Consider the following 57,671-nt stretch of genomic DNA (forward strand, 5'->3'; position numbering starts at 1 on the left):
GTCATTAATTTGTAGAAAATCTATAGATTTATAGAAATAAATGGGGTTTGTGCGCAAACTCCCGTTGGCAACAATGCACAATTGTAATGAAAAATTATAACTAAAATTATGAAACAGTCACTTTTATTGATAACGGGACTTTTTTTCTTGACTTCTTCGACTTTTGCTCAGCAAAAAAGTCTGTTTCAACCCGATTCTACTTTGAATAATCTTTCGTTATTCAAAACATGGAAACCGTTTAACCAAGGTGTACTTGGAAAAACCAATGAATCAGCAATTATTTCCTTCAATCCTTTAATGAAGGATTTTTCTAAATTAATGTTTAAGGATTCTCATAATATTGCAGGACCCAAAAAGGATGATGAATTCGTTTCTGAGATGCCCATAATTGAACCAAAAGGTAATTATCCGATGAGGATAGTGCCAATTGACTCAACAATACAATATAGTTTGCTTATTGTAAAACCAAATTAATAACACAGTTGCTAAGCCGGTAACCGTTGCACAAGCCCATACATTATAAAAAACAGACTTCTATAACTGCCTTTTGAGGCAGTTTCTTTTTTTAGGTAGCTTCCTTGCTGTGGCGAAGTTTTTAACTTCCCAAAACCATTGGAATTAATAATAAAACCATTACAAGCCTATAGGATACATTGTTGAAAAGTAATATATTGCGTATGTAAACGATATGGCTGCAATGGGGGTTGGTGTTTGTTGGGGTTATACAAGTCTTAGGCAACATTAATGAAAAACAATATTCACATATTACGTATAGTATTATTAATAAGTTTATTTTCTTGTAAAAAAGATATTAAACCGAAAGGAATTGAGCCTAATATTGAATCCAAAACAAATATTGTAGAAGTTAAGAAAAATAAAATCTCGAATATCGAAAGAGATTCGACTTTGGAGCTTCAAAAAGTAGACTTAATATATACTATTTCGGATAAACAAATTGACACTTTAATAGGATTTTGTAATTGCGAAAAGAACGTTAAAGACAATACCTTAAAAATTCAAATCAGAACTGAATTTCCACCTTTGAGTGAACTTAAAAAAGGAAACAGAAATGCAACTGAATTTCAAATGGGAATTCCTAGACAATATAGATTTCTGACATTTTATTTGAGAGATTCAATTGTAGAGAAAACGAAGATTTTTAAAGCATCAACAGAGTCACAGTTTGAAAACAAAAAAATAGATTCAACTTCAATTAAAAACTATGAAATTAAAATAAGCAGATTTGATTATAAAATTGCTCAAAATGTTTGGGGAAATTATGAATTAGAATTGACAAATCCTTTTGGTTTTGTTGAAAATGATTTTAAAGTAAAAGGAACATTTCATTGTAACAATTGGAAAATTGTAGAATATGAGGAATTGCCAGATTGGACTATAAAAGGAAATAATTATATTGAATAAAAAACGTAGCCTAACACCGGTAACCGATTGCACAAGCCCATAAATTATAAAAAGAGACTTCTATAACTGCCTTTTAAGGCAGTTTCTTTTTTTAGGTAGCTTCCTTGCTGCGAAGTCTTCAACTTCCCAAAACTATTGGAATAACAATAAGATTATGGTTAATATAAGTCTGTTGGATAGCTTGTTAAAAAGTAATATATTGCGTATATAAACGATATGGCTACAATGGGGATTGGTGTTTGTTGGGGTTGTATGGTTGTTTGCGGTCATTATAAAGCAACATGAAAAATGAAAGATGTTGAACTAATATTGAAACAAACCGGTGATTCATACCATTGGACTAATGAATTACTTAGAACAATACCTTTCGAGAAATGGGATGTTTGCCCAGACGTTGTAAAATCCACTTTAAATTGGCAAGTGGGTCATTTAATTGTAAGCCACTATTTTCATTCTGTGATGGTCATTAAGGGGCATCAAGTGGATATTCTGAGGCAAATACCATTAAAGGAATATGATGCTTATTTTACCGAAGGCAATCCTGAAATGACCATTGGTAAATTGGATTCCCGAACGTTGTTTGAACAATTGCATTTTATGCAAAAAAGCTCACTGGAAATCATAAAAAACCTGATTGACGAAGATTTGAGCAAACCCTTGAAGCCAAGCGCAATTCCACACCCCATTGCTAAAAATAAGCTTGAATCTCTAGACTGGAACATCAAACACACGATGTACCATTGTGGGCAAATAGGAATTCTCAAAAGAATTGTGGACAAAAGACACGACTTTGGACTAAAAAGTAATTAAAACAAATTTTACCATATAAAAAATGAAATGTTAAAATGGAAAAGCTTTTGATAAAAAACATAGCGCAATTATTGATTGTTTTACCCTTAATAATCTACACCCTAAAAAAATCACATATCAAATGGTCGGCACTACTACTTTTCTGTTTGTTTTTTTTGCAGAATCAACTGTTGCTTGAGCTGCCACGAGAGTTTGAATTCTTAAATATAATAGAAGGCAATTGGAATTGGTCTGGTAAAATATATGCCATGGCAGGTTCCTTGCTATTTTATTGGCTATTTAAAAAAGAGTTTTCAGAACATGATTTTTTCAAAATAAAACAGGCAAGGAATTCCATTAGGCCCAATATTATAACAACTTTAATAGTTATGTTTTTGGCGGTAGCATTGGCCTTTTTTCTATTTGGAAAATCGGAACCCGATACCGAAACTTTATTGTTTCAATTAACCATGCCAGGGTTTGATGAGGAAATTGCCTTTAGGGGCATCATGCTTGGTTTACTGTCCACAGTTTTAAATGAAACAATAGATTTTGGTTTTATCAAATTTGGAAATCCTGCGATATTGATTACCTCTATTTTGTTTGGCTTGATACACTCCTTTGGCATTGACGAACAATGGCATATTGCTCAAGATTGGATTTATTTTTCACAGACATTTTTATATGGTTTGGTATTAGGCTGGATGACCATTAAGAGCAGAAGTATTTTGATGCCTATTATATCGCACAACTTAACAAATACTGTTGGTACCATAATAACCTGGATTAAATGAAAGCTTCAAAATCAATAGTAAAGATAAGGGAATTTACATGCGTTTTTTTTCTTGTTTTTTCAGCAATTGGTTGTTGTCAAGAACTTGAAAATCTTTTAGAATACAAAGGCGGGAAGGTTCATGTACAACCTTCTATCGAAATATTTCCCGACGAAGCTATTTACAAAAGCACATCTCTTTCAAACAAAGAGCTAGAAAATAACCTTTCAGAAAATATCCAAAACATCATTTCAAAACAGGATATAGTTGGTATTTCAATCACGATGCTAATTCCAGAACAAGGTCTGTGGCAATTCGATTCGGGGTATGTTTCAAAAGAAAAGAATACATTGGTAGATAGTTCCAGTGTTTTTTATTGGGCTAGTGTTTCAAAGCTGGTTACAAGCACTGTTATTCATCAACTTATTTTGGAGGACAAACTGCAACCTACAGATAAACTGTCTAAATGGTTTCCCCAATTCAAAGATTCAAAAAAAATAACTATCAAGCATTTATTGAACCATACCAGTGGAATTTTTAGTTTTAACAGCGACTCAACATTTCATTATCAAAACAAATTCCATACCCCAAAAGAACTACTTGAGGTCGCATTGAAAAAAAGGAATCTATTCAAACCCGGGGAATATTGGTCATATACCAACACAGGTTATCTTTTGCTGGCTTTAATTGCAGAACATATCGAAGGGAAAAGTTTTTCCCAAATCGTTCACGAAAGGATTGCATTGCCACAAAATTTAGCGGCAATGGACGTGTTGAAGCAAGACGAAAAGCCAGAAAATTTGGCATTGGCTCATATTAAAGATAGCGTTGTAAATACTCATTTCGCCATGCCTTTGGGAGCAGGAAATATGGTAAGCAACTCAAAAGATATGGCAGTATTCCTAGCTTCACTACTAACGGGCAAGTACCTCCCTATTAAAATGGTACACAATATGCTTCTAGAGCTATATCCTATGTTCAATAAAGGACAATACTATGGTAGCGGTATTATGTTATACGATTTTAAAGAGATAAACAATACTCAAAATCAATGGATTGGTCATAGTGGCGGCACTGAAAACTACAAAGCTATATTGGTGTACGATATTAAAACAAAAACAGTTTGTGCAATTACAGTAAACCAAAATATATCAGTAGAAGCAATCGCATTTAGTATGATTGATAAATTAAATGAATGATGAGTCGCTAACAACTAAAGGAAAGGAAATGAAAAGAGCAATAGTAGTAGGTGCAACATCAGGAATAGGAAAAGGAATGGCAAGATTATTGACTGAAAACCATTTTAAAGTTGGGATCACTGGGAGACGAATAGAGTTACTTAATGAGTTGAAATCGGAGAAGAACAATTCTTATTTAATCAAATCTTTTGACATAACCGACACTTTAAATGTTGCTAGACATTTAGAAGAATTAACATCTGAACTTGGAGGACTTGATTTACTTCTTTTAAGTTCAGGAACGGGAGATGAAAACGAGAACTTGGACTTTAAAACTGAAAAACGGATCATTGACATAAATGTGATAGGATTCACCATCATAGCAGATTGGGTATTTAACTATTTTCAGAAGCAAAAGTATGGTCATTTGGTAGCTATAAGTTCTATTGCAGGACTTCGCGGAAGTAGACAGGCATCTGCCTACAATGCAACAAAGGCATATCAAATTAATTATTTGGAAGGATTGAGGCAAAAGGCAACTAAGTTAAAAACTCAAATTTATGTAACCGATGTGAGACCCGGTTTTGTTGATACTGAAATGGCTAAGGCAGACAAGAAGTTTTGGGTTGCAACTGTTGACAAAGCTAGTCTACAGATTTATTCATCAATAAAACAAAAAAAGAAAATAGTTTATATTACTAGGCGTTGGAGACTTATGGCAATATTATTAAAAGTATTACCAAGACATGTATATGACAGAGTGTAGGGAAATAGCGAACCGCCAACAAAGCTGGTTGCACAAGTCCTTAATTTTATATAAAAAAACATATAAAAAAAACCTATTTATAAGAACGTTGTTTTTGATTTTTATAAATTAAGGTTATGTTTGGTGGAGGTTATAACCATTTAAAAAATGAACAAAGAATAAGCGGAATAAATATGTTGCATATGAAAAAACAAGGGATGATATATAAATAATTAGTTATGTCATTTCATCCATGGATTTTTCAAAAAGGATTCCTCCTTTATACATCCCTTTTAGGAAAGGATGAATCTCTTTACCGAGTTCCGTTAAGCTGTATTCAACACGTGGAGGCACTTCTGGGAAAACGGTTCTTTTGACTAATCCATCTGCTTCTAATTCTTTCAATTGTTTAGTTAGCATGCGTTCACTAATATCAGTTAATAACTTGGCCAATTCATTATATCTTTTATCTCCTTGAAAAAGATGTAAAATGATCGTTCCTTTTCGTTTTCCTTTAACAACATTTATAAATGTATCAATCGGACAATAACTTTTTTTCATTTTTTTTCTTTCTTAAGGTCTTAAAACACTAAAAACGGACATAAATGTTCGTATACCAACTATTTGTAAGTTCTTGTTAGTCAATATATTTATCCTGATATTTGTACAAAAATAAGCAAAAATAAAAGCATAAGATGGTACAAAATAGATTTAAAGCATTTCGAATTGAAGAAATTAATGGTCATTATCAAGGTTCTATTAAAGAAATGGAATTTGGTGTATTAAATGACAATGAGGTTTTAGTAAAAGTACACTACAGCTCATTGAATTATAAAGATGCCTTATCGGCCTCTGGCAATAAAGGAGTAACGAGAAACTATCCACACACACCAGGAATTGACACCGTTGGAATCATAGAAAAATCGAACAGTAATTTATTTACTATTGGAGAAAAAGTAATTGTAACAAGTTATGATTTAGGTATGAATACAGACGGAGGATTTGCTGAGTATGTTCAAGTTCCCTCTGAATGGGTCGTAAAATTACCTGAAAAAATGACCATGAAAGAGGCCATGATATATGGTACTGCAGGATTAACAGCGGGCATGTCGGTTTTAAGACTAACTGAATTGATAAAACCAGAGGATGGAAAAATAGCAGTTTCTGGGGCAACAGGTGGAGTTGGAGCACTGAGTGTCTCTATTTTAAGTAAATTGGGTTATTCAGTAGTTGCAATCACAGGTAAGGAAACAGAACGAGACTATTTAAATCATCTTGGAGCCGAGGAAGTACTATTACGCAGCGAGGTTGAAAATCTTGATAAAAAGCCATTATTAAAACCTTTGTTTGCAGGGGCTATTGATACTGTTGGAGGTGTCATTCTTGAAAACATTATTAAATCGACGGATTCAATGGGCGTTGTAACGTGTTGTGGAAATGTAGCTTCTCCAAAACTTGATTTGACCGTTTTTCCCTTTATCCTGAGAGGTGTTACACTCATTGGAATAGATTCTCAAAACTATCCGATGAAATACAGAAAAATAGTTTGGAATAAATTAGCTCACGAATGGAAACCTAAACAATTAAACGACACTTGCAATGAAATTAAACTTGAGGATGTCACACAAAAAATTGAATTAATGCTTAAGGGAAAATTAAAAGGAAGAACCGTTTTGACTTTAGCTGAATAAATAGGCAACACAACACACAATATAGCCAATAAGGGTTTATTTGGTATGTGAAGGTTTGTAGTTTGCTTCAACTTTTCTTATCATGATAGGAAATTTGCCTGCAATCCCTTACTGGCTATATTGTTAACAATGACATGCAATTAAAAAACTTGAACTCTGAAAAAAAATAATTCAGAATTTCTATCTTTGTAGTCTGTTCTACTAATTAACATAGTATCTGTGTCTTTCCCAAAAAGACTAGCTCAACAAAACGAGCCAAACGCATGGAAGTCTTCTGATTTTTAATGCGCAGATAATTTATACAGTTATTTTCATCAAATTTTAAACAATACCAATTGATTACATATCAATTGCTTTATCACTTTGCTATGTGTTTAACATTTCAATATGTGATAATAATACAATGATTAAAAATGAACAGTAAACAATTAATAAGTAGAAATATAGAAGTATTTTACAATAAAGCATCAGAAGAAACCAGACTTGATAAAGGAATGGGCGTATTTGAGTTTGAAAGAATCAAATCGCTCATAGAAAAGTATCTTCCATCTTCATCGTCAAAAATAATTGATATTGGAGGTGGTACAGGGAAATATTCAGAATGGCTTGCAAAAAAAGGACATCAAGTTTATTTAGTAGAACCAGTTCCTAAACATATTAAATTAGCCCAAAATAGAGCGAATAAGTTAAAGAACAAATTTTCTGTTCAATTGGGCGAATCTCGAAAATTGGAATTTAAAAATAATTTTGCCGACTTAATAATACTTCACGGACCACTGTATCATCTTCAAAAAAAGGAAGATAGAGATTTAACCATTTGTGAAGCTAAACGAGTTCTAAAAAATGGCGGAATCATTTTAGCATTTGCGATTAATTATACGGCATCAACTTTAGTGGGTCTTTTAAATGGACTAATTCATAAAAATTCATTTTTTGAAATGTGCAAAGAAGAATTGACGTCAGGAATACACAATCCACCAGATGATTTTCCTTGGCTTTTGGCAGAAGCCTATTATCACAAACCTGAACAACTAAAAGACGAGTTTATAAATCAAGGATTAACCTACATTAATACATATGCCGTTGAAGGAATGGCTTGGTTGGACAAAGAATACTTTGCAAATATGCTGAATAACAAAAAGAAAAAAACATTATTAGAACTTATCAAAATCACAGAAAATGACAGTTATCTTTTGCCTTTTAGCCCACATATGATGATTGCAGTTAAAAAAAATGATTTATGAAAATTAAAGAAGAACTGAGTTAAAAGGTACAAGACATCTTGAACCAGTTTAGAAATAAAGTTCTCTGGGTATGGCTTTTCTGATTTTATAGTGGCAAATGCGTGTTTTGATAGTTTGTTGCAACCTAAAAAGTTTCAATTTCGACTATTCAAGATTATTGGATTAACAATCGCAAAATATATGGTTATGTTAAATCCTCTACAGAGCATCTTTATATAAGTGAAAAAAAGTATATTTAAACTCGAAAATTATACAACATAAACTAACTAAACAACATCATGATTACCAAACATTTAATTGCAAACTTTCTACTAACTGTAGCATTAGGTACTACAGGGTATAGTCAGAACCATGCAGCATCACAAAAAACATTAAAAGAGGCATACGCTGGGAAATTTCTCATAGGAACTTCCAATGATATGAGAGGACTTTCAGAAGCCGAGTTAACAAGTGTAAAAACGCAATATGACATCAATACCCCAGAGAATTGCATGAAACCACAACCCATTCATCCATCGGAAGGTAAGTACAACTTCGATACTCCCGATGCCATGATTAAATGGTCTGAGGAACATGGTTTAAAGACTTGGGGACACACCCTAGTATGGCATTCACAAACAGCACCTTGGTTTTTTCAGGCAGAAAATCCAGAGGTTGAGGAAGCTGCTGAACGAGTAAGACGTCCCAGAGGGAATTGGGATCCTAATGCACCTCGTCCTTCTATGTCGGAAATGTGGCGTAACAGCATTAAAGGCGACATGGCAAGCCGCGACGTAGTACTTGAACGTCTTAAAAACCACATTATGACTGTTGCAGGGCGATACAAAGGAAAAGTTGTAGGCTGGGATGTTGTTAATGAATCCATTGAAGATGGTGGAGACGGTACTACAGAAAACCTAAGAGATTGGAGTTGGTATAAGGTTGTAGGGCCAGAAGTGCTTACCTTGGCATTCAAATGGGCGCACGAAGCTGATCCTAACGCGAAACTTTATTATAATGATTATAATATTGAGCAGGGTGCGGTTGAAAATAAAGGGAAACATGCCAGTTCAATGTTACTGCTAAAACGCTTGATAGCTGAAGGGGCACCCATCACAGGTGTTGGGATTCAAGGCCATTGGCATTTAGATAGTAACCTTGCTGACATTGAAAAGGCCATAGAGAACTACGCATCTCTTGGGCTAAGGGTATCTATTACAGAATTGGATGTAACGGCTACTGGGAATAATAGCGGTGCTTTTGGTGTAAATCAAGGCGATAAAAAAATACCTGCAGAAAATTATCAAAAGCAAGCCGAGGTATATAAAGAATTGTTCAAGATTTTTATGCGTCATTCTGATGTTATCGATCGTGTTACTTTTTGGGGCATCAGCGATACCAGATCTTGGCGTAGAGGGCAGGATGCTCTTTTATTTGATGGGCAGTTACAGCCTAAACCAGCATTTCAAGCTGTTATTGAAGCTAGTTTGAATTGAATATCAAATGATGGCAATGACTTAATAAACAATCGGTTACTATAAACTCTAAAACTCCCGAAATCATTCGGGAGTTTTTTATTTTAAAAAACTGTAACTTTGGTTGATTGCAAAAAGAAACCTAAAATATGATAAATAACATCGAAAATATAGAATTGGAATATTTAACGCTTAACGATTATCAAGAGCTTAAAAGTGCCATGATTGAAGCGTATTCGTCTAATATGCCAGATTCTTATTGGAGGAAAGCACAAATAAAGTCCTTAATTGATAAATTTCCCGAAGGACAAGTTGTTATTAAAATAAATAACCAATTGGCCGGATGTGCCTTATCTATTATTGTAGACTATGATGATTTTAATGAGCAACATACCTACCAGCAAATTACAGGAGATTATTCATTTAACACACATAGCAAAAACGGGAATGTACTATATGGTATTGATGTGTTTATTAAATCTGAATACCGTGGATTGCGTTTAGGAAGGCGACTTTACGATTATAGAAAAGATTTATGTGAAAAGCTAAACTTAAAAGGCATTGCTTTTGGTGGTAGAATGCCCAATTTTCATAAATATGCCGACTCCATATCGCCCAAAGAGTATATTGAAAAAGTGAAACGTAAAGAAATTCATGATCCTGTTCTTAACTTTCAAATATCTAACGATTTTCATCCAACCAAAGTTTTAAAAGGCTATCTAGAAGGCGATGCCGCTTCTAATGAATTTGCTATTTTAATGGAATGGGATAACATTTATTACGAGAAACTTAATAAAAAAGTGACTTCAAAGAAAACAGTGATTCGTTTAGGACTTATTCAATGGCAAATGCGTTTGTATAAAGATCTTGAAGAATTGATGCAACAAGCGGAATATTTTATCGATGCCGTATCTGCATATCGTTCGGATTTTGCATTGTTCCCTGAATTTTTTAATGCACCATTAATGGCAGAAAATAATCACCTTTCTGAACCAGAAGCCATTAGGGAACTTGCCAAGCACACCCCTGAAATTGTACAACGATTTTCGAAATTGGCGATTTCATATAACATCAATGTCATTACAGGTAGTTTTCCAGAAATGAGAGACGATTTGTTGTACAATGTGGGTTATTTATGCAAAAGAGATGGTACCACAGAACGTTATGAAAAACTTCACGTTACCCCAGATGAAGCTAAAATTTGGGGAATGCAAGGTGGCACCGAATTAAGAACGTATGATACAGATTGTGGTAAGATAGGCATTCTGATATGTTATGATTCTGAATTCCCAGAATTAAGCAGGATTCTAGCGGAAGATGGTATGGATATTTTATTCATTCCATTTTTGACAGATACCCAAAATGGTTATTCTAGAGTACGCCATTGCGCACAAGCCAGAGCTATAGAAAATGAATGCTATGTGGCTATTGCAGGAAGTGTGGGGAATTTACCAAAGGTTCACAATATGGATATCCAATTTGCACAATCTATGGTATTTACACCATGTGACTTTTCATTTCCTGCCAATGGTATAAAAGCGGAAGCAACTACCAATACCGAAATGATTTTAATTGCTGATGTCGATATAGATTTGCTTCGAGAACTCAACCAATTTGGGAGTGTCCGTAATTTAAAAGATAGAAGAACAGATCTTTTTGAGTTGCGAAAACGTTAAAAGTTAAAATCTTAAAAAACATGATTTTAACTGAAAAAGACTATATAAAAAGAATAAATTCTGCTTTGGAATTTATTGATACTAATCTTGATCAAGATTTATCATTAGAATCCGTTTCTAAGATTGCCTGTTATTCACCATATCATTTCCATAGAATTTTTAAGGCTATTATTGGCGAACCACTTAATGTCTATATCATTAGGCTGCGTATTGAAAAAGCAGCCTCTGTTTTAATGCATAAAAAGGAGATGGATATTTCCAATCTTTTTCTTCAATATGGGTTTAACAGTCATTCGTCTTTTACCAGAGCGTTTAAAAAAATTTACGGCATAAGTCCTTCTGAATTTAAGAAACAAAGCAGTGATAAAAATAGCAAGATATGTAAAGTAGAAAGCAAGAATGGGCAACAAAATTTAATATTTGAAAAATACATTTGCAGCATTAATAATCATTTAAATTGGATTGAAATGAATGCAAAAATAGAAATTAAAGACATGCCCAAAATGAATTTCGCCGCTATCTTACATAGGGGTGTGGATGGTTTAGAAAATACTTTTGAGCGACTTATTAAATGGGGAAATTCAAAAGGATTACTGGATAAGCCTGAAACTAAAGTAGGAAGGATTTTTCATGATAGTTTTAAAATAACGGCACCAGATAAATTGAGAATGAGTGTTAGTTTATTAACGCATGAAAATATAGTAGCGGAAGGTGAAATACATAAAATTAGTATAAATAAAAGTAAATGTATCGTGGGCCATTTTGAGGTGGCTCATAAGGATTTTGAAAAGTCTTGGCGTAGTTTGTTTATTTGGATGGCTGATAATGGATATAAAAAGGCAAATGAAAACCCCTTTGAGATATATCATAACGATTTTAGACAGCACCCAGAAGGTAAAGCTGTTGTAGATTTATATATTCCTATTGAATAATATATTGATAAACAAAGACCTCCCAATATTGGGAGGTTTTTGTTTATCGTTTAATAGTGTAACCTGTGATAATCCGTTTTAGCTGAGCTTTTAAATCTTCGCCTGTGTCGTAAATCATTTGTTCTTCGGTAGGGAAAGGAACGCTTCTTCGGTCTAAAAAAGGTAATAAATCGGTGTCCAAGGCGCGTTTATCACCTCTATAATTGGCATAAACATGTTCGAAAACAAATTCGCTGGTTACAGGAAATGCATCTTCCAATTGCTTGGTGTTTAAATTTATATATTCTACATTACCAGTTACTTGTACCGACTTAAATTGTTTGAATTCATAATATTCACAACGGATGGTTTTTATATTATCTACTTGAATGTTCTTTCCAAGACTATCTTTAACAACATTTCCTTTTTGGTCCACTAAATTCTTTTTACCATCAACAATTTGCTTTTCCTTAATAATTTGGCGTTCTTTTATTTGCTCTGGAGATAAATTGATTTGCCTTAAATTCACCAACATATTGTAATCGTATTTTACATTATCTGCAGGAGTATTGTGGTAAACGGTCCATAAACTGTTTAGTCCGTAAGTGCTAAAATTCAATAAATCAGCTTCTAGCCGATTGGGTATAACTTTTTGTGTGTCGTTCCTCATATCCACAATAACAAAATCAGTTCCTTTTTGATGTGCTAATTCCATTAATTGACGCACATCTTTGTAGTTAGGATTGATGTTTTCTATCTCTTGAAAATCGTCAAAAGCATATCTAAAATCCATTTTGTTATTAGATTTTAAAAGTGCAGATGCTTTGGTGTACATGTGTTGGGAGGCTTTGTCTTTATTGGCTATAATCTGACTTGAATAGTCTTTTAGATTAAACGTAACCTCTCTATTATTTATATATAAAGGGAGTATAGGTTTAATACGTTCTTGTCGATTGTCTAAATCCACATACAGATCATATATTCTTATATAATTTTCTGGATTATTATCTTTTTTAAGATAATCGATGGTTTTTAAGTCGCGTTCGGTGGCTTTATTGAATGCATCTTCTAGCATCACTATAAAATCTGCTTTGCCTTTTTTGTCTTTATTGGTTCGTAATTTACCAATGGCATCGTTAATGGCTTGGTCATAATTTCCAGAACTTACAGCTTTTTCAATCTGTTTACTGGCGCTACAAGATAGTATAAGAATTAAAACTATTGTAGAAAGTAATAATTTTTTCATACTCAATAAATTTGGTTACTTGATTAGGTTTTCAAATGTAGTGCCAAAATGTTTAAACACAGATAAGATCCTTATAAATCAGATTAAATGCATTTAATTCTATTAAATAGAAGTTTAATCTTATTTTTTTATAAAAACAGGAAGTAATTGAGAAGAGACTTCACCAAAGCCAATACGTGTACCATCTTTTTCACAATGACCGCGCATAATAACCGTATCAAAGTCGTTAATGAATTTACGTTCACTACCATCTTTCATTTTTATTGGTTTTTCACCGCCCCAAGTAAGTTCTAATAAAGAGCCATAAGAATCTGGTGTAGGACCTGAAATCGTACCGCTACCCATTAAATCACCCGCATTAATTGGGCAGCCATTTATGGTATGGTGTGCCAGTTGTTGAGACATATTCCAATACATGTGTTTGAAATTGGATTTACTTACAATAGTTTCTTTGGCATTTTTTGGTTGTAAAGCTACTTCTAAGTTAATATCAAAACTTTTTTTGCCACTATAATGTAAATAAGATAATTGAGGTTTAATTGGTTTTGGTCCTTCTACTCTAAAAGGTTCTAAGGCATCTAGGGTCACTATCCAAGGCGAAATAGAAGAAGCAAAGTTTTTAGATGAAAATGGCCCTAAAGGCAAATATTCCCATTTTTGAATGTCTCTAGCACTCCAATCGTTTAACATCACCAAACCAAATATATATTCTTCGGTTTCATCAGCAGGAATAGGCTCTCCCAAATCGTTCGCTACCGTTGTTATGAAAGCCATTTCTAATTCAAAATCGACAGCCTTTGAAGGTCCAAAAACAGGCTCGCTAGCACCATCTGGAAATGTTTGACCTTGCGGTCTGTAAACCGAAATTCCAGAAGGGATGATAGAGGAACTTCTTCCATGAGAAGCAACAGGAATATGTAACCAGTTTGGGAGTAAAGCATTATCAATATCCCTTATCATAGAGCCTATATTGGTGGCGTGTTCTATACTGGAATGAAAATCTGTATAATCCCCAACTTGCACAGGTAATTGCATTTCTATTTCATCTAAGCGAAATAGTACAATTTCTTTATGCTTCACATTATTTTTTAACGTGTTATTTTCAGCATCAAAAATTTGAGCAATTCTATTTCTTACGGCACGCCATGTTTTTCTGCCGTCAGCAATAAAATCATTCAAGGTGTCTTGAAGAAAAATATCATCGGTTAAAGGAATATCATTAAAATAACCTAATTGATGCAGGGCTCCCAGATCGATAGCAGTATCACCAATTCTAGTGCCAATCGTGATAATGTCATCGCGGGTAAGAAACACCCCAAAAGGAATGTTCTGAATAGGAAAATCAGAATTTTTATCGACGTGTAACCACGATTTTCTATCTGGATTGTTAGCTGATAAGGGCATAACTGTTATTTAATTAGTGTTGTTTATACTATTCAAACCTACATATTTTTTTTTTCAATCTTGTTAAAAAAGTATAAAATATGATGAAAATTTATCGTTGATAAATTAGTTGAAAACTTCAAAGTAAATATATGTTTTTTCATGTATTTAACTAATCTATTTGTTATTTTTGCCGAATATTTAAATTTGAAACTATTTTTATGCAACGCGACGAACAAATTTTTGAACTAATACAAGCTGAAAAAGAACGCCAATTACATGGTATAGAACTTATCGCATCAGAGAATTTTGTAAGCGAACAAGTTATGGAAGCTGCAGGTTCTGTGTTAACAAATAAGTATGCGGAAGGCTACCCAGGCAAACGTTACTATGGGGGATGTGAAGTGGTTGATGAGGTAGAGCAAATTGCTATTGATAGAGCAAAAACCTTGTTTGGAGCAGACTATGTTAATGTACAACCTCACTCTGGAAGTCAGGCAAATACAGCAGTCTATCATGCGTGTTTAACTCCAGGTGATAAAATTTTAGGATTCGATTTGTCTCATGGAGGACATTTAACTCATGGGTCTCCGGTAAATTTTTCTGGAAAATTATACAATCCAGTGTTTTACGGCGTAGAGCAGGAGACAGGTGTTTTAAATTATGATAAAATTCAAGAAATAGCCACTAAAGAACAACCAAAATTAATTATTGCCGGAGCTTCAGCATATTCTCGTGATATTGATTTTAAACGTTTTAGAGTTATAGCGGATAGCGTTGGAGCTATTTTAATGGCTGATATTTCGCATCCTGCAGGATTGATTGCTAAAGGTATTTTAAACGATCCAATGCCACATTGCCACATTGTGACCACTACGACGCATAAAACCTTAAGAGGACCAAGAGGAGGGATGATTATGATGGGGAAAGATTTTGACAATCCATTTGGTATTACTCTAAAAGATGGTAGTTTACGTAAAATGTCATCGTTATTGGATTCTGCGGTGTTCCCAGGAAATCAAGGGGGACCATTAGAGCATATTATTGCTGCTAAAGCAATTGCTTTTGGAGAAGCTTTAACGGATGAATTTTTACATTACCAATTACAAGTAAAACAAAATGCGGCTACTATGGCAAAAGCATTGGTTGCTAAAGGGTATGATATTATTTCTGGCGGAACAGATAACCACTGTATGTTGATAGATTTACGAAATAAAGAGGTGTCTGGAAAAGATGCAGAACAAGCTTTGGTAAAAGCTGATATTACTGTAAATAAAAATATGGTTCCTTTTGATACACGTTCACCATTTGTAACATCGGGAATTCGTGTTGGTACAGCAGCGGTAACCACTAGAGGTTTAAAAGAAGCTGATATGATTGCGATTGTTGATTTGATTGATGAAGTGATTATGAATTATCAGGATGAAGCTGTTTTAGAAGCTGTCAGAGAAAAAGTAAACACTATGATGGCAGACAGACCTTTGTTTGTTGCTTAATGGCATTAAATAATATAGAAACAAAAAAATCCTGCTTTAAGCAGGATTTTTTTGTTAAAGTAGATATATAAAATGTCATCAAAAATATTTTTTACGAAAATCCAAAGGAGTCATGCCGGTCTTTGATTTGAAGAACTTTGAAAAATAAGGGTAATCGGAGAATTCTAGGGTATAGGCAATATTGGCTAAATTATCGTGAGAGTGTACAATCAATCTTTTTGCTTCTAGCATGATTCTTTCGGAAATTAATTGGCTTGTCGTTTTATTTATTGTTTTTTTTACAACTCTATTAAGATGTTTGGTGGTGATGCTTAACTTGTCAGCATAAAATTTCGGTAATTTTTCTTTATGAAAATGCATGTTGATTAAGGTTTCTAGATTTTCAAGTATATTGGAATAGCTTGGGGAATAAAGTTTTTCTAAATTAATATCAACCGTATAAGCTCTTGTTAATTCTATATAAATATTGTTTAGCAAGTTTACTAATTTTAACTCTCTTAAAAGGTTGTTCTGTAGATATTCGGTATAAGCTTCGTGAAACTTAACATTTAATTCGCTTAGTTTTTCAGGGGTTAATTCCAATACAGGCGGATTTTGATACGAATAAAAAAAAGGAAACGAATGGAGTGTATGCTCTAAAAATTTTAGCTCATAAAATTCTTGAGAATGAAAAAAGATAAACCCTTCCGGTTTTGTTTCAAATTTCCAAAAATGTGTTTGACCAGGTTTTAAAAAAAATACCTTTCCTGGGTGTATGTTGTAAGAATTAAAATCAATTTCATGGGTTCCTGTGCCTTCGGTGAAGAGGACACATAAATAGAAATTATGACTATGTGGTTTGTTTATTAGATGCTTGTTGAGTTGGATATGGTTTGAAAAAGAATTTATATACACCTCCTGAAGAGGAATAGACTCTTTAAATTGATTAATATTTAAAACTGGAATTTTTAGCATATGTCCTAAAAGTACAAAAAAGTGCGCATATGTTATAGGGAAAAAAGTTATTTACAGTCTTAATTTTGCAGCATGATAAATACTGCCTTATGAGTAAAGTTATTGATGCCTTGAATTGTAAATGTCCGAATTGTAAAGAAGGAAATATTTTTAACAGTCGTGGGAATGTCCTATTATTTAACATTCCTAAAATGAACGCTAATTGTCCAATATGTCATTATAAATTTGAAAGAGAAACGGGATTCTTTTTTGGAGCCATGTTTGTGAGTTATGCCCTTGCGGCGGCACAAATGATAACAAGTCTTGTGGTATTTTGGCTTTTTATTGATTTATCACCTATGAGGGTGTTTGCCATTATAGCTGTGATAGCCGTTGTGTTAAGTACAACGAATTTTAAATTGTCAAGATCTATTTGGATATATTTGTTTTACAAAGATAAAGTGGGTTAATTTTTTTTAATCCAGATCAATAAAGTGTGTGGGTGTTAGTGTGAAAAACAGCCCGATCGGAAAGCTGCACAACGAAGACCACGGAATCCGCATTTGCCAGAAAGCTGCTGTTTAGCCAGTGATTTTATGTATCAAAATATTAGGCGGGAACGTCTCTTTAGACAGCTTGATTATTCTGATAATCAAAATGTAATGATTAGTGTCGGCGGAAAGAATAAAGTACTTGACAACATCTATATAATATGGTTTTGGCTTACAAATAAGCAGAAATTATATGTATATTCGCCTTGTATAGAAAGGAAAGATGTCTGGCAAAGGCTCGCATAAATTTATACGCTGTAATAAAAAGCGAACATCGGTTGTCTAAAACTTATAAAATAACAAGAAATAATCCAGAATCATTTAAAAATCATAAACGATGAAAAAAATAGTTGTAATCCTTATCCTTTTAGTTTCATTTTTTCCGCTCAATGCACAATCAGGTAAATCCGTCGAGGCTGCCCGTAAATTGAAAAATCCTCCGACTCCCAGTGCTGGTTATGGTAAAGACCTTGGTGATTTTAAGAGCGGAACTTATACTATCACAAGTGCAGGACTTAGTCGCCAATATACAATTCATATCCCTGAAGACTATGATAAAAACAAAACGTACCGTTTGATTTTCGCAATGCACATGATGGGCGGGCATATGCAAACAATGGTTGACCAAAATTATTATGGTCTTAAAACGTATGCCGAAAAAGATCATGTTCCTGTTATTTTTGTTGCACCTGAGGGATATACCGACCGTTCTCCTTGGCGTGGAGGTGATGATAAAGATCATATCTTCTTTGCCGATATGCTTGAATTATTTAAGGATAAATTGAGCATCGATACTTCTCGTGTATTTTGCACGGGCTTTAGCTTTGGTGCCATGTTTACATACTCGTTATCATTAGAATTTCAGAAAGATCTTCGTGCAGTAGCTTGTTATGCTCCAGCCAATTGGAACATTTATCTTCCTGAAAACAAACACGAACCTCTTGCTTTTTTTAGCACAACAGGGACTGAAGACGGGCTTTGTAAGTATGTCAACTCCGATGAACTCAAGCAAGGTGGTAAGTATTGTGTATTGACACATATCGAAGATAATGGATTAAAACAGTTGCCAGAAATACCGTTGGCTACAACGGCGACTCATATCACAACTGAATTTGAAGGGCTTCCTGAGGAATATCCAGTCATGTTTGGCTCATTCGTTGGTGGTCATACTGAAAACGTTAAAGATCCTGGATCTGATGTCAATTGGGTAGCAAAAGAAACCTGGGATTTCTTTATGCGTTTCTAGGCATTATTTTAAATGAGGTTAGCTTGATTTTTTTATACTGTGTGTGGGTTTTAATTAGTAAAGTAAATACGATGCTGGTTAGTTGACCTTTGTTTGGTGCTTAATTATCTTTAATGATATAGATGTAAAAAATCCTGCAAAAAGCAGGATTTTTTAGGCTTTGAAAAGGTTTTAAACTTACTTTAATAAAATCTCTAAATTCTATTTACTGTATTATTTTCACTTCGTTTGATTTCCATACTTGGTCTCAAATTATTTTAGATATTTTTCAATGACTTCAGTTAATTCTTCCACAATGTTTGAGGAATATCCATCTATATTATGAACAATAATTCCGTTTTGGTCAATCACAAATAATGCTGGCGAAGCGGTAACTTGGTAATCATTTTCAATAGTTTTACCGTTAAATACTGTTTCCATTGAGATATTCCGATTTCCTAAAAACAAATCGATATTGTCCTCAATTGGGTCATCTATTGTATTTATTCCAATAAATTTTACCTTGTCTTCGGGATATTTATCATGCAACTCTTGAAGCTTAATCATTTGTTTGTTACACGGTCCACAAGCTTTATACCAAAAGTCCATTATTGCTATTTTTCCATTTAAATCATTTAGATTAATTTTTGTTCCTTTCGAGTTTGACAATTCCCATTCAGGGGCTTTTTCTCCAATAGCAAGAAGTGTATTTGGTCTTTGTTCTAATTCAGGGGTATAATTAATAACTTTTACATACTCAGATAGTTTTTCTTGAGTGAAAATTTCATCAGATATTTCGCCTTTTAGGTTAATATCAGAAATACGGATCTTAAAAGATATGATTTCTGTTGCATTTACAATTTTAGTACTAACAGAAATATCAGAACCTATTGGTAAGTATGTGTCTTTAGAAATATAATAAATTTGTTCTGATGACATTTGGTCATCGTTTTTAGGGGTTTTAATTGTTAATTTATAACAGTCTTGATTATTAATTTTCGTAGAACCTAAATTGATGATTTCTATTTCATCATTTTTTGTTGCATTGTCAAAAATGTTTTTTACAAAAAAGAAAAATGGAAAACTATTGTAAAATTGTTTAATTCTTGATACTTGTTTTGGATATTGGTTTTTATCGGTTATTGTTAGAGTTTTGTTCCAAGTAGTTAATCCAAAAAGATTTTCTGTATTGTAAACCTGGTGAAAACCATTCTTTTCAAAAGAAGCAATTTTAAACCCAATAAGGGTATCTTTAGGTTCTTTTTTATAATAAAAATCACGTTGACTTTCAGTTGTTGTAGAATCCTCTCCAACAGATACTTGTTTAGTGATTTCAGTTTGTTTGTAATAACCGAACTTACTATTTTCTATTGTTTCTTGAACTTTTTCAACTATTTGTTCTGTTGTTAATTCCCTTTTGCAACTGTTAATGATTAGAAGTGAAAGAATAAAAAAAATGATATTTGTTTTTCTCATAAGTGTTGGTTTAACTACTTATTAATAACTTTAAATTTGTATGTTTTCTGTTTTTCCATTTTTTGTGACTATGGCAATAGATCCATTAATTTTAATAGAATCATATTCACAAGGAATAATTGTTTCTCCATCTAGATTCATCAACCCATTCTTATTGTATTTTGAAACAAATACAAAATTATTTTCTACTTGGAATTTATGGTATTCACATGGAATGATGGTTTCTCCATCTAGATTCATCAATCCATGTTTATTGTTCTTTGATGTAAACACAAAATTATTTTCAGTAACTTGAAATCTATCAAATTCACAAGGAATAATTACTTTGCCATCTAGATTCAGCAATCCTTGTTTATTATTTTTAAAAGTAAAAATTAGGTGTCCTTCAATTTGAAATTTATCATATTCACAAGGAATTATTGTATTTAAATATTTGTCAATCAATCCTCGTTTATTGTCTTTAAAGGTGATTGCATAATTTCCTTTAATTTCCAATTTGTTATACTCGCATGGTATTATTACTTTACTTTTTGGATTATACAATCCATATTTATCGTCTTTCATTATAATTAAGAAACTATCACGGAATATAAGTCGGTCAATTGATAGATTTTTAGTTTTTTGTTCATTTTCAGGATTGACAGATTGTGCTTTACTACTAAATAAATTAATAAAAGAAAAAGCAAAAAGTAGAAGGGAAGCTGTCAAGATTGAGATTTTTTTCATTGTGTTAGTTTTAAAATTAAATACATCTTTGATGTACCATAAAAGTCTACGGTTTTTCAATGGTGAAAGTTGATTCGACGATTCAAAGAAGTCGAATTCTAAGTTTTTGGAAATAATCTTAATAGTAGAACTCCTAGGTTTTACAGCTCCAGATTCTATTCGCTGAATAGTACGAATAGTTATATTGCATTTTTCTGCAACATCTGCTTGTGTTAAACCTTTAAGTTTTCTTACTTCAATCAGTTTTTTTCCAAAATCCAGATTTTCCATTCAAATTGAAATTTTAAATAAAACTATTCTCAATGGTTTTACTGACCAAAAATTAAAGCTGTTTTATGGACGACATTTATACGACATTAGGTTTTAGCCATCACATAGCTATAAAATCAAGCCATGTAATAATACTAAATTAAATTTTATAAACCTTTTAGGAATTAGTTTTCTTCAGGAAATGTGATTTGTTAGTAGACTATTGAATCTGGAGAGGCTGCTCTATTTATTTAAAATATCATCCGTTTTACCATTGCTGAATAATGATACAAACTTGATTATCCCTAAGGGCAAATTCCTTAGCTCCCCATGGACGAAGTGTGACTTTATTAAGATTTGGATGCAGAAATTCCGGATGAGAAGAACTTATTTTTTTGTAGATGTCGTCAATACTATTTGTTACAAGTCTAAATTCAGGATTATGTTCCTTAGCTAGTTCTTTATGTTCAAAAAGGTACATTTGTAATTCGTTCTTTTGGATGACACAAAACGGATTTTTCAACTTCAATTCTTCGTGCCCAATGCTAAATTCTAGACAATCAATAAATAGTTTTAATCCATCATTAATATTGGTAATAGACATTAGGGATTAACTTGGTAAAATTTATAATTGATTTAATTTTGAATTAATTTTTTACAATGGCCTCTAACTTTAATGATATAAAATCGCTTGAACGTTCATATTAGACGTTTAAACTAATTTAGCTGATTTTTTTTATAAAGTCAAATTTTAAATTAACGTCCAGTTATTTGGCAACACTTTATTTAGTAAATGTCATATGCTGATAAGCTCCCAAATCTGGTGATGCTGTTCTATTGACGTTTAAAATATCATTTGGTACTTGACTGGCAAATATGCTCAATCCTTTATTATTAGCTGCTGAATCATCGCCAATTAAAAGCATATTTTTATAAGGGTCTTTTAACTTTGGATCCAGATTAAAAATGTTTCCTTCGTAATGTGACGTGTCATTTAAATCGTAATTAACCCCTGAAAAATTAGTGTTGTTATTTTGAAAACGAATCAAACAATTGGTGAATTTAAAATTAAATACTACAGCATTATCTTCGACCTCATCTAAAAGAATTTCTCGATTAGCATTTCCGTAAATAATACAATTGTTAAAATTGGCTGCGGTTAAATCAGCAAGAATTACGTTGCCATTTTCATCAGTTAAAAAATTATTTAAAAGCACCGCAGGAAATTGTCTGGAACTTGAATTCCAATAATTGCCAATGGTACTGTGTGTGAAATTGTATTTACCACCCATGGTTCCAGCAAAAGAGGACTGTCCGCTCGTATTGATAACCACATTTTCTCCACTAATAGAAGTATTTCTACCTAAAATGCCAAAATTACTTGAATTGTAAATTTGGGAATTGGTGATGGTTAATTTATCGGTTGGCGCATTTGGATTACCATCACATAAAATACCTACTGAAGCATTTTTTATAGTGGCGTAATTTATAGTATTATGAATGCTGCCATCAAAAAGCCAAATAGTGCCCCATTGTCCAGGAATGTCCGAAAATAGAGGTTCCAAACGGTCTCCTTCTAAAATGACTTCATTTTCAAGTGCATCTGGGTCTGTACTTAAAGCCCCATTGATGTTGAGTGTCGCGCCTTCTGAAACTATCAATCCAGAGTTTTCATGAAAATGTAATCGTGCTCCAGCATCAATAGTTAAAGTTTTTCCATTGGGAACGGCTGCAAAACCGTAAATAACATATGGTTTTTGATTGGTGAATGTGAGTTCGCTTGGTAATAATTCACGCCCTTGTAATTCGGTTTCCACTTGTTGACCACCAATGTTCAGCGTTAAGGTCTTAATAATTTTGGTCGTGTTATCTCGGTCTGGATAAATAAATACGGCATCTTGAACCAAGGTCACCAATTCTACTTTTTGAAGGTTTGTGCTGGTGTCAAATTCAATATGGTCGGTGTACAAATATTTTCCATCAGGATTAGGGAAATTATTGATATCGATGGTGGTTTCAATAAAAATAAAGAGACTGTCCTTGGCTAATATTTCAACATTTTCAAATACTTTGCCGGCGATACCATCCACATTTAATCTGTATTGTGATGCATGTCCCAATGCCAATTTTACAATAGGGATCACAAGGTCTTCATTACTTCTGTTATAAACTTTTAAATTATAGGTGCTGGAACCAATATTGGAGAAAACGGTATCTAAATATACCGTGTCTTTAGAAAATTCTAAACTTCCAGTGCTAGGGGAGAATTCAAAATCTTTCCGGCAAGAACTCCAAAGTGATAAAAAAATGACTATAAGTGTGAAGTATAGATAACGTTTCATTTAAAAATGATAAGTTTTATAGGCTAAAAATATGACTTTTGGGAATGCCAATACACATGAATGCTAATTAATTACTTAAACAAATCTGAAATTTCTTGGGTGATTCTAGTTGGACGTTTTGTTTCACCGTCCATTAAACACCATTTGGTTTCCGATTTCGCAAGCAATTTGTTAGTATGAGCATTGGAGATTTCTACAATACGGTAGCAAGCAGCTCCTTCATATTTTTTAATATACGTCTTTACTTTAATGTTATCATTTAACAAAGCAGAGTTTTTATATTCAATAAAATGAGTTATCAGTACCCAAAAGTATTTGTCCAAAATGGTTTGGGTGGCATTACTTTCCCAATGTAGTTTAGCAATATCCTGTACCCATTGCACATAATGTACGTTGTTAACATGTGATAGATCATCTATGTGTGATTCGTTTACAGTAAGCTTAGATTCGAATATCTGCATTTTTAGCTTTTAAGTTGCTAAAATACTTTTTATTTTACCTATTTAAAAAAAGCAGTCTATTAATTATGTATATTACTAGTCCTAAAGCTTAATTATATAAACTTTGATGAAAATCATGTAATTGGGCATGATTCTTTACAATTTACATTTGTATTGTTTAACAATTAAAACCACAACCAATGAAAAAATCAGTTATTTTATTTTTAGTGATGGTATCCATAATATCATTTTCAAATCCTGTATTGGCTTCTGAAAAAGAACCACATACTAATAATAATAAGGAAATAAAAGCAGAACATGCTGAAACGGGAGACATTCCCGCTGATGTTCAAATCATGTTAGATCGTTTAGAAGAAATTAAAGAGATGGACAAATCGGCTTTAAAATCTGCTGAAAGAAAACAACTTCGAGCTGAAGTTCGTGAGATTAAATCGACACTTAGAGCTACTGGAAATGGACTTTATATTTCTTCTGGAGCCATTATTATCATTTTATTATTGATAATCATTCTATAAAAATTAAAAAGAGACCATATGAAATTTCATCATAAGGTCTCTTTTTTTTAATAAAGTAATGGCTCCTTATTTTATGATATGAGTTCCATTTGATAGTTCTACAAAATATACAGAACACGCTTTATTAAATTTGTCTTGATATGCTTTTGATGCAGTTTCAGCGAAATTTTCAATAGCGTTTTTTTCAACAAGGTTAATCGTACAGCCACCAAAGCCACCACCCATCATTCTAGCGCCCAATACGGCTTTATTTAATTTAGCTTGTTCTACTAAAAAATCCAATTCCTCACAGCTTACTTTATATTGATGTTGCAGACCATCATGTGAGCCATAAATGAGATTTCCTAAAGTAATCAAATCGTCATCTTCAATGGCTTTTGAAGCTTTAAGTGCTCTATTGTTTTCTTGGATTACAAATAAGGCTTTTTGATAGTTTTCTTCAGTAACTTGATCTTTAATAGTTTTTAAATCATTTTCAGTCGCATCTCTTAACGCTTTTATGCCAAGTAGTTTTGAAATATGTTCGCAAGCAGAACGTCTGTCATTGTACGCACTATCTGATAAACTATGCTTTACATTGGTGTTAATAAGCATTAATTGATGGTCTTTAAAATTTATTTCGTAAGGTTTAGATTCAATAGTTCTGCAATCCAATAGTAAGGCATTGTTTTTAATACCAAACATACTGGCGTATTGGTCCATAATACCACAATTAACGCCCACGTAATTATGTTCTGCCTTTTGTGAAATATGAATCATGTCGTGTTTGGATAATCCTAACTTAAAAAGTTCATTCAGTCCATACACGACACTATTTTCTAGTGCTGCCGATGAAGACATGCCAGAACCAGCAGGAATATTCCCTTGAAAAACTACGTTGAAATCACCAATGATGTTGCTCCTATTTTGAATTTCGGCAATAACGCCAAATACATAATTTTCCCAGCTTCCTTGTTTTGAGGGTTTTAAATCTTCTAAAGAAAACTCAATATGGCTATCCATATCTAAAGCGAATGCTGTAGATTTTCCTGAATCGCTTTTTCCAAATGCGGCAACGATGCCTTTATCAACAGCTGCTGGAAATACAAAACCATCATTATAATCGGTGTGTTCGCCAATAATATTGATTCTGCCAGGAGAAAAGATAAGTAAAGGTTCTGTTTTATGGGTATTAATGAAGGTTTCTTTGACGTTGCTAATTAATTTGTTCATTTTTATTTTATAGGGTTAATCTGTTTTTATTTATGATTATCCTTTTAAAAGATAATCCCATTTTAATACGTTTCTTTTATCTAAACGTGAAATTGTTTTTAAGAATACCAGAGCGGTAATTAAGGCATCTCCAATAGATGTATGCCTATCTGCCATAGAAACGTTTAGTTCTTTGCACAATTCATCTAAAGTGTAATGCTTTTTTAAGTTGCTATGATATATAATGTGCTTTGATTTAGAAAATAATATGCTGGTATCTATAAAGTCGTTTTTTAGTTTTCCCAGACCATGCCTTAAAAGCATTTCGTTTACCATACCATAATCAAAACCCGCATGGTGGGCTATTAAAATATCATTCTTTATATATTTTAAAAACCTTTCAATGGCTTCTATTTCTGATACTTTTTTTAAATCACCATCTTTTAAAATTCCGTGTATTTTTACGGTTTCTGGTTTGAAAATATCTTGTTTTATATAGATTTCAAAGGTGTTATTGGCTTTAATGGTTTTGTTTATAATTTCTACGGCTCCCAAAGATAATATACGATCTTCTTTTTTATCGAATCCGGTTGTTTCTGTATCCCATGCCACAAAACGTGTTTCATTAATGGGTTTTTTGTTTTTTTTATCAAAACTACTAATGTAGTCTTTCCAGAAATCTGGATGATTTTTATTGTATTTTTTTTTGAAAAGCCAGTTCCAAATCATGGGTCTAAAAATTTGCTAAATCAAAACGTAATTTGAGAGTCTCTTGCATATCATGTAAAGGTTTGAAACAGCGTTTTAGTTTTAACTTTTCTTCTTTAGTTAAAGTCTCAAGTTCAATTAATTTTCCAGAGTCATTATGTAAAATGCCCTGTTTGGTTTTGAATTTTAAAAGGGCTTTAAAGGCATAAGCGCACGATTCGTAAAGTTCCTTATTATTAGGTTCTAATTCTGCCATTTTTTCAAAACGCTCATAGGTGTTATTAATACCTCGTACTTGATTGCTCAATACTAGCAAACGAGCGGTATCTATTAGTGGCATTAGGGCCCTATATTTAATATTAAACAGGTCTTTGTGTTCACCATTTTGTTCTACCAAGAATTGTTTGAAAAAACCAAGAGGTGATGGATTTTTAAGCGCATCTCTGGCTAAAAAGCGAATGAATAATGAGGTTTCGTTAAGTGTTGAATAAATAGCATCTGTTAATTCTTTTTCAAGATTCAGATTTCCGTAAATATGATTGTAATCAAAAAAGATAGACGATAATAATATGGCTTTATCATCCGGATTAAGGATCCAGTCTTTAAACTGTGCTTTCCATTGGGTAATAGATTTACACCAAACAGGATTGCTAGCCATCATGTCGGCTTCACAATATTCAAAGCCTATTTTGTTTAAAGACTTTGTAACCAGTTTTGCTAAGTCTAAAAAATAAGCCTGGGTGTCTTTATATTTTTCTTCCGCAACATCTTCAAAAACAAGTGCATTATCTTGATCTGAAAACAGTAATTGCTCCTTTCTACCTTGGCTACCAAGTGCCAACCAAGAAAAAGTGACCGGTGGAGGCGTGGGCATTTTTTCTAGAGCAATTTCTATGGCTTTCATGGTTACCGCATCATTTATTTGGGAAATGATGTTGATAATATGCGTTAAAGGAATATTTTGCTCCAAATAACTCTTTAACAAGCCGTTGGCTTTTCTTCTAGCGGTTCTTAGGGTTTTTGTTCTGCTAGCTCGTTTAATATCTTTGAGAATGGCTGCGGGGTTATTTCCTAAAGCAGTAATAACATCATGATTAGTTAAAACACCTACTAATTTGGAGTTGGGAGTACCATCTTCTGTAATACACAAATGGCCAATATTATACTTTATCATTTTTAATTGGGCATCTGCAACGGTTAAGTCTTTTTTATCAGACATAACAGGAGAAGACATGATATTGGTTACAGCGGTTGTAATGGGAAACAAACCAGTAGCTATTTTGTTTTTTATATCGCTACTTGTAATAATTCCCAAAGGGTATTTTTTATCATCAACAACAATAATACAGCCTATTTTGAATTCGCTCATTTTTATAGCGGCATCTTTTAAGGTAGAATTCTCGTTACAACAAATGGGGTTTTTGGTATAATCCGCTGTTTGAAAGTTTGCAATATCTTGAGATGTGTTTGGTAAATAATCTACAAATATTTTCGTGTTTTCTTCGGCAGTATATGGGTCGTAAGCATTAGATGCAAAAGATGTGATTAGGTATTTATAAACTTTTACGTTGTTTTTTGTAACAGATTGGAAAATCTCAATAGGAATACCGTATACAATAGATTCTTCGTTAGCAATGGCGGTAAGTTTGTAGTCTTCTTTATTTATGAGTGGTCGAACTCCAAAGATATCACCAGCATCATTAATATTGACCATATGTTTATTGTCATCCATATCATGATGATATAAACTAACGCCACCGTTTCTAACGATATAAAAATACTCATGAAATGCTTCATCTTTTTTATATAAGACATCGCCTTTTTCTAAATAGATAATACTAACATCGCTAGCTATTTCCAATAGATGTTTTTCTTTTAAAAGATTAAACGGAGGAAAATCTTTTAAAAAATCACTAATACGTTCTGCTATAGAGTTTTTCATAAAAAAAAACTTACTTCACCTTTAAGTGGATATGTATTTATATCATTTTAAAATCCAATAATAAGTCACCTTCAATAGATGCTTGTAAATGGTCACCTTTAAAAGTGGAGCCTGCACCAATTGCTGGAGTTCCAGTGAATATAAGGTCTCCTGGCATTAAAGTCATATATAAAGATACAAATGTTATAATCTCACTAAAGTTATAAATCATTAAGGCCGTATTGCCAACTTGTTTTTGTTCGCCGTTAATAACTAAATCGAAATTAATGTTATTTAAATCAGGAAAATCAGAAACGGGTTTAAACGAAGACACAGGTGACGCCCCATCAAAACCTTTTGCTAAAGCCCAAGGACCTTTTTCATTTCTACTTGCGGTTAATACGTCTTTTGCAGTATAATCAATTCCGACCCCAATATCAGAAATATAAGAATTGGCATCTTTTAAAGCAATATCTTTTCCTTGCTTTCCAATTTTAATGACCAATTCAACTTCATAAATCAGTTCTTTGGTAATGGATGGAAATAAAACATCTTTATTACCTGTGACCAGCGTGGTATCTGCCTTTAAAAATATGGTTTGAAAGCCTGTTTTTAAAGTGCTAATTTCGGTTTTATCACTCACATAATTTTTCCCGATTCCTATAATTTTCATATTTGTTTTCTTAATAAATGACTAAATCTTTCAAATGTTAAAAGTAACAAAATAAAAAAGCAATTTAGTATGCTGTATCATGTTTTGTTATAAATTTACTAGTATTTAAAAATTAAATTATTTCAAAGACTCAAAACATAAAAATATCATGGCAAAATCTCAAGACGCAAAAAAGAATGTTAAAAAGGAAGCCCTTTTAACACCCAAAGAAAAGAAAGCTGCAAAAATAGCTAAAAAGGCAAAACGCACCTAATCAGGATTTATTTAAAACAAAAAACACTCTGAAAAGAGTGTTTTTTGTTTTATCATTGTATCACCAATGTTTTAGTATTTATAGAGAATAGTATCGTCTGAGTTTTTTATGTTAAGTTGCAATTTATTGCTACCTTCTAGTCTTAAATTTGAAATCTCAAATGTTACTTCTTTGGTAATTAATGCATAACATAATTCTTCATTTTTTAACGATAATCTTAAGGTTCTTTGAGGAAGTCCCAATTTTAAAATATCTCCTGAGTCGATTAGTTTTAATTCCCAACTATCACCATTGCATCCACCTGATGTAAAATTGATTTTAAGACAGCTGCCATTTATTTCTAAATTATTGATTATTAAACCGCCAGAAGGAGCATTTTCATATTCATCAGAGCTAATTATTGTTGTAAATTGGCAATCTGAAGTGTTATCATCATTTTTGCTACAAGCAAATGAACCAAAAAATAATACAAATGCTACTAAAATTCTATAATTCATAATTTTATTTTTTAATTAGATGTTGAATTTTAGAATTGGTTGCGTCTAAAACATTAAAAACGTGTAAATTAACTTAAACAAATAGTTGATAATTATTACACTTCTAATAAAATACTTTTTCACATTTACGATATTGATTTACAATTATAAATTTAAGATATAATGGTTGTAAAGATTGGTTAATTTAGCAGACTATTAGATTCAATAAAAACAATTCATGCAACATTTTAAAAATACCACGAAATCAAAAAATAAAGGAAAAGTAACCATGGCAACTGCCTTTAAAACTATTATTTGGCCAAGGCGAAATTTGGTGTTTATTGGTTTAATACTCATTGTGTTAAGCAGATTGGCCAGTTTGGTTTTACCATGGAAAAGTAAAGCATTGCTAGATGATGTGATTCCGAATAAAGATTATGAACAACTAAAAAGCTTATTAATTATAGTAGGATTAGCCATTTTGGTTCAATCGGTTACCTCCTTTTTGTTGACAAAGATTTTAAGCGTTCAAGCACAATATTTAATATCAGATTTACGGGCTCAGGTTCAAAAAAAAGTATTGTCGCTGCCTATTAGCTTTTTTGATAACACCAAATCTGGAGCGTTGGTATCGAGAATTATGACGGATGTTGAAGGTGTGCGTAACTTAATTGGTACCGGTTTGGTACAAATGGTGGGTGGTACGATTACCGCCGTTATTTCGTTGGTTTTATTAATTAGAATAAGTCCTTCTATGACCTTATTTGTCTTGGTGCCAGTAGCTATTTTTGGATTTATTGCTTTAAAGGCGTTTGGATACATTCGCCCCATTTTTAGAAGCCGAGGAAAAATTAATGCCGAAGTTACAGGAAGGCTTACCGAAACTCTTGCTGGTGTTCGGGTTATTAAAGCGTTTAATGCTGAAGAACAAGAAAATAAAACCTTTGAAAAAGGTGTGGATAGATTATTCCAAAACGTAAAAAAGAGTTTAACCGCCACCGCTTTTATGACGAGCTCTTCTACGTTTTTATTGGGAATTGCTTCTACAGGTATCATGGGAATTGGGGGGTATAAAATCATGGTTGATGAATTAACAGTTGGTGATTTCCTGTCATTTACACTTTTGCTGGGTTTTATGATTGCCCCTATTGTACAGATGAGTAATATTGGAAGTCAGTTAACCGAAGCTTTTGCAGGTTTGGATAGAACTGAAGAATTGATGAATATGACTGCTGAAGAAGACAACGAACAAAGGACGATTACCTTGGAAACTATAAAAGGAGACATAGAGTTTGATAATGTATCGTTTTCTTATGAAGCAGGAAAAGAGGTGTTGCACAACATTAGTTTTAAAGCCCCAGCGGGTTCTGTAACAGCTCTAGTGGGAAGTTCTGGTTCTGGAAAATCGACCATGGCCGGCTTATCGGCAACATTTTTAACCCCTAAATCTGGGGTTGTTACCATTGATAATCAAGATTTATCTAAAATAAAATTAAGTAGTTATCGCCAATATTTGGGCGTTGTTTTACAAGATGAATTTTTGTTTGAAGGCACTATTAGGGAGAATATATTATTTCCAAGACCCGATGCCAGTGAAACTGATTTACAAAATGCTGTAAAAGCAGCTTATGTAAACGAATTTACGGATAGATTTGATGATGGATTAGATACTTTGATAGGGGAGCGGGGCGTGAAATTATCAGGAGGTCAACGCCAACGGTTAGCTATTGCCAGAGCTATTTTGGCGAATCCGAAAATTATTATTTTAGATGAAGCAACCTCCAATTTAGATACGGAAAGTGAAGGTTTGATTCAGAAAAGTTTATCAGAATTAATGAAGGACAGAACCACCATCGTTATCGCACATAGGTTAAGCACTATTAGAAAAGCTGATCAAATCCTCGTTATTGAAGCAGGGAAAATAGCGGAGCGTGGTAATCATGACGAGTTGATTGCTTTACAAGGGCGTTATTACGATTTATATACCTACCAGGCTAAAATTTAAATGTGTTGTTTATGAAAATATCCGATTTAAATTGAAAAAATATGGCGAAACTAATTGTAGATATTTAGTGGTATTGAATAAAGAAGCTGAACTCGTTAAAAGTTTTGAAGAAGATTTTGATGAAATTTTATAAGCATTCAAATCAATTCCATCAGATAAGTTAGCATACAGATATGCTAAAGATAAATTGAGCATTAAAGAGGTTTTTTAGCATATATAGATACAGAACACATTTTTATGTATCGTTGTTTTAGAATATTAAGGCAGGATAAAATGCCTTTGTCAGGAATGGAGGGAATATATCTGCTAGAACAGTAGCATTCAATACTATCGGGCATAATAAGTGGTATATTAACATCTTAAAAGAACGTTATTTGTAAACCTATTTTATTGGCTGAATTGACTCGGTTTTCTTTTTAAAATGGCAAAAGCTATAAAAGATAAAACTCCAAAAATTGAAAATCCAATAAAAAGAGGCAAAACTGAATGGTCAACAAATTTGCCAATGTAATTTGCAATAGGAACCGCTAAAACCGTAGAAATAAAACCATTCAGTGCAGCACCAATACCAGCAATATGTCCTAAAGGTTGCATGGCCAATGCTCTTAAATTTCCAAAAAGAAAACCAACAGCAAAAAATTGTAAAGCAAAAAAGCAAACGAGAATACCAATACTTGGGTTTATACCAGACCAAAAGATAGCGACGTAAGAAAGGGAAATTAAAGCATAGGCGATGGTAGCCAAATAAGCAATACGCATCATACCATATTTTTCAACCAATCTGCTATTTAAAAAAGTGGCAAACCCAATGGAAATTGCCAAGCTGGCAAATATATAGGGAAACATATCTCCCATTTGGTATTGATTTTGGAATATTTGTTGTGAAGTACTTAAATAAACCATAAAAGAACCAGTAATAAAGCCAGAAACTAAGGTATATCCCACGGCTTCTTTATTACCAAAGAAAATTTTAGCACCATCTATAAAAAGATGTGAAGTAAATTTAATACGTCTCTCTTTAGGCAGGGTTTCTGGTTGTCGAAACCAGAACCAAAACATGATTAAGGCTCCAAAAATTAAATTAAAATAAAAAATTGCTTTCCAGTTCCAGATATTTATTAATAATTGACCTAAAGTAGGTGCTATTATGGGTATTAAAAGAAAGAACATCACTACTATAGATACGATCTTTGCCATATAATTGCCACTATAAGTATCACGAATCATAGAAATGGTTAAACTTCTTGGTGAAGATAAACCGATGCCTTGAAAAACTCTTGCAATAATCATAACCTCAAAATTTTTAGTAGTTAAGCAGATAAAACTGGCGATTATAAAAACCGAGAAACCGATAAAAACAATAGGTTTTCTGCCAAAACTATCCGATAAAGGACCGAAAACCAATTGTCCAAATCCCAATCCTAAAAAAATCATGGTTATTAATAACTGATTGTCATTAGGGTCTTTAACCCCAAGAGAATTTCCTATATCTGGGAGGGCGGGTAATAAAGCATCGATAGATAGGGCTACAATTGGCATTAACGAACCCATTAAGGCAACGAATTCTAAGCGAAAGGTATTGTTTTGCATCGTGCAAAAGTAGAATAATTAAATAAGATAAAAATGCCAATCAAGTTATTAAGCATTCTAATATTTTTAAATTTGTATTTAAATCTTGCTCTTTTATTATGAAAACAAAACCTCTTTTAAAGTATATAGATAATTATGTTTCCCTAACAAAGAAGGAAGAAGATTTTCTTGTATCTAAAGTTATTTATAGGAAATATTTAAAAGGACAATATTTGGTTCAGCAAGGTGATATCTGTAAATATACTTGTTTTGTTATTTCTGGCTGTACAAAAACTTTTTATATGGATGATTTGGGGCAAGAACATATCATGATGTTTTCCATTGAAGATTGGTGGACATCTGATATGGGGAGTTTTATTAACCAAACCCCAGCAGATTTTAATATTCAGTTTTTAGAGAACACTGAGTTGATTATGTTTTCGTATGAGGCTATGGAAGATTTATACCGGAACATTCCTAAATTAGAACGTTTTTTTAGACAAATTATAGAAAAAGCGTTTATAGCATCACAAAAACGGATTGTTAGAAATTTAAGTATGACGGCCAAGGATAAATATCTTTATTTCAAAAACCAATATCCTCAAATAGAGCAACGTATCCCTCAATATATGGTTGCTTCATATCTTGGTATTACCAAAGAATTTTTAAGTAAAATAAAAAGTCAGCTACTTTCGGAAGAGTGAAAATGTTAAACTAAGTTAACAAAATTTAATAAAATAGATTATTTTCTATCTTCGTAAGTTATTAGAAATTTGCATTGTAAAATCAGCATGGTTTTTGATAAAGATTTCAGATAAAGAAAATAAACAATCATTAAACCAATTAACAAAAAATAAAAACATGAAAAACAAAATTAAAAGTTTAGCAATTGTCGCGTTAGTGGCATTTACAACATTCTCATTTATTGCCGTTAGTGCGGAAAAAAAGGAAATTAAAACAGACAAAAGTAAATTAGTTTGGAAAGGTTATAAATTCACAGGATCTCACGATGGTACTATTGGTATTAAATCTGGTTCTTTAACTTTTGAAGGAGATAAGTTAACAGGAGGGGAATTTGTAGTAGATATGACTTCTTTAATAAGCTTAGATACAGAAGGCGGTATGAAAGACAGATTGGAAGGTCATTTAAAGTCTGATGATTTCTTTGGCGTTGAAAAATATCCAACATCAACTTTAGTATTTAAAAAAATAGAATCAACAGGGAAAAACACATATACAGTAACTGGAGATTTAACTATCAAAGGAATCACTAAACCTAATACCTTTAAAATATCCATTTACGGTAGTAAAGCGACAGCTAATTTGAAAGTTGATAGAACTTTGTATGATATAAAATTCAAGTCAGGTAGTTTCTTTGATAACTTACAAGACCAAGTAATATATGATGAATTTGATTTAGTAGCAGATTTGCAATTCTAAACCCAATCCATTTTTATAAAACAAAAAAGCGTTCATATTATGAACGCTTTTTTGTTTCAAGTCATTTTTAAAATAATAGTCTACCTTGTATTTATATAATTCAAACGCATAATTATGTAAGGTTCAAAAAGCCTTTAAGATTTAAATTTATCTTTTATAATTTAAGTTAGAATGAAAATTTTTAAATGTCCAAATTGTAGTTCTCCTGCATTTTTCGAGAATACCACGTGTCAATATTGCAATACGGCTTTAGGCTATAATCACTATTTGGATATATTTGAAATACCTGAAAATTTCCATGATAATACACGTGGTCATTTAAAACTTTGCTCTAATCATCAATGGGGTGTATGTAATTGGTTAGTGACTCACAATGAAAGTTCCGAATTTTGTTTAGCATGTAGTCTCAATAGAGTCGTTCCTAACCGATCTGATATTGGAAATTTTGAGAAGTGGCAAAAATTAGAAATAGCTAAACACCGATTAATTTATCAATTACTGAAACTTAAATTGCCGATAAAATCAAAGTCATTATATGAAGAAGGTATGGCATTTGATTTTTTATCAAATAATAAAGATGAAAATATATATACGGGTCACGCAGATGGTGTGGTAACCATACTTCTCACGGAAGCTGATTCAGTTCATCGAGAACAATTACGTAAACAAATGAACGAACCATATCGAACACTTTTAGGGCACTTTAGGCATGAGATAGGCCATTATTATTGGACGCTATTATTTAATGATTCTAATATTGAAGGCTATAGAAAATTGTTTGGAGATGAACGCGTTGATTATGGAGAGGCATTGAAGGATTATTATAAAAAACCAGATTCAAATAATTGGAAAAACAATTATATTACTAAATATGCAAGTTCCCATTCTTGGGAAGATTGGGCAGAAACCTGGGCTCATTATTTACATTTAATGGATACATTGGAAACAGCCCATAGTTTGGGTATGGAGTTTTCGCCAGAAGAACAACACATTCAAAAATTAGTAGTAGATAAATGTCCAAATCCCTATAGTACAAAGAACTTTCAAGATATATTTAATGCTAGTGTTGCATTAACTTGTTCTGTAAACAGTTTAAATAGATCTATGGGATTACCAGACATCTATCCGTTTGTAGTTCCTGATAAAGTAGTTGAAAAATTAACCTTTATTCATAATTTATTGCAAAGCAAAAGTTAATAAGTAAGTTTTTGCTTTGTTGAGGTATGGGTTTGAATGTTTAAAAAGTTATCTTGCCCCATAATTGATTCAACTTAACATGTCCTTTAAAAAATTAATAGAACCACTACAAGAGATTTTGAAACAAAAGGAATTCACGCAAATGCTTCCTTTGCAAAAATTAATACTTTCAAAAATTAAGGGAGGTTCCAATTTGTTTATTATAGCACCCCAAGGAAGTGGTAAAACTACAAGCTTAATTATAAGCGTTATTAATAAATTAAATGGAGAGGCCTTTGAAGATGCCCCTAGAGCATTGATTTTTGTAAAAGACAAACAAGCAGCATTAGATTTAGAAACTGAATTTAAAGAATATACTAAGGGAACAGATTTGCGTATTTATTGTGCTTATGAAGAACATAATATAGAGCTACAACGTGAGGAACTCTATTTGGGAACCGACATAGTAATTGCAACACCAAAACGACTAAATCGAATATTTTATTTAAACGGTATCAACTTAAATAAGTTACAATTATGTATTATTGAAGATGCCGAGTTTTTATTTAGAAACAATCATTTGGCTGAAGTTACTAGAACTCCTGAAAGTATAGCCAAATGCCAATATCTTGTTTTTTCTACCAAATTTGATAATAGGTTTGAGAGATGGCAAGATTCCTTTATGTACAATTCTCAAATTATTACACATACATAATTATAAGTTTGAAATATTTTTCAATAAAAAATGACATGTCATTTTTTTAAAACTATAATTATTAAAAACAACTTCTTAATCTTTTGTTGTAAGGCTTCTTGTTAATTACTTAACCATGGTTTAAATGGTTTTTTGGCTCTTAATTTTTTTTTAAAGCCTATTTAGTTTTATTTAAAAAAAGCAGTAAAAAAAAACATAATGCTTAAAATCGATGCATAATATTATGGTTTTCTCTAAAAAATGAGATTTCTTTACGTGTAAAAAAAACACTTTAAATTTTTTTTTAAAGAAAAAATATTGTAAGTTCGATTTATAAATGGTCATATAGATTTCAGAATTAGCAAGAAATGGTTAAAAAATTACAGTAAAAATAGTCACTTAATTAATTGAAATTAGGTGTTTTTTTTGTGAATAATTGTAGGGTTAAAAAGTAAATATTAAGTGTATCTACTAACATTTATATTTATTTATGCTCTTTTTTAGATTTTTAAAACAATCAATTTAATATGGAGATGGCAATCTGGTTCCTGGTTATTCAAAATATTACATATTGATTTAGCCTTTTCTCTTTTTTAGCAAATTCTATTTATCGTTTATTATCAACTATTATTAACTAAATTATTATTAACTAATTTTTAAAACAATTAAATCAATGGAGAGTAAATTTACAATTTATTGTAGTCCGAGGCGATTGATGCGAAATGCAATCATGCTTCGAACCATTATGTTTAGTGCGATGATGCTTGGCATGTTTAGTTTTGCCCAGGCTCAAACAGTTACTGGTAAGGTAATTGATGCTAACGGAGTACCTTTATTAGGTGTGAACGTGTTATTAAAAAATACGAACACAGGTACGGTAACAGATTTTGATGGTCAATACCAATTGTCAATTGGGGGGCAAAGTAATGCGACTTTAACATTTTCATATATTGGGTATGAAACTAAAGAAATTGTAGTTGCAGGTAAAACAGTTGTTAATGTAACTTTAAATGAAAGTGCTTCTGCACTTGATGAGGTTGTGGTAACTGCTTTGGGTATTAAAAAAGAGTCCAAAAGATTAGCTTATTCTGTTGAAACTGTTGAGGTAGCAGATCTTCAAGCTAATAGAACCAATAATATTGGTACAAGTCTTGTAGGTAAGGTTGCTGGTTTAGATATTTCACCACCTGCTTCTGGTGCTGGATCTAGTACAAAAATCCGTATGCGTGGTCAATCAGCGTTTGATGGTGCAAATAATGCCCCGCTTATAGTTATCAATGGTCTTCCAATAGACCAAGGAAACCGAGGAGCCGATGGTCCAAATGGTACCCGTGACCGTGGTGATAACATGTCTAACATCAACCCCGATGATGTTGAAAGTATGACGGTGTTAAAAGGGGCTACTGCAGCAGCGCTTTATGGTTCTAGAGCTTCTAATGGTGCGATTATTATTACAACTAAATCTGGAAATAAAAATCAAGGTATTGGTGTGGAGTTAAGTTCTAGTTTTACGGCCAACACGGTGTTGGATTTTACAAATTACCAAACGGAATATGGTTTAGGAACTGGTGGTTTAAGACCAACGACTCAAGGACAAGCGGCTGGTAATGGTCAGTTATCATGGGGGGAAAAATACGATGGGGTATTAACGCCTTCGTTCGATGGTATTATGAGACCTTATTCTGCTTTAGGTGTGGGCAGGATTAAAGACTATTACAGGACAGGGAATGCCATGACTAATTCCATTGCATTATCTGGTGGTGGGGCTAACGGAAGTTATAGAGCCTCATTTGCTCACACACAAGCAGATGGTATTGATCCCATAAATACTTACACCAGAAAGGTTGTTAATTTAGGTTTGAATCAACAAGTTACAGAAAAGCTAAGTTTCTCTTTAAACATAAACTATACAAACGAGTATAATAACAATCCACCTCAAGTGGCTCTACAAGGACAAGGCGCAGCTAACTTCTTGCACAGAATATCTTTAACCATTCCAACAAGTGCCCTTAGGGATAATAATTATGATCCTGTAACCACTACAGAAAGGGTAACTTCTGGTTTTCAACAAACATTGCTTAATCCTTATTATGCGAATGATCGTATCTTTTATCGCGATACTAGAAATCGTTTGCTAGGAACAGCTACATTACGATATGAATTTACTGATTGGTTGTATGCACAAGGCAGGATCAATTACGATTATTCGACTACGTTCAATGAGAGAAACAATCCTACAGGCATAGGCACTAGCAACCCTATAAACCAAGCTAATGGGGCATTTTCTGGCTCTTATAATGTGGATAATGGTTATGGTACCGATTTAAATGCCGATTTCTTATTGGGCACAAATAATGTGTTTGGCGATTTTTCAGTAGATGTGAGTGTTGGTGGTAACATTTTTAAAACGAAAGACAGGAATTTACGTATGGGTGCAACGGACTTTCTCGTAAGAGATGTTTATTCTATTGGTAATGGTGTAACCTTTACTCAATTTTCTGATTTTGGTAGAAGCCAAGTGAACTCCTTATATGCATTTGCTGATTTTGGTTACAAAGGTATTTTGTTTTTAAATGCTACAGGCAGAAACGATTGGTTTTCTGTATTAGATCCCGCTCTTAATAGCTACTTTTACCCATCTATAGGTGGAAGTTTTATTTTCTCTGAAGTGATAGATGCCGGTTGGTTAACCTATGGTAAATTAAGAGCTACTTATGCTGATGTAGGTGCTGTGGCCGGTGTTGGTTCGTTTTCTGGACTTTTATCTTATAATACTGCTATTAATTCTTTTGATGGACAAAAGCTAGGGTCTATTGGAGGGAACGGAACCATGCCGAATCCACTTTTAAAACCTTATAGTGTATCAGAAAAGGAAATTGGATTAGAATTAAGAATGTTTAAAAGCAGGGTAAATTTGGATGTTGCCGTTTATGAAAAAACAACTACAGACCAAATTTTACCTATTCAATTTTCTCAAACGTCTGGTTATACTAACTCTAGGCAAAATCTAGGATCTTTACGTAACCGTGGTGTGGAATTTTTATTTGATGTAACACCTGTGCAAACAGACAGCTTTACATGGAATAGTGCTTTCAATGCTGCTTTTAATGAAAGCGAGGTGTTAAAGTTATATCCAACATCAGATCAGCATCTAGTTGCTAACTTTGGTGGTAACGAATTTTTAGGAAGGCTTTATCATCAAGTAGGTTTGCCATTAAATCAAGTGTCGGCCAGAACCTATTTAAGAGATGACCAAGGTAGAATTCAAGTTAGAGCTAATGGAACAGTTATTGCAACTAATGATTATGTATATTTTGGTAGTGCGCTTCCGAAATGGACAGGTGGTTGGACCAATACGTTTACTTATAAAAACTTGAGTCTTTTGGTTCATACGGATTTTAAAGCTGGAGGTAAAGTCATCTCTTCAACAGCTTTAAATGGTTTAAGACAAGGTCTTACGCAAGCCTCTTTAGTAGGCCGTGATGGTACAGCACCAATTCCAGATGCTGTTATTCAAGGGACAGATACGCCAGCACCAGCACCTACAGTTCCTCTTCAAAATTATTATGCAGGTTTTAGAAATGACCAAATTGGTGACCCGTTCATTTTCAAATCAGATTTTATCAAATTAAGAACCATTTCATTAACATATGATATGAGTGGTATTTTGAGAGATCAAAATAGTTTTATAAAAAGACTTACCTTATCTGCAACGTGCCGTAATGTGGCTGTATTATACAAAGATATACCAGATTTAGATCCTGAGGCGTTTGCTTCAACTGGAGATACACGTGTAGGTTACGAGCAAACCACATTACCTACCACTCGAGACTTTACTTTTACCGTAAATGTTAAATTTTAAAAAAAACATTTTTATGAAAACAATAAGAAATATTATTATTACCTGTTGTGTCTTTATGGGACTGACAGCGTGTGATAAGGGGTTTGAAGAGATAAATACAAGCCCTTATGCCATAAACGACCTTGATGCGTCATTTTTATTCGCAAATTCGCAACAAGCTTTAAATTTTGGATCTTGGGAAGGCGAAGCCACGATTGTTCAGTATTTTCAAAATGGTTATGATTTAGGAGCTACTTCTGGGTTCCAATTCAATAAAAACGTTAATAATTTTAATGAAATACGTTGGGGTAATTACGGTGGCCCTATTAAAAACCTAGTGCAAGCATTGCATAATATTGAAGGGGATCCAACCCGAACAAATTTAAGAAGTATGATGCGTATTTGGAAAGCACTTATTTTTATGAATTTGGTGGATACGCATGGTGATGTGCCTTACAGTGAAGCAGGTAGAGCCTATTTGGATGGTATCATAGCACCAGCATATGATGACGATGCGGCTATTTATGAAGATTTATATACTGAAATAAAAGAAGCGTCAGCCGCATTAAATCCTGCAGGAGATATTGTTACCGCCGATCTTATTTATGATGGTAATATCACTAAATGGCAAAGAATGGCTAACTCGCTATTATTGAGATTGGGTATGCGTTATTCCAAGGTAAATCCAACCAGAGCTGCACAAATAGCATTAGAGGCATTTAATACTGGTGTGATGCAAACCAATGCAGATGATTGTGTGTTGTTCTACAATACTTTATATACTAATGGTATGAATGGTATAAGTGGTAATAATGCACGTTACTATTATATAGAAAAACCTTTAATTGATCAGTTTAAGTTAACCAATGACCCACGTTCAAAATACATTACTGGAAAATATCCAGATCCAAATATTGTGTTGAATACACCACCAGATGTAACTCTTGCAAATCAACAAGGATTTCCTGTTGGTTATAGTGATCTTACAGTTGCTTCGTCTCCAGGGGCACCTGTCCCAGTTACAAAAGTAGGTGGTCTGGATTTTTCCCAACCAAATTATTTTGCTATGTTTTCTATATTAGCGCCTAGGTTTTTTATCACGAATTCCCAAACCAAATTACTTTTAGCAGAAGCTGCTTTTAGAGGTTGGATTCCCGGTAATGCCCAAGCGTTATATGAGGAAGGCATTAGAGCAAGTATGAGTCAGTATACGCTTTACCCTGGTGGTTATGGTGCCATCTCAGTTTCAGATCAGGATGCTTACATCGCCGATACAGATGTTGCTTACAATGCTACGGATGCTCTTAGATTAATTAATACTGAGTATTGGGTATCTAATGTTAATAACCCCTTAGAAGGATGGTCAAACTTTAGAAGAAGTGGTTTTCCTGCATTAACTCCAAATCCCTTAGTAGGTGATCTTCCAGCTATCGGCTTTGTACGTAGGGTACCTTATCCAACTCAAGAAAGTGGATCAAATCCAGATAGTTATGCTGCGGCTCGAGCAGCTATGGGAATCGCCGCGGATAGTAGTAATGACCTTTCTGTTAGAGTATTTTGGGATAATCCTTGATAGAAATGACGTTCTGAATGCGAATTAATGAATAAACAAGAAAAAAGACCTTTCAATTTTTTGAAAGGTCTTTTTGTTTTTTAAAATTATGTTTTTTTATTTACTTAATTAATAATTAAAAGTGGGATTTATATCCTATTGCCATGAAAGAAAACATCTTTTATATCTACTTAGAAATACATTGGTCAGAAATTCTGGGATTCCAAAAATAAGAAAGTCAAAAGATTACAGACTTGTGTCTTATTAATAAATCCTTTGATATTAAAAAAACTTATTGAGGTTAATGAGTTTTTTATTCCGAAGGTATAAGTAAGAGAGATATTTTACCATTAAGAACGTCTGATTTTAAGAAGGTTGGGTTGTCAATGATATGATGCATAAGTGTTTTATTGTTAGTGAGATTCAACAGACTTATTTCGAACTCATATCGTTCCAGCAGTTATATCAATCTGTATGGATTTAAAACTATCAAGGAAAACGGCTTTTAAAAGAGGTACTAGACATCATAGGCCGTGGTATAAAAGATTTCTTTGAGTACAAAATAGCTTTCCAAAACCCCTATATTCTCAATTCTGGAAAGCTTTGAACGGATAAATTCATGGTAGGCATCTAGGCTTTCTAAATTAATCTTTAGAAAGAAATCTACTTTCCCGGCCATATGATAGCATTCTTGGACTTCATGCAGTGCCTTGATTTGACGTTCAAATTTATCTATAAATCCTTCGTTGTGATACCGCAAGGACACCATGCAAATGGCCGTAATAGGCTTGTTGATCTTGGTTTTGTCCACTAAAGCCACGTATTTTTTAATATACCCTTGTTTCTCCAAACGACGAATACGCTCATAGACAGGAGAAGCTGTCAGATTGAGGGTTTTGGCAATGGCCTTCGTCGTTTTCTTGGAATCCTTTTGCAGGATTCTCAAAATATTAAGGTCTATAGTGTCAAGTGTTTCCATAATATTAGATAAAATTACTGGTATCTATTTTAATTAATATATGTAAAAGTAATAAAATATAAAAATATAGATTATATTAGATAAAAATACTTATTTATAGCTATTTTGTAGGTTATTAATTCATATTAAACCGTTATTTAATAATTTTGTATGGATTTAAATTGCCAGTTTTCATGACAGACACTATATTAATTATCGGAGCGAATGGCCAATTAGGTACTGTATTGACCAAAAGCTTACAGAATGCTTATGGTCTTGACCGCGTCATCGCATCAGATATTCATAGAAGTACTTCATTTGAAGGCCGGTTTGAAATACTAGATGCCAATCAATTTGAGGCCATCATGGAATGCTTGGTCAAATATAAGATTACCCAGGTCTATCATTTAGCAGCGATCTTATCGGCCAATGGAGAAAAGCGACCTATACCTACTTGGAACCTCAATATGAATACCTATTTTAATGTCCTGGAAGCGGCTAGGCTTGCCGAAGTGTCCAAGGTGTTTTTTCCGAGTTCCATAGCGGTCTTTGGAGATCATATTCCCAAGATTTATACACCTCAGAATGGAACTTTGATACCATCAACCGTCTATGGAATGAGTAAGGTGGCTGGAGAAAATTGGAGCCATTATTATTTCAAACGCTACGGACTCGATGTCCGTTCCATTCGATATCCAGGGATCATCGGATACCAATCGCTCCCTGGGGGCGGCACCACCGATTATGCTGTGGATATTTTTCATAAAGCAGTAGCGCACCAAGTCTTCGAATGCTTCCTAAAACCGGATGCTATGTTGCCCATGATTTATATGGACGATGCCATTAGGGCGACCATGGAATTGATGGAAGCACCTAGCCAAAACATCAGCGTTAGAACAGGTTATAACGTTGCAGGTATGAGTTTTACACCAGCGGAATTAGCCCAAGTAATTACAGGTTTTTTTAGCGATTTTAAAATCTCTTACCAGCCAGATTTTAGACAAAACATAGCAGACTCGTGGCCAGAGAGTATCGATGACACCCCAGCCCAAAAAGACTGGAACTGGAAACCGGCTTTTGACTTGATGACCATGACTCGAGATATGATCAAACAGTTAACGCCTGACAATTCAATTAAACCTTAATACCAAACAACTATGTACGGAACCATAAAAAAGGCATTGCAAACAGAACTTAAAGAGATTACCGACAAGGGACTCTATAAAAAGGAGCGTGTCATCACGTCTAGACAAGGTGCTGAAATCAATACGAATTCCCAAAAAGGATTACTGAATTTCTGTGCGAATAATTATCTGGGATTGGCTGCCCATGAAGACGTCATTGCCGCTGGCATAGAGGCTCTCCAAACACATGGATTTGGACTGTCTTCCGTTCGATTCATTTGTGGTACGCAAGATATCCATAAAGTACTAGAGGAAAAAACGGCCGAGTTTTTGGGTATGGAGGACTGTATTTTATACGCTGCTGCTTTCGATGCCAATGGTGGGCTTTTTGAGCCCCTGTTCTCTGATATGGATGTCATCATCTCCGATGAACTCAATCATGCCTCCATCATTGATGGCATCCGACTTTCTAAGGCCAAACGCTTGAGGTACAAACATAATAATATGGTCGACTTGGAAACCCAGTTGAAAGAAACGGCTTCCTCTAGACGTCGCATCATAGTTACTGATGGATCCTTTTCTATGGATGGGACTATTGCCCAAATGGATAAAATCTGTGATTTAGCAGATACCTATGATGCCTTAGTGATGATGGATGAATGCCATTCGACTGGATTTATGGGGGCTACAGGACGGGGTGTACATGAATATCATCAGGTTATGGATCGTGTCGATATTATTACAGGTACCTATGGGAAAGCCCTAGGAGGGGCTTCAGGTGGTTTTACGGCGGGTAGAAAGGAAATCATAGATTTGCTTCGACAACGTTCGCGCCCTTATTTATTTTCTAATACTTTAGCGCCAGCTATTGTTGGAGCTTCTATAAAGGTGTTAGATATCATTTCAAAATCTACTTATCTCAGGGATAAACTGGAAACCAATACTGCTTATTTTAGATCAGAAATGACCACTGCTGGTTTTGACATTGTACCAGGTACTCATCCCATTGTACCCATCATGTTATATGAAGCACAAATAGCACAAGATTTTTCTGCTAGACTGCTTGAAGAAGGTATTTATGTTATTGGATTTTTCTATCCAGTAGTACCACATGGAAAGGCTAGAATCCGTGTCCAATTGTCCGCAGCTCATGAGTTAGACCATATTAAAACGGCTATAAAAGCCTTTATAAAAGTTGGAAAGGAACTTCGAGTCATATAAATAAACATATACCAAGCCCCATTGAATTTGCCAAATTGTCAAGTGTAATAAGGGGAAAATATTTGTCTCGATGGATTGATACCATCACTAAAAGCGTTCAAAGTGTCTATGACAGCTAGAAGTAGTTGGTGTTTTTTACATTCTAAATGCTTCATTTTTATAGTTAAAAGGCATAACATTTTCAAATCTGCAGCTCTTGTGAAAAGCACCTTTATATTTTACTATATCCTCCATAAGTATACTTAGGCATATAATCAAGCTTCCGGAAAAAAATCAGATTGAAGTTTAAGAAAATTATCATAGGTGGTTTTTATATTTTAAAGTTTTTTCATTTATTATTTATAGAGATGGATTTAAAAAGTGCATCATAATAGTATCTTATCTCAGTATGTTACTAGAATTTTTCCCTTTTGCTTTTCACCGTTAGTACATTTTTTATGGTATACTCATTAAATTTTATAATTTAAAAGTAAAATAATCTTTTAATTTTCATTAATACTATATAATTTACTTAATTTTTTTATAATTATTGATATTAAATATGTAAATAAATACTTTTATAAGATAATTATACTTTAATAATGTAAGGTTATAGTTATTTGTTTTTTGATGCTTTTGGAATCAAATAATTAGATTTTAAATACAATTATCGTAGAGTGAGACACATCATTAAAACGAGTTTAAAAATAGTGTTGGTATTACCGTTTGGTCATACAGTCTAATGTCATGCAACCAGCGTATTGGCGGGTTCAAGTGTCAATACCTGAAGCTCATATAAATGATGTTGGGGAATTGGTATTTTTTAGTTGGTGAAAGGGATAGTAGTACAACAGGTTAGATTGAATTGACCAGAATGATTAGAACCTATCCCTTTAAAATAGTAACAAAAACGAATTGAAAATAAAGGTCTATATCTATTGGTTAAAAGAACGTTTTTTGTTCTCTTTTGACTAATATATAAAAAAAGTGACTAGGTCATAGTACTAAATGACTTTTGAATTGGATTGATTAAAAAGAATAAAAGTGTTGCAGACTATAAGGGTTTTATAGTATTTCAACGTCTTATATAAAAATTTGATAAAACAATAACATTTAAAGTTACGAAGGCATGCATATTTAAAATCTAAAATATCAACACGTCGGACTTCTGAAGAAAAGAGTTGAACGTGTTACCAGCTAGGAACCATATAACTAAATAAGACATACACCAAAGAATTCACTCACAAGTAATCTTTAAAGAAAGAGTTATTTATTTTATAATTGATGGATTAGTTATCACAATTAAGAGTTGAGTTTTGGTTAGAACACGGGGTGGCTTTCATAAGGTTATGAAAGTCCCCTTAGTTCTTAATAATATAGTGATTTATTATGTGTGTTATGTTTGATCAAGGTCCTAAAGAGTGTTGTACTATTTGAAATAGTAGTTGAGTAAGACATAGGACACTTAATTAATCATTATGAAGTCTATGTCAAAGCTAATACGGTGTTTTCTCGAACTTTTTGGAGTCTTTAAGGAACCCTTAGATCCTGTAGAATGGTGTTTCACTTTAGAAAAAGAAAAAGAACATAGTTATAACGTCCACATAACAGGATTTATAGAGTCGCCATGGCGATTGTGTGCACAACATTCTTCGGAAAATGGGCCTTTGCCGACACGGATACGTTTTAAGGAGCATTCAGATATCATGCTGGTTGGGACTGTTAAAGAGATGGGGGATTTAAAAGAAGAGTTTGACTATACCTTTCAAGCTAACACCCATTATTATACCACGAGCGTGCATTTTGTTCAAAAAGTTATGGTGTTTAGTCCACCAGTGATGTTACAAGGGCGTGTCATTTATATGGCTTATACAAACAGAGAATATGCTGATCCTAAAATTTTAGAATTTCAATTGGAAATTCATGAGGGATAAATGTTTTTAAGAACATAAGCCATAAGACGTAAACGAATTTTAAACGAATGATAAATATATAAAGCATGTTAATATGATTGAAGTTTACATACATAGAACGGATGTACACTTATCAAGACACATAAAAAAAATACATGGAAGCTTATTTTAAACCATTTCGGAACCACATTATTGGGATAAACCAAACATTTATCTCCCCGTATGGGTCCCAAAAAATCATCTATGCTGATTGGACAGCTAGTGGCAGACTCTACGGGCCAATAGAAAAAAAACTTATAAAAGATATTGGCCCTTATGTAGCCAATACCCATACAGAAACCTCTACTACAGGAGCCTCCATGACCTTAGCCTATCAGAGAGCCAGAAGTATCATAAAAAAACATGTAAATGCCCATGCGGATGATGTACTCATCACAACTGGAACAGGTATGACCGATGCTATCAATAAATTTCAACGTATTCTAGGCTTGAAAGTGGCAGAACACTTAAAACCTTACACTAGGATACATTTTAATAAAAAGCCCATAGTTTATGTGTCTCATATGGAACACCATTCCAATCACACCTCTTGGTTAGAGACCATTGCAACCGTTAAAATCATACCTCATACTTTGGAAGGGCTTATCGATTATAAGGGTTTTGAAGCCGTATTAGAATTGGATAAGATTCATCCTATAAAAATAGTATCCATAACAGCTTGTTCGAATGTGACGGGAATCAAAACCGATTACCACCGAATAGCTACCTTAATCCATGCCTATAATGGTCTTTGCTTTGTTGATTTTGCCTGCTCGGCGCCCTATGTAGACATTAACATGCATCCAGAAAGCGAATCATCCTATTTGGACGCCATCTTTTTTTCTCCACATAAATTTTTAGGAGGCCCAGGCAGTGCGGGAGTTTTGATCTTCAATAAAAAACTCTATAAAAACCTCATACCCGATAATCCAGGGGGTGGCACAGTATCCTATACCAATCCATGGGGTGACCATGATTATATTGATGATATTGAAACCCGTGAGGATGGTGGCACGCCAGGGTTTTTGCAAACCATCAAAATAGCCTTAGCCATTCAATTGAAGGAACAGATGGGCGTGTCTAATATCTTAGCCAGAGAAAAAGAACTTATAACACGGGTGTTTTCAAAACTACGTACAATTAAAAACCTACATATTCTAGCGGAGGAACATACGGACCGATTGGGAATTTTCTCTTTTTATATTGAAGACATCCATTATAATTTAGTGGTTAAGCTATTGAATGATCGCTTCGGCATCCAAACCAGAGGAGGTTGTTCCTGTGCAGGAACCTATGGGCATTATCTTCTGCATGTCAACCAACAGACGTCTAAGGCCATTGAACAAAAAATATTGCAGGGTTGCCTCATAGAACGACCAGGATGGGTGCGTATGTCGATCCATCCAACCATGACCAACGCCGAGATCGACACCATTTGTGATGCTATAGGTCAAGTGGCTCAGCACGCCAAGATCTGGGGTGCTGATTATACCCACCAGGCATTTAAAAATGAGTTTGTACATGATAGTCAGTACCATGCAGAATCCCAAATTATTAAAGATTGGTTCCAACTTAGTAAAACCCATTGATGGAATCCTTCGCATGGTATCCATAATATATTAGAAAATTAATATCAATGACATATTAAAACCGATAAATTAAACTAAATAACACACCACAATGACCCTAGTAAGTAAACCATACGACAAAGCCTTGGTACATCAGGCCAATCGTGCCAAAGCTACTGCAGAATTCATCAAAATTGTCAATGATCTGTATTATGATAAATCCGTAGAACTCGTCTTTTTTAGAAACCAGTTGATGGATCGCAACCCTAGTCAAATTTTAAGCCTCCATCAATATGCAACTAAGTTTGTGCAAAAACACTTGTCCATATTTGATTCCTTGGAAATGGCCATGGCCATTGGGTTGATGAGTTTGCCCCCAGCGAAGTTGGATATTGGGAAATTGGCTTATGAGTTTTACATGCAAGACGACCATCATGGTAGCCCTTTGGAATTTTTGATTAAAAAGTTGAAGTTGCATACTAATTTGCCCCCTATTATCCCTAAGGATGTCGTGCTGTATGGTTTTGGAAGGATTGGACGTTTGGTGGCCAGAGAACTTTTGGCAGCTACGGGTCGTGGAGCCCAACTGCGATTACGCGGCATTGTCATTCGAGAATCTATAGATGCTCATAATCTTGAAAAACGGGCCGCCTTGCTACGCAACGACTCCATTCATGGACAGTTTCCAGGGACTGTGATTGCGGATATTGAGACGATGTCGCTTATTATTAATGGCATATCCATACAAATGATCACAGCAAGAGCTCCCGAAGATATCGATTATACCATCTATGGCATTGAGAAGGCCTTGGTCATTGATAATACGGGAGCCTTTAGGGACAAAGCTAATTTATCGCGACATTTGAATGCCAAAGGCGTTAGCAAAGTATTATTTACCGCGCCTGCTAAAGATATACCCAATATAGTGTATGGTATCAACCATCTCGATTTTGATACTAATAAACATGATATCGTGTCTGCAGCATCGTGTACTACCAACGCCATGACGCCTATTTTGAAGGTGATTGATGATGCCTTTGGTATCAAACATGGACATATTGAAACCATTCATGCTTATACAAATGACCAGAACTTGGTAGATAATTTTCACAATAAATACCGTAGAGGGCGTGCTGCTGGATTAAATATGGTCATTACAGAAACGGGTGCGGGAGAAGCCGTAGCTAAAGTATTGCCAAGTTTAGCAGGTAAGTTGACATCCAATGCTATACGTGTGCCTATACCGAATGGATCCCTGGCCATTCTTAATTTGGAACTGAATAAGAAAACCTCCTTGGAAGGGGTTCATGAAGCCATAAGAACAGCTGCTCTGGAAGGAGCTTTGGTGGAACAAATTAAGTACGAAATGAGTGATGAGTTGGTCTCCAGTGATATCGTTGGTTGTTCCGCACCTTCTATTTACGATAGTAAAGCGACCATTATCAGGAAAGATGGTAAGCAAGTGATGTTATACGTCTGGTATGATAATGAATACGGCTATAGCCATCAGGTCATTCGATTGGCAAAATACATCTCGAATGTTAGACGTTATACTTATTATTAGAAATAAGTTGATGGGCGAGTTATAGCATGCTTAGGTGTCCAGTATATCGTATCTTAAAATACAATACTCATACTCTGAAAAATGTAAGAATATAAGTAAATAAATAATCCGTACAATTACCGAGATTTATAAACTTTTATTTTCCCTTTTTTTTTTGTTTTTAAGTCTCCAAATACCACTTTCCTATTTAAGATAACAGATATGGCAGAAGTTGTGGTCTGAGTTTCATAATTTGCCGCCAATTCATTCAACACGTCTTTGGCTGTACGTTCTTGTTCAAAATAATGGTTTTCAATAAAATAATGGATGCGAGCTGTTAACCGAGTCTTTTCTTTTCGAGGTTCTGAAAGTTCGTTAAGAGGTTTTATAACGAGTTCGATATCTAAAATATCTTTTGGATGCATGTTGATGGCCAAACAGATAGCAATGAAGTTGTAGAAATAGGTTTCACTACCATTTTCAATATTACGAATAGTAGGTGCTGTTAAACCAGTCATTTCTGCAACATCTTCTGGCTCGAGGCCTTCTTTCATTCGCTGCTCTTGAATCCTTTTTCCTATGGCACCTAAAAGCTTTTCTTTACTAGTATATTCCATAGTTTAAAAAGAAGAATCTATATAACAACAAAAAATATGTTAAGATTTTAATTTGTTGTTGTAAGATATTTTTATATATTGCAACAAGTTTATTAAATTTGCAATTCTTCAAATAGAAAAATATTGGAAGCAATTGCTTTGAATCTCAACTTGAAAACTGGTAATTTTTGCAACGAGAGGATAAGTAAATTTGCTCACGACCCGGGGCGTGAGCTCTCTTATCGTTGCGTGGTGAACCAGTACCCCAAGTTGATAAGTTGAGTTTCACGCCTTTTTTGTGTTTTACAATTAGGGTTTTACTTGGCATATTCATAGCGTTGTTTTTAATTGTTTTAGAATGGCAAAGGGTCACTTTTAAATCAAAACAGATGCAACACAGGGTTTGTGTTTTTAAACAAAATGTTTTTTTTCAACATCTTAGGATGTGGGAACATACCCTTTTTGATATTCTGTTTAGTAAAAAGCCTAAAAACCCCATATAAATACTTGCTTGTTATGGGATGGACGTCATACCTTTTCGGGCAACGCTATTCTTTTTTCTCCCATAATTCACGATACTCTTTTTTAAATCCGAATTCCAAAGGTTTTCTATGCATACATGCCATTTGTTTGGCATGTCATGAAATGACCCTTTGAATTAGTTGGAAAGACACCGTCTGCGTTTGGCTGCAACAAACAACGGCGGATGGCTTTCCTTAAATCGCTCATTATTAATACTTAAAGGCCTATGGGATAAAACCACACACAACAAAAAACCTCCAACAAACTTTGACGGGCTAGTAGGAGGCTGTCGATCAAACAACATCGTGTTTAACTCTAATTCAAATTTATGAAAAATAATTATAAGACTATCTATAGGAGTGGCCTATTCCTTGTTTTTTATTGCATCTGTTCCCCAAATCATGCACATGTCTTAACCTCAGTCCATTTAAATACAAAAAGTATGGTTGTCCCTTCAGTACAACAGTCTGAAGTCCATGGGATCATCACCGATGCCCAAAGTTTGCCTTTGGCTGGTGTGGCCATCAGTGTAAAAGGGACACAAAAAGGGACCGTGTCGGATTTTAATGGGTATTATAAACTCTTGGTTGATAAGAATGATGTCCTGGTGTTTTCCTTTATGGGTTTTAAAACCCAAGAGGTATCTATCCAAAGTCGTACTGAATTAAATGTGCAATTGGAAACCGATATTACATCCTTGGATGCTGTGGAAATCAATGCGGGCTATTATATTGTAAGTGATAGGGAGCGTACTGGGAATATCAGTACCATAAAAGCGGTAGATATAGGAAAACAGCCTGTGAATAATCCTTTGGGAGCTATACAAGGCTATATGTCTGGAGTGAATATTGTTCAGACTACAGGTGTGCCGGGTGGAGGTTACAACATACAGATTAGGGGAAAGAATTTTATAAATGGGAGCACAGAACCATTATATATTATTGATGGGGTTCCTTTCAGTTCTCAATCGTTAGGTTCTTATGATGTATCAGGTCAAATATTTGCTGGAAATATAAGTCCTTTGAATGCTATTAATCCTAATGATATTAAAAGCATTGAAGTGTTAAAGGATGCTGATGCCACGGCAATTTATGGATCTAGGGGGGCAAATGGTGTTGTGCTTATTACTACTAAAAAAGGGTTAGTGGGAAAGACCCAATTCAAAGCTAATATTAGTAGCACGCTTGGGCAGGTCTCCAACTTTTTGAAACTCATGAACACCGAACAATACTTGGAGTTACGTAGAGAAGGGATTATAAATGATGGGTATGGATCATTTTTGGATACTCCAGCATTCGATTTTTTCTGGCCAGATGTTAAATCTTGGGATAACACACGCTATACAGACTGGCAAAAGGAATTGATTGGAGGTACGGTTTACCGTAATAATGCCCAAATCGCGGTATCTGGTGGTAGTGCCCAAACCCAATTTTTAGTGAGCGCTAACCACCAAAAAGAAACAACGGTATTTCCTGGGGATGCCAATTATAAAAAGACTACAGTGCATAGTAACATTAATCATCAATCTAATGATAGTCGGTTTAAAATTAATCTATCCATTATTTATTCTAACGAGAAAAACCAATTGCCCAGAACGGACTTTACCTATACAGCATATACCTTAGAACCCAATGCACCAAAGTTATATGATGATGAAGGCAATATTAACTGGGAAAACAATACATGGGACAATCCTATAGCCTCTTTAGAGGAGGATTATCATGTAGAAATAAACACCCTAATTGCTAATACAGGAATATCCTATATGCTGTTGCCTAATCTGGAATTTAAAACCAGTTTAGGTTATAATACCTATGGTCTGGAATCTTATAAAACATTACCTAGTTCGGCTAGAAAGCCTAGTTTAGGGTTTACTCCTGAAATAAATTCTTCAATTACAACTAATAACTCCAAACGCCGATCCTGGATAGCAGAGCCACAATTGAATTGGAATAAAGATTGGAACAAAACCAAAATTACTATTCTGATGGGTGCAACATTTCAAAGAGAAACAACCCAACAATTTGTTCAAAAAGGAACAGGTTTTCCCAACAATAACCTCATATTTAATTTGTCGGCAGCAGAAATTTTAGAAGTTCTACAAGATGCAGACAGCGAGTATAGTTATCAGGCCTTTTTTGGACGTATTAACTTCAGCTGGGATAGCAAATATATTCTTAATCTAACTGGACGTAGAGATGGATCTTCACGCTTTGGTCCAGGAAAACAATTTGGGAATTTTGGTGCAGCTGGACTTGCATGGCTTTTCTCGGAAGAAAACATCTTCAGTGATAGTTCCATTTTGAGTTTTGGAAAATTACGTGCCAGTTATGGAACCACAGGAAGTGATAATATAGGGGATTACAAATTCCTAGATACATATAATGTTACAGGATTCGATTATGATGGCACTACAATTCTAGAACCTACAGGAATTTTTAATCCTTTATTTGGATGGGAAGCAAACAAAAAACTGGAAATAGCATTAGAGCTGGGGTTTTTCAAGGATAGATTATTGTTAAATACCTCTTGGTATAGGAGCAGATCTTCTAACCAGCTAATAGGAATTCCTTTAGCAGCAACTACAGGATTTTTGGAATTGACGGGAAATTTTGATGCCACGGTTGAAAATACTGGATTTGAGACTGAATTGCAAGCGGTAAATTTACAGACTAAGAATTTTAATTGGACAACAAACTTTAATATCACAATCCCAAGAAATAAACTAATAAAGTTTGATGATTTAGAAACATCTACTTTTGCAAATAGATTGATTATTGGTGAACCTATAACTATCATAAAGTTATATAATGCACTAGGAGTCGATCCAGATACGGGAGTCTATCAATTTGAAGATTGTAATAATGATGGTAATATACGTAGTCCGGAAGATAAACAATGGATAGAAGATTTTACCCCTAATTTTTATGGTGGCCTAGGAAATACATTTAGTTATAAAAATCTCACCCTTGATTTTTTCTTTCAGTTTAAGAAACAGAGAGCATTCAATAATTTAAGATGGAGAACAACTCCGGGGTTAAGAGGAAATGGGTCTGTGGATTCACTTGATCGATGGCAACAACAAGATGATACAAATCCCTACCAAAAAGCATCTGGCGGACTTTCTCCTAGCGTAGGGTCAAGCGATCTTAATCAAAGTGAAAGTAATGCGGCAGTATCAGACGCCTCCTTTATTAGACTGCGTAACATTTCTTTGAATTATAAGATTCCTACTATTAATAAGAACCTAGATTTAAATGTATACCTCCAAGGACAAAACCTTTTGACTTTTACTAAATACGAAGGTCCCGATCCAGAACAACCTTCAAGTATAGTTTTGCCACCTTTAACTAACATTACGCTTGGACTTCAAATAGTCTTTTAATTAATAACAACTTACATCATGAAACAGATACAAAAAACAATGTTTTTTAAAAAATATAGAATCCATGATTTAATATATAGATGTCATACAGTAAAATTATCAACTTTATTCTCTTTAATCATTGGGTTGAATTCATGTAGCGATTTTGTGGAAGTAGAGCCCCCTAAGAATTTGTTGATATCAGAAACAGTATTTAGTGACCCTGCAACGGTAGAGTCTGCACTAGCCAATATTTTTTATAAAATACGTGAACAAGGTAGTATGTTGTCGGGGAGGTCTGGATTGACAACCTTGATGGGTATTTATAGTGATGAACTAGATTATTATGGTTTTGATACCAATAATAGTGAATTGTTTCATCATAATGTGACAGCTTCAAATGCTGTACTTCTGAGTTGGTGGAACAGGGCTTATAATTTGATATATGCTGCTAATGATATTATTACAGGAGTGGAAATTTCAAATGAATTGAGTGCTGAGAACAAAGCACGATATAAAGGTCAAGCACTATTTATTAGAGCCTATATACATAGCTTATTGGCTAGTCTTTACGGCAATATTCCATACATAACTTCAACCAATTATTTGGAAAATAATTCAGTAAATCGTTTATCGGTTGCTGAAGTGTATAAATATATCATTTCAGACCTTACAACTGCTGTTGATTTACTTGAAAATGTAAATATAACCGGAGAAAGAGTGTTACCGAGTCAAGATGTTGCTTTGGCTCTACTTTCAAGAATATATCTATACGTTGAAAATTGGGAAATGGCAGAATCAATGGCAACCCAATTAATAGGAAAATATAATCTGGAATCCAATATAAGTAAGGTATTTTTAAAGGAATCACCAGAAACGATTTGGCAGTTAAAGCCGGGAGATAGTCCTAAAAATACGCATGAAGCCAATCAATTTATTATTCAAGTAGTTCCTGGTCAGCAATTTGCTTTAACGGACTCCTTGTTAAATGCGTTTGAGCCAGGTGATTTGAGGTTCAGTAATTGGATTGATAGCGCAACAAGTATAGACGGCACCATAACCTTAAAATATGCCTATAAATACAAAGCCTATATAACCGAATCCCAGTCTTTGGAATACTCCATTGTTTTTCGCTTAGCCGAACAGTATTTGATAAGAGCGGAAGCAAGAGTACATCTTGAAGATCTTTCTGGAGCACAGAAGGATTTAAACATGATCCGAAATCGAGCAGGCCTATCAAATACTACGGCCAATTCAATGAATAATTTGTTGAAGGCCATTTTTCAAGAACGTCGGGTAGAACTCTTTGCGGAACATTCTCAACGATGGTTTGATTTAAAAAGAAGTGGAAATGCAGGACCGATTTTAAGCCTAATGAAACCAAATTGGCAGGAAACAGATGTATTACTTCCAATTCCTGAGTCAGAATTAGTAATTAATCCTAATTTATTACCTCAGAATTTAGGGTATTAGACGGTTCGTTTATTAAATATAAAATATAATAAAAATGAATTTAAAACTAAACTTAAGAACTCTGTTAGCACCAATTTTCTTGTTAATTGTTTCATGTAATAAAGAATTGAAATCAAATAGTACTGTCGAAAAGTATATTCCCGTTCTGAATATACAAGCTGAAAAAGCCTTTAAAAAAATTGACACCTTAAAAGCATATTTTTGTGATTACCCAGAAGAATGTGAACGTTATAATAAACTGACATATATAGAAAAACGAAGGTTTGAGGAAAGGGTTACTAAAAATCGGGTACATCTAGCTCAGGATTTTTTATATTCTTACCCTAACGATGAACACTATTATGAAGTGCTAAAGTTCTTCTTTAATTTAAACTTTGAGCCTCGTTTTCTTGTTGGAACAATTCCGGATAGTTTATCGATGTTTTTTTCCAAGGAGATACCATTTGGTACACCAGAATACTATAAGAGACTTAGATCATTACCCATAGATATTGAAGCCAAAAATGAATGGCTGGATAGGGGTTATGAACTAGCTGAAAAGTTTCTACAATCAAATGCATCTATAGAAAAAAAACTGAAAATCGAAAATGATATTCTTGGACGAGATCTACGGTGTGCTTATGAACTTTATAAGAGTTTAGATAAGCGAAATAAAGGTTTGGAAGAAGTGTATTGGAAGCAATTTGACCGACAATATTGGGAGTCCTTTCGATTAAGAATGAACAATCTAATTGAAAAATATGCAGATATCGAAATTATGGCAACCTACGTTGAACGGTTCATCTCTTTCGTTTCGAAGCTATCCCCACATTTGACTGAACTCTACTGGGGAAAATTTTTAGAACTTACAAATGACAACCACCCGAAATCAAATAAAAAAGGTTTTAAAGCCATCCATAAAATGGCAAAAACGAATTTAAATGCTTTAAGAACCGTTGATGAATCAAAACCTTTGGAAATGATAGTTAAGTCTATAGAAGGCACTAGAATAAATTTAGCAGACCTACGTGGAAAAGTAGTGTTGATTGATTTTTGGACAATTAGGTGCCTTCCTTGTATACAGGAAATGCCATATGTCCAAGCTATTTATGAAAAATACAGAAACCAAGGTTTTGAAGTTATTGGATTGGCGGGTAATGGGGACAATTCAAAAGATAGAGTTCTTGAAATTATTAAAAAGCAAGGGGCTACTTGGCCACAGGTTTTGGATAAGGGCGAAGATGCAATTATAAGTTACCATTCTTTATACAATATTAAATCATATCCAACGGTGTGGTTATTAAACAAAGAAGGTGTCATTGTTGATAAAAATGCAAGAGGAATTCGTTTGGAACCTTTAATTAGGCAAAATTTGGGTTTGGATGATTAATATCTTAATTATCATAA

Annotated in this window: 47 protein-coding genes; 30 read left to right on the top strand and 17 right to left on the bottom strand. The window is 33.7% G+C overall.

Features of this window, described 5'->3' with window-relative positions:
- Positions 1 to 108 precede the first annotated feature (108 nt).
- The 6 genes from DKT72_RS16215 (at position 109) to DKT72_RS16240 (ending at position 4,928) form a co-directional block, all read left to right on the top strand.
- A complete protein-coding gene (locus DKT72_RS16215) occupies positions 109 to 474 on the top strand; it encodes a hypothetical protein (RefSeq protein ID WP_111309795.1) in 366 nt (121 codons plus the stop codon).
- A 270-nt stretch (positions 475 to 744) separates the two neighbouring features.
- Complete coding sequence (locus tag DKT72_RS16220) at positions 745 to 1,422, top strand: hypothetical protein (protein ID WP_111309796.1); 678 nt, start codon at positions 745 to 747, stop codon at positions 1,420 to 1,422.
- Positions 1,423 to 1,731: 309 nt separating this feature from the next.
- Positions 1,732 to 2,232: a DinB family protein gene (locus tag DKT72_RS16225; RefSeq protein ID WP_220628142.1), complete on the top strand. Its 501-nt coding sequence runs from the start codon at positions 1,732 to 1,734 to the stop codon at positions 2,230 to 2,232.
- A 35-nt stretch (positions 2,233 to 2,267) separates the two neighbouring features.
- Positions 2,268 to 3,005 (top strand): CPBP family intramembrane glutamic endopeptidase, encoded by a 738-nt coding sequence (locus tag DKT72_RS16230; RefSeq protein ID WP_111309798.1) that lies wholly within the window; start codon positions 2,268 to 2,270, stop codon positions 3,003 to 3,005.
- Positions 3,002 to 4,183 carry a serine hydrolase domain-containing protein gene (locus tag DKT72_RS16235; protein ID WP_111309799.1) on the top strand — a complete coding sequence of 394 codons (1,182 nt, stop codon included), beginning with the start codon at positions 3,002 to 3,004 and terminating at the stop codon, positions 4,181 to 4,183. The genes DKT72_RS16230 and DKT72_RS16235 overlap by 4 nt, the downstream gene beginning before the upstream one ends.
- A complete protein-coding gene (locus tag DKT72_RS16240) occupies positions 4,176 to 4,928 on the top strand; it encodes an SDR family NAD(P)-dependent oxidoreductase (protein WP_235841749.1) in 753 nt (250 codons plus the stop codon). The genes DKT72_RS16235 and DKT72_RS16240 overlap by 8 nt, the downstream gene beginning before the upstream one ends.
- A 216-nt stretch (positions 4,929 to 5,144) precedes the next feature.
- Here the strand turns inward: DKT72_RS16240 and DKT72_RS16245 are convergent, their stop codons facing one another.
- Positions 5,145 to 5,468, bottom strand: a complete 324-nt coding sequence (locus DKT72_RS16245; protein WP_111309800.1) for a winged helix-turn-helix transcriptional regulator — start codon at positions 5,466 to 5,468, stop codon at positions 5,145 to 5,147.
- Positions 5,469 to 5,602: 134 nt separating this feature from the next.
- On the opposite strand from DKT72_RS16245, the gene DKT72_RS16250 reads away from it, so the two are divergent.
- The 5 genes from DKT72_RS16250 to DKT72_RS16270 all read left to right on the top strand — a co-directional run bounded on the left by DKT72_RS16250 (position 5,603) and on the right by DKT72_RS16270 (position 11,904).
- Complete coding sequence (locus DKT72_RS16250; protein ID WP_111309801.1) at positions 5,603 to 6,598, top strand: YhdH/YhfP family quinone oxidoreductase; 996 nt, start codon at positions 5,603 to 5,605, stop codon at positions 6,596 to 6,598.
- A gap of 413 nt (positions 6,599 to 7,011) precedes the next feature.
- Positions 7,012 to 7,842 (top strand): class I SAM-dependent methyltransferase, encoded by an 831-nt coding sequence (locus tag DKT72_RS16255; protein WP_111309802.1) that lies wholly within the window; start codon positions 7,012 to 7,014, stop codon positions 7,840 to 7,842.
- Positions 7,843 to 8,120: 278 nt separating this feature from the next.
- Positions 8,121 to 9,317: an endo-1,4-beta-xylanase gene (locus DKT72_RS16260; RefSeq protein ID WP_111309803.1), complete on the top strand. Its 1,197-nt coding sequence runs from the start codon at positions 8,121 to 8,123 to the stop codon at positions 9,315 to 9,317.
- A gap of 128 nt (positions 9,318 to 9,445) precedes the next feature.
- Positions 9,446 to 10,972, top strand: a complete 1,527-nt coding sequence (locus DKT72_RS16265) for a carbon-nitrogen hydrolase family protein (RefSeq protein ID WP_111309804.1) — start codon at positions 9,446 to 9,448, stop codon at positions 10,970 to 10,972.
- A gap of 20 nt (positions 10,973 to 10,992) precedes the next feature.
- Positions 10,993 to 11,904, top strand: a complete 912-nt coding sequence (locus tag DKT72_RS16270; protein WP_111309805.1) for an AraC family transcriptional regulator — start codon at positions 10,993 to 10,995, stop codon at positions 11,902 to 11,904.
- A 43-nt stretch (positions 11,905 to 11,947) separates the two neighbouring features.
- Here DKT72_RS16270 and DKT72_RS16275 read toward each other — a convergent pair whose 3' ends face one another.
- On the bottom strand, positions 11,948 to 13,129 hold the full coding sequence (locus tag DKT72_RS16275) for a hypothetical protein (RefSeq protein WP_111309806.1): 1,182 nt from the start codon (positions 13,127 to 13,129) through the stop codon (positions 11,948 to 11,950).
- 120 nt (positions 13,130 to 13,249) lie between these two features.
- Complete coding sequence (fahA, locus tag DKT72_RS16280) at positions 13,250 to 14,533, bottom strand: fumarylacetoacetase (RefSeq protein WP_111309807.1); 1,284 nt, start codon at positions 14,531 to 14,533, stop codon at positions 13,250 to 13,252.
- 200 nt (positions 14,534 to 14,733) lie between these two features.
- Between fahA and glyA the strand changes: the two genes are divergently transcribed.
- A complete protein-coding gene (gene glyA, locus DKT72_RS16285) occupies positions 14,734 to 16,008 on the top strand; it encodes a serine hydroxymethyltransferase (RefSeq protein ID WP_111309808.1) in 1,275 nt (424 codons plus the stop codon).
- A gap of 78 nt (positions 16,009 to 16,086) precedes the next feature.
- Here the strand turns inward: glyA and DKT72_RS16290 are convergent, their stop codons facing one another.
- The gene (locus DKT72_RS16290; protein ID WP_111309809.1) at positions 16,087 to 16,962 is read right to left on the bottom strand and encodes a helix-turn-helix domain-containing protein; all 876 of its coding nucleotides are present in this window, start codon (positions 16,960 to 16,962) and stop codon (positions 16,087 to 16,089) included.
- An 89-nt stretch (positions 16,963 to 17,051) separates the two neighbouring features.
- Here DKT72_RS16290 and DKT72_RS16295 point away from each other — a divergent pair, with 89 nt between their 5' ends.
- On the top strand, positions 17,052 to 17,411 hold the full coding sequence (locus DKT72_RS16295) for a DUF983 domain-containing protein (protein WP_111309810.1): 360 nt from the start codon (positions 17,052 to 17,054) through the stop codon (positions 17,409 to 17,411).
- Between the two features lie 418 nt (positions 17,412 to 17,829).
- Complete coding sequence (locus DKT72_RS16305) at positions 17,830 to 18,738, top strand: CE1 family esterase (protein WP_111309812.1); 909 nt, start codon at positions 17,830 to 17,832, stop codon at positions 18,736 to 18,738.
- Between the two features lie 252 nt (positions 18,739 to 18,990).
- Here DKT72_RS16305 and DKT72_RS16310 read toward each other — a convergent pair whose 3' ends face one another.
- The 5 genes from DKT72_RS16310 to DKT72_RS16330 form a co-directional block, all read right to left on the bottom strand.
- On the bottom strand, positions 18,991 to 20,193 hold the full coding sequence (locus tag DKT72_RS16310) for a redoxin domain-containing protein (protein WP_111309813.1): 1,203 nt from the start codon (positions 20,191 to 20,193) through the stop codon (positions 18,991 to 18,993).
- A gap of 30 nt (positions 20,194 to 20,223) precedes the next feature.
- On the bottom strand, positions 20,224 to 21,189 hold the full coding sequence (locus DKT72_RS16315; RefSeq protein WP_111309814.1) for a WG repeat-containing protein: 966 nt from the start codon (positions 21,187 to 21,189) through the stop codon (positions 20,224 to 20,226).
- Positions 21,190 to 21,436: 247 nt separating this feature from the next.
- The gene (locus DKT72_RS16320) at positions 21,437 to 21,772 is read right to left on the bottom strand and encodes a VOC family protein (RefSeq protein WP_111309815.1); all 336 of its coding nucleotides are present in this window, start codon (positions 21,770 to 21,772) and stop codon (positions 21,437 to 21,439) included.
- A 178-nt stretch (positions 21,773 to 21,950) separates the two neighbouring features.
- Complete coding sequence (locus DKT72_RS16325; protein ID WP_111309816.1) at positions 21,951 to 23,510, bottom strand: hypothetical protein; 1,560 nt, start codon at positions 23,508 to 23,510, stop codon at positions 21,951 to 21,953.
- A gap of 71 nt (positions 23,511 to 23,581) precedes the next feature.
- On the bottom strand, positions 23,582 to 23,971 hold the full coding sequence (locus tag DKT72_RS16330; protein ID WP_111309817.1) for an acyl-CoA thioesterase: 390 nt from the start codon (positions 23,969 to 23,971) through the stop codon (positions 23,582 to 23,584).
- A gap of 179 nt (positions 23,972 to 24,150) precedes the next feature.
- Between DKT72_RS16330 and DKT72_RS16335 the strand changes: the two genes are divergently transcribed.
- The gene (locus DKT72_RS16335; RefSeq protein ID WP_111309818.1) at positions 24,151 to 24,486 is read left to right on the top strand and encodes a hypothetical protein; all 336 of its coding nucleotides are present in this window, start codon (positions 24,151 to 24,153) and stop codon (positions 24,484 to 24,486) included.
- A 66-nt stretch (positions 24,487 to 24,552) separates the two neighbouring features.
- On the opposite strand, the gene galK is transcribed toward DKT72_RS16335, so the two are convergent.
- The 5 genes from galK to DKT72_RS16360 form a co-directional block, all read right to left on the bottom strand.
- Positions 24,553 to 25,698 (bottom strand): galactokinase, encoded by a 1,146-nt coding sequence (gene galK, locus DKT72_RS16340; RefSeq protein WP_111309819.1) that lies wholly within the window; start codon positions 25,696 to 25,698, stop codon positions 24,553 to 24,555.
- 36 nt (positions 25,699 to 25,734) lie between these two features.
- Positions 25,735 to 26,406 carry a 3'-5' exonuclease gene (locus tag DKT72_RS16345; RefSeq protein WP_111309820.1) on the bottom strand — a complete coding sequence of 224 codons (672 nt, stop codon included), beginning with the start codon at positions 26,404 to 26,406 and terminating at the stop codon, positions 25,735 to 25,737.
- A gap of 4 nt (positions 26,407 to 26,410) precedes the next feature.
- Positions 26,411 to 28,327 carry a DUF294 nucleotidyltransferase-like domain-containing protein gene (locus DKT72_RS16350; RefSeq protein WP_111309821.1) on the bottom strand — a complete coding sequence of 639 codons (1,917 nt, stop codon included), beginning with the start codon at positions 28,325 to 28,327 and terminating at the stop codon, positions 26,411 to 26,413.
- Positions 28,328 to 28,364: 37 nt separating this feature from the next.
- Complete coding sequence (locus tag DKT72_RS16355; RefSeq protein WP_111309822.1) at positions 28,365 to 28,979, bottom strand: fumarylacetoacetate hydrolase family protein; 615 nt, start codon at positions 28,977 to 28,979, stop codon at positions 28,365 to 28,367.
- A 324-nt stretch (positions 28,980 to 29,303) separates the two neighbouring features.
- The gene (locus DKT72_RS16360; RefSeq protein WP_111309823.1) at positions 29,304 to 29,729 is read right to left on the bottom strand and encodes a hypothetical protein; all 426 of its coding nucleotides are present in this window, start codon (positions 29,727 to 29,729) and stop codon (positions 29,304 to 29,306) included.
- 217 nt (positions 29,730 to 29,946) lie between these two features.
- Here DKT72_RS16360 and DKT72_RS16365 point away from each other — a divergent pair, with 217 nt between their 5' ends.
- A complete protein-coding gene (locus tag DKT72_RS16365; protein WP_111309824.1) occupies positions 29,947 to 31,713 on the top strand; it encodes an ABC transporter ATP-binding protein in 1,767 nt (588 codons plus the stop codon).
- Positions 31,714 to 32,100: 387 nt separating this feature from the next.
- On the opposite strand, the gene DKT72_RS16370 is transcribed toward DKT72_RS16365, so the two are convergent.
- Complete coding sequence (locus DKT72_RS16370; RefSeq protein ID WP_235841750.1) at positions 32,101 to 33,303, bottom strand: multidrug effflux MFS transporter; 1,203 nt, start codon at positions 33,301 to 33,303, stop codon at positions 32,101 to 32,103.
- A 98-nt stretch (positions 33,304 to 33,401) separates the two neighbouring features.
- On the opposite strand from DKT72_RS16370, the gene DKT72_RS16375 reads away from it, so the two are divergent.
- The 6 genes from DKT72_RS16375 (at position 33,402) to DKT72_RS16400 (ending at position 42,006) form a co-directional block, all read left to right on the top strand.
- Positions 33,402 to 33,986 carry a Crp/Fnr family transcriptional regulator gene (locus DKT72_RS16375; protein ID WP_111309825.1) on the top strand — a complete coding sequence of 195 codons (585 nt, stop codon included), beginning with the start codon at positions 33,402 to 33,404 and terminating at the stop codon, positions 33,984 to 33,986.
- Positions 33,987 to 34,143: 157 nt separating this feature from the next.
- Positions 34,144 to 34,722, top strand: a complete 579-nt coding sequence (locus DKT72_RS16380; protein ID WP_111309860.1) for a YceI family protein — start codon at positions 34,144 to 34,146, stop codon at positions 34,720 to 34,722.
- Positions 34,723 to 34,893: 171 nt separating this feature from the next.
- Positions 34,894 to 35,919, top strand: a complete 1,026-nt coding sequence (locus tag DKT72_RS16385; protein WP_111309826.1) for a zinc-binding metallopeptidase family protein — start codon at positions 34,894 to 34,896, stop codon at positions 35,917 to 35,919.
- Positions 35,920 to 35,998: 79 nt separating this feature from the next.
- Positions 35,999 to 36,613 carry a DEAD/DEAH box helicase gene (locus DKT72_RS16390; RefSeq protein ID WP_111309827.1) on the top strand — a complete coding sequence of 205 codons (615 nt, stop codon included), beginning with the start codon at positions 35,999 to 36,001 and terminating at the stop codon, positions 36,611 to 36,613.
- Positions 36,614 to 37,265: 652 nt separating this feature from the next.
- Positions 37,266 to 40,454: a SusC/RagA family TonB-linked outer membrane protein gene (locus tag DKT72_RS16395; RefSeq protein WP_111309828.1), complete on the top strand. Its 3,189-nt coding sequence runs from the start codon at positions 37,266 to 37,268 to the stop codon at positions 40,452 to 40,454.
- A gap of 13 nt (positions 40,455 to 40,467) precedes the next feature.
- Positions 40,468 to 42,006, top strand: coding sequence for a SusD/RagB family nutrient-binding outer membrane lipoprotein (locus DKT72_RS16400; protein WP_111309861.1), 1,539 nt, complete (start codon positions 40,468 to 40,470; stop codon positions 42,004 to 42,006).
- Between the two features lie 496 nt (positions 42,007 to 42,502).
- Here DKT72_RS16400 and DKT72_RS16405 read toward each other — a convergent pair whose 3' ends face one another.
- Positions 42,503 to 42,964: an Lrp/AsnC family transcriptional regulator gene (locus DKT72_RS16405; RefSeq protein WP_111309829.1), complete on the bottom strand. Its 462-nt coding sequence runs from the start codon at positions 42,962 to 42,964 to the stop codon at positions 42,503 to 42,505.
- A 173-nt stretch (positions 42,965 to 43,137) separates the two neighbouring features.
- Between DKT72_RS16405 and DKT72_RS16410 the strand changes: the two genes are divergently transcribed.
- The 5 genes from DKT72_RS16410 (at position 43,138) to DKT72_RS16430 (ending at position 50,351) form a co-directional block, all read left to right on the top strand.
- Entirely contained in the window at positions 43,138 to 44,088 is a 951-nt protein-coding gene (locus DKT72_RS16410) for an NAD-dependent epimerase/dehydratase family protein (RefSeq protein WP_111309830.1), read from the top strand.
- 12 nt (positions 44,089 to 44,100) lie between these two features.
- A complete protein-coding gene (kbl, locus tag DKT72_RS16415; RefSeq protein ID WP_111309831.1) occupies positions 44,101 to 45,288 on the top strand; it encodes a glycine C-acetyltransferase in 1,188 nt (395 codons plus the stop codon).
- Between the two features lie 1,466 nt (positions 45,289 to 46,754).
- A complete protein-coding gene (locus DKT72_RS16420; protein ID WP_162623346.1) occupies positions 46,755 to 47,201 on the top strand; it encodes a hypothetical protein in 447 nt (148 codons plus the stop codon).
- 134 nt (positions 47,202 to 47,335) lie between these two features.
- The gene (locus DKT72_RS16425; RefSeq protein ID WP_111309833.1) at positions 47,336 to 48,808 is read left to right on the top strand and encodes an aminotransferase class V-fold PLP-dependent enzyme; all 1,473 of its coding nucleotides are present in this window, start codon (positions 47,336 to 47,338) and stop codon (positions 48,806 to 48,808) included.
- A 91-nt stretch (positions 48,809 to 48,899) separates the two neighbouring features.
- Positions 48,900 to 50,351: a glyceraldehyde-3-phosphate dehydrogenase gene (locus tag DKT72_RS16430; protein ID WP_111309834.1), complete on the top strand. Its 1,452-nt coding sequence runs from the start codon at positions 48,900 to 48,902 to the stop codon at positions 50,349 to 50,351.
- A gap of 116 nt (positions 50,352 to 50,467) precedes the next feature.
- On the opposite strand, the gene DKT72_RS16435 is transcribed toward DKT72_RS16430, so the two are convergent.
- Positions 50,468 to 50,947, bottom strand: coding sequence for a helix-turn-helix domain-containing protein (locus DKT72_RS16435; protein ID WP_111309835.1), 480 nt, complete (start codon positions 50,945 to 50,947; stop codon positions 50,468 to 50,470).
- A gap of 943 nt (positions 50,948 to 51,890) precedes the next feature.
- Between DKT72_RS16435 and DKT72_RS16445 the strand changes: the two genes are divergently transcribed.
- The 3 genes from DKT72_RS16445 to DKT72_RS16455 are packed head-to-tail and all read left to right on the top strand — an operon-like array spanning position 51,891 to position 57,654.
- The gene (locus DKT72_RS16445) at positions 51,891 to 54,833 is read left to right on the top strand and encodes a SusC/RagA family TonB-linked outer membrane protein (RefSeq protein ID WP_111309837.1); all 2,943 of its coding nucleotides are present in this window, start codon (positions 51,891 to 51,893) and stop codon (positions 54,831 to 54,833) included.
- An 18-nt stretch (positions 54,834 to 54,851) separates the two neighbouring features.
- Positions 54,852 to 56,285, top strand: a complete 1,434-nt coding sequence (locus tag DKT72_RS16450) for a RagB/SusD family nutrient uptake outer membrane protein (protein ID WP_111309838.1) — start codon at positions 54,852 to 54,854, stop codon at positions 56,283 to 56,285.
- Positions 56,286 to 56,319: 34 nt separating this feature from the next.
- On the top strand, positions 56,320 to 57,654 hold the full coding sequence (locus DKT72_RS16455; RefSeq protein WP_111309839.1) for a TlpA family protein disulfide reductase: 1,335 nt from the start codon (positions 56,320 to 56,322) through the stop codon (positions 57,652 to 57,654).
- Positions 57,655 to 57,671: the final 17 nt, after the last annotated feature.

Source organism: Confluentibacter sediminis, from assembly GCF_003258355.1.
GTDB classification, from domain to species: domain Bacteria; phylum Bacteroidota; class Bacteroidia; order Flavobacteriales; family Flavobacteriaceae; genus Confluentibacter; species Confluentibacter sediminis.

Excerpts from the sequence above, each read along its gene's own strand:
- DKT72_RS16310 (WP_111309813.1), bottom strand. The coding sequence starts at position 20,193 with ATGAGAAAAACAAATATCATTTTTTTTATTCTTTCACTTCTAATCATT.
- DKT72_RS16320 (WP_111309815.1), bottom strand. The coding sequence starts at position 21,772 with ATGTCTATTACCAATATTAATGATGGATTAAAACTATTTATTGATTGT.
- DKT72_RS16370 (WP_235841750.1), bottom strand. The coding sequence starts at position 33,303 with ATGCAAAACAATACCTTTCGCTTAGAATTCGTTGCCTTAATGGGTTCG.
- DKT72_RS16385 (WP_111309826.1), top strand. The coding sequence starts at position 34,894 with ATGAAAATTTTTAAATGTCCAAATTGTAGTTCTCCTGCATTTTTCGAG.
- DKT72_RS16445 (WP_111309837.1), top strand. The coding sequence starts at position 51,891 with ATGGTTGTCCCTTCAGTACAACAGTCTGAAGTCCATGGGATCATCACC.
- DKT72_RS16260 (WP_111309803.1), top strand. The coding sequence starts at position 8,121 with ATGATTACCAAACATTTAATTGCAAACTTTCTACTAACTGTAGCATTA.
- kbl (WP_111309831.1), top strand. The coding sequence starts at position 44,101 with ATGTACGGAACCATAAAAAAGGCATTGCAAACAGAACTTAAAGAGATT.
- DKT72_RS16215 (WP_111309795.1), top strand. The coding sequence starts at position 109 with ATGAAACAGTCACTTTTATTGATAACGGGACTTTTTTTCTTGACTTCT.
- DKT72_RS16425 (WP_111309833.1), top strand. The coding sequence starts at position 47,336 with ATGGAAGCTTATTTTAAACCATTTCGGAACCACATTATTGGGATAAAC.
- DKT72_RS16410 (WP_111309830.1), top strand. The coding sequence starts at position 43,138 with ATGACAGACACTATATTAATTATCGGAGCGAATGGCCAATTAGGTACT.
- DKT72_RS16435 (WP_111309835.1), bottom strand. The coding sequence starts at position 50,947 with ATGGAATATACTAGTAAAGAAAAGCTTTTAGGTGCCATAGGAAAAAGG.
- DKT72_RS16270 (WP_111309805.1), top strand. The coding sequence starts at position 10,993 with ATGATTTTAACTGAAAAAGACTATATAAAAAGAATAAATTCTGCTTTG.
- DKT72_RS16455 (WP_111309839.1), top strand. The coding sequence starts at position 56,320 with ATGAATTTAAAACTAAACTTAAGAACTCTGTTAGCACCAATTTTCTTG.
- DKT72_RS16275 (WP_111309806.1), bottom strand. The coding sequence starts at position 13,129 with ATGAAAAAATTATTACTTTCTACAATAGTTTTAATTCTTATACTATCT.
- DKT72_RS16375 (WP_111309825.1), top strand. The coding sequence starts at position 33,402 with ATGAAAACAAAACCTCTTTTAAAGTATATAGATAATTATGTTTCCCTA.
- DKT72_RS16420 (WP_162623346.1), top strand. The coding sequence starts at position 46,755 with ATGTCAAAGCTAATACGGTGTTTTCTCGAACTTTTTGGAGTCTTTAAG.
- DKT72_RS16265 (WP_111309804.1), top strand. The coding sequence starts at position 9,446 with ATGATAAATAACATCGAAAATATAGAATTGGAATATTTAACGCTTAAC.
- DKT72_RS16305 (WP_111309812.1), top strand. The coding sequence starts at position 17,830 with ATGAAAAAAATAGTTGTAATCCTTATCCTTTTAGTTTCATTTTTTCCG.
- glyA (WP_111309808.1), top strand. The coding sequence starts at position 14,734 with ATGCAACGCGACGAACAAATTTTTGAACTAATACAAGCTGAAAAAGAA.
- DKT72_RS16245 (WP_111309800.1), bottom strand. The coding sequence starts at position 5,468 with ATGAAAAAAAGTTATTGTCCGATTGATACATTTATAAATGTTGTTAAA.
- DKT72_RS16350 (WP_111309821.1), bottom strand. The coding sequence starts at position 28,327 with ATGAAAAACTCTATAGCAGAACGTATTAGTGATTTTTTAAAAGATTTT.
- DKT72_RS16255 (WP_111309802.1), top strand. The coding sequence starts at position 7,012 with ATGAACAGTAAACAATTAATAAGTAGAAATATAGAAGTATTTTACAAT.
- DKT72_RS16325 (WP_111309816.1), bottom strand. The coding sequence starts at position 23,510 with ATGAAACGTTATCTATACTTCACACTTATAGTCATTTTTTTATCACTT.
- DKT72_RS16330 (WP_111309817.1), bottom strand. The coding sequence starts at position 23,971 with ATGCAGATATTCGAATCTAAGCTTACTGTAAACGAATCACACATAGAT.
- DKT72_RS16240 (WP_235841749.1), top strand. The coding sequence starts at position 4,176 with ATGAATGATGAGTCGCTAACAACTAAAGGAAAGGAAATGAAAAGAGCA.
- DKT72_RS16230 (WP_111309798.1), top strand. The coding sequence starts at position 2,268 with ATGGAAAAGCTTTTGATAAAAAACATAGCGCAATTATTGATTGTTTTA.
- DKT72_RS16220 (WP_111309796.1), top strand. The coding sequence starts at position 745 with ATGAAAAACAATATTCACATATTACGTATAGTATTATTAATAAGTTTA.
- DKT72_RS16295 (WP_111309810.1), top strand. The coding sequence starts at position 17,052 with ATGAGTAAAGTTATTGATGCCTTGAATTGTAAATGTCCGAATTGTAAA.
- DKT72_RS16450 (WP_111309838.1), top strand. The coding sequence starts at position 54,852 with ATGAAACAGATACAAAAAACAATGTTTTTTAAAAAATATAGAATCCAT.
- DKT72_RS16290 (WP_111309809.1), bottom strand. The coding sequence starts at position 16,962 with ATGCTAAAAATTCCAGTTTTAAATATTAATCAATTTAAAGAGTCTATT.
- DKT72_RS16395 (WP_111309828.1), top strand. The coding sequence starts at position 37,266 with ATGGAGAGTAAATTTACAATTTATTGTAGTCCGAGGCGATTGATGCGA.
- DKT72_RS16250 (WP_111309801.1), top strand. The coding sequence starts at position 5,603 with ATGGTACAAAATAGATTTAAAGCATTTCGAATTGAAGAAATTAATGGT.
- DKT72_RS16235 (WP_111309799.1), top strand. The coding sequence starts at position 3,002 with ATGAAAGCTTCAAAATCAATAGTAAAGATAAGGGAATTTACATGCGTT.
- DKT72_RS16335 (WP_111309818.1), top strand. The coding sequence starts at position 24,151 with ATGAAAAAATCAGTTATTTTATTTTTAGTGATGGTATCCATAATATCA.
- DKT72_RS16400 (WP_111309861.1), top strand. The coding sequence starts at position 40,468 with ATGAAAACAATAAGAAATATTATTATTACCTGTTGTGTCTTTATGGGA.
- galK (WP_111309819.1), bottom strand. The coding sequence starts at position 25,698 with ATGAACAAATTAATTAGCAACGTCAAAGAAACCTTCATTAATACCCAT.
- DKT72_RS16380 (WP_111309860.1), top strand. The coding sequence starts at position 34,144 with ATGAAAAACAAAATTAAAAGTTTAGCAATTGTCGCGTTAGTGGCATTT.
- DKT72_RS16430 (WP_111309834.1), top strand. The coding sequence starts at position 48,900 with ATGACCCTAGTAAGTAAACCATACGACAAAGCCTTGGTACATCAGGCC.
- DKT72_RS16315 (WP_111309814.1), bottom strand. The coding sequence starts at position 21,189 with ATGGAAAATCTGGATTTTGGAAAAAAACTGATTGAAGTAAGAAAACTT.
- DKT72_RS16345 (WP_111309820.1), bottom strand. The coding sequence starts at position 26,406 with ATGATTTGGAACTGGCTTTTCAAAAAAAAATACAATAAAAATCATCCA.
- DKT72_RS16390 (WP_111309827.1), top strand. The coding sequence starts at position 35,999 with ATGTCCTTTAAAAAATTAATAGAACCACTACAAGAGATTTTGAAACAA.
- DKT72_RS16355 (WP_111309822.1), bottom strand. The coding sequence starts at position 28,979 with ATGAAAATTATAGGAATCGGGAAAAATTATGTGAGTGATAAAACCGAA.
- fahA (WP_111309807.1), bottom strand. The coding sequence starts at position 14,533 with ATGCCCTTATCAGCTAACAATCCAGATAGAAAATCGTGGTTACACGTC.
- DKT72_RS16365 (WP_111309824.1), top strand. The coding sequence starts at position 29,947 with ATGCAACATTTTAAAAATACCACGAAATCAAAAAATAAAGGAAAAGTA.
- DKT72_RS16360 (WP_111309823.1), bottom strand. The coding sequence starts at position 29,729 with ATGAATTATAGAATTTTAGTAGCATTTGTATTATTTTTTGGTTCATTT.
- DKT72_RS16405 (WP_111309829.1), bottom strand. The coding sequence starts at position 42,964 with ATGGAAACACTTGACACTATAGACCTTAATATTTTGAGAATCCTGCAA.